This window comes from Pseudomonas sp. BCA17 (genome assembly GCF_004519405.1).
Lineage (GTDB): Bacteria > Pseudomonadota > Gammaproteobacteria > Pseudomonadales > Pseudomonadaceae > Aquipseudomonas.
Genome location: NZ_SGWI01000001.1, coordinates 1,603,832 through 1,659,616 on the forward strand (window position 1 = coordinate 1,603,832; position 55,785 = coordinate 1,659,616).

A 55,785-nucleotide genomic window follows, 5' to 3' on the forward strand; every position below is an offset into this window, starting at 1 on the left:
CAGACCTTGGCAGTCTCTTCGCCGGTCTTGGCTTCCTGCTTGAAGTCGTCGGAAGGTACGCCGATCACTTCCAGCCCTTGACCTTTGTAGCGTTGGTACAAGGCTTCGAGCCCTTTGAATTGCGGTGCGAACCCACAGAAGCTGGCGGTGTTGACGATCACCAGCGGTTTGCCGGCAAATCGCTGGCACAAGTCGATGGACTCCTTGGCCCGCAACTTGGGCAATTGCCCCTCAAGCAACGCAGGGCAATCGGCGGCCATGGCCACACTACCAACAGCCATCAGAACAGGTATAGCGAGCCAACGCGTCAACATGTAGAAGGTCCTTGAGTCAGTTCAGACACCGAACTTAACAGATCGCCATGCCCAACTGCATCAACGCCAAACCGCCGTTCTGCCAGCCCCACCAAGCTAACAGCAGCAGAAGCATGCCTGCCGCCACTGCGAAAAACCGCGCAGTTACACTCATGCTGCCTCCATTTGCGCCTCCAGCCGCGCCACCGGCCGCTCACGGACCGGCCAGTTCAGGGCTGCAGCGAGCAGGCTCAACAGGATAGCCACCTGCCAGATCAAATCGTAGTTACCGGTTCGATCATAGACCACACCGCCCAACCAGCCACCGAGGAACGAACCGAGCTGATGAAACAGGAACACAATTCCGCCGAGCATCGAGAGATTTCGCACACCAAATAGCGTCGCGACCGTGCCGTTGGTCAGCGGTACGGTCGACAACCACAGGAAGCCCATGGCCATGCCAAACAGGTATGCCGTGACCTGGGTAACCGGCGCCCACAGGAACAGCACGATAACCACCGCACGCAGCAAGTACAAAGCGGTGAGCAGGCGCGGCTTGGACATGCGCCCACCGAGCCAACCGGCAGTGTAGGTGCCAAACACGTTGAACAGGCCAATCAGCGCCAGCACCGTGGTGCCTACGGTCGCCGGCAAGTGCTGATCCACCAGATACGCCGGCAGGTGCACGCCGATAAACACCACCTGGAATCCACACACAAAGAAGCCGAAGGCCAGCAACCAGAACCCGGAGTGTGAGCAGGCTTCCCGCAATGCTTCACGCATCGTTTGCTGGCCGGCCATGGGCGGCAGCGGCTTGTCCTTGAGCATCGCGACCAGCGGCAGGATCAACGCCACCATCATGCCCAAGGCAAGCAACGCGGCCGACCAGCCCAGCCAGCCGATCAAGCCCAAGGTGCCCGGCACCATGGCGAATTGGCCAAAGGAACCTGCGGCGCTCGCAACCCCCATGGCCATGCTGCGTTTTTCCGGGGGCACGGCGCGCCCCACCACACCAAGAATCACCGAGAACGAGGTGCCCGACAGCCCGATACCAATCAGCAACCCCGCACTCAGGGACAAAGACCACGCCGAATCGGACATGCCCATCAATACCAGGCCGGCGGCGTATAATACCCCGCCGACAAATACGGCCTTCGTCGCACCAAAACGGTCGGCCAAGGCACCGGTAAACGGTTGCGCAATACCCCAGATCAGGTTTTGCAGGGCTATAGCGAAGGCAAACGTCTCACGCCCCCAGCCGAATTCGGCGCTCATCGGCGCCAGGAACAGGCCGAAGCCATGGCGTACGCCCAAGGACAACGCCAGGATCAGCGCACTCCCTAATAGAACCCAACCACTGGTGCGCCACATCGAGCTCATTTGTTATTCTCCGCTCGCGGGTATATACCCGCTTGTATTCGAACAAACCCGCCTTCAGGCGAGCTCATCCAGCAAGGCCAACAAGGTTTCGCGTTTTTCAGCACCCAGTCGATCAATCAGTTTCTGCTGCGCAGCCTCCCAGGCCGGTAACGCCGCGGCCAGTCGCTCTTCGCCCGCCGCAGTCAACATCACCAGGCGGTTGCGCAGGTCGTCGCCCTCGACCAACTGCACCAGGCCCTCGCCTTCCAGCACACGGAGATTGCGCCCCAAGGTGCTGCGATCCAGCCCCATCGCCTCGGCCAGGCTGGAAATGCTCGGTTGGTCGAGACGTTGCAGGTTACACAGCAAAGAATACTGGGCGACATTGATCCCGAAGCCGTCGAGAGCGCCGTCGTAATGCCTGCTGACGCCACGGGCGGCACGTCGCAGGTTGATGCATAAACACTGGGAGGTCAGCATAGAGCGTGTATATACCCGGGATTAACGAAATGCAAGAAAGTGTTACAGCGCCAGACCGATCAGAACGGCAACTTCCAGTAGCTCCAGCAATGCCCCGGCGGTGTCGCCAGTGGTGCCGCCCAGCCGATTGATCATCAGTTGGCGAACGCCGAAAAAGCACAGTGCCGCAATTAAAACCGCCACACCGCCGCTGAAGCCGCCAATCAGGATGCAGGCCAATCCGCTCAGGATCAGCACCTGCTGGCCGACGATTCGTGGTAAATGATCCGACAGCGCCTGCCCCAGCCCGCCTGCACGCACATAACGTGTGGTGAGGAACAGCGCCAGCATCGAAGCCCGCCCGATCAACGGCGCGAGGATCAGCGCCACACCGTTGCGCTGCTCAATCAAGGCCACCAACGCGGTGAACTTGAGCAGCAACACCAGGCCCAGGGTCACCACGGCAATCGGGCCGCTGCGCGGGTCCTTCATGATGGTCAGCGTGCGCTCGCGGTCGCCGAAGCCACCGAGCCAGGCATCCGCGCTGTCGGCCAGGCCGTCCAGGTGCAAACCGCCACTGAGCAGCACCCAGGCCGTCAGCAAAAGCGCCGCGTGCAATAACAGTGGCGCGCCCATCAGTGCGATATTCAGGCCCCATAACAGCAGACCGAAGAGCAAGCCCACCAACGGATAAAACAACAGCGAACGCCCCAGCTCCTGTGGCTGCGGCATGCCTGGCAAACGAATCGGCAGGCTGCTGAGAAATTGCAGGGCGATCCAGAACGGCAGCATCGTCAGCCCCCTTCCTTCAACAAGCCATCGGCCGTCACCTGCAGGTTGAATAACGCGCCGTGACCGACTTCGATATTCAGCAACTGCTCCCGAGGCAAACCGCGCGCCTGCGCCAACAACAGGCGCATCACGCCGCCGTGACTGATCAGCAATACGCGTTCACCGGCATACGCCTGATGCAGGCGTGAGACAGCATTGAGCACACGCTTGGAAAACTCGCTGACCGGCTCACCCTCAGGCGGTGTGAAGCCGTAGGGGTTGGCCCAGAACAGCCCCAGCCCTTCTGCATCGGTTTCCATCAACGCCGCCGCGCTCTGCCCTTCCCAGGCGCCAAAGTGCAGTTCCTGCAGATCCTTTTCCAGACTCACCGGCAGGTTCAGCCGTGCGCCCAACTCATTGGCGAACAATGCGCAGCGTTGCAGCGGCGAGCTGACTAACCGATCCCACGGGCCCCGCTCCACCACGGCGGCGCGCATCTGCGCCCAGCCCTTGGCGGTCAATGCATCATCCAGGCTACCGCGCAGGCCACCGCCCAATTCGGTTTCGCCGTGACGCAGCAGGTCCAGGTGCAAGGTCATGCGGGGCGGTCTGCCACGACGGCTTCGGCAAAGGTCGCCATCTGCCCATGCAGCGCGCAGGCCAGGCGCAACAACGGCACTGCCAGCGCTGCACCGCTGCCTTCGCCCAGGCGCAGACCAAGTGCCAGCAACGGCTGCGCATCCAGGCTTTGCAGCACATGCCGATGGCCCGGCTCCGCTCCCCCATGACCGAACACCAGCCACTCACGGCACGTCGGGTTCAGGCGGGTGGCGACCAACGCGGCCACCGTGCAGATAAAACCATCCACCAGCACCGCCACGCCCTCCTGGGCACAAGCCAGATAGGCGCCGACCAATGCCGCAACTTCAAAACCGCCGAGATTGAACAAGGTGTGCAACGCATCGTCGCGCTGATCGGCATGCAACAGGAGCGCACGCTCGATGACGGCGACCTTGTGGCTGACACCCTGGGCATTCAGGCCGGTGCCCGGGCCTGTCAGGTCACTCACCCGGCAATCTAGCAACGCGCACGCCAATGCGCTGGCGGCGGTGGTGTTGCCGATGCCCATCTCGCCACCGATAAACAGCTGTGCGCCGCTTTGCACGGCTCGGCGTGCGCTGTCGCGGCCTGCCTGCAGGGCCAGGCGCCCTTGCGCGTCGGTCATCGCCGGGCCGCTGACGAAATTGGCCGTGCCCGCACCAATATTCAGGTGGCGCACGCCCGGCAAGTTCAGCGATGGCGTCACGGTGCCGAGGTCAACCACTTCCAGTTGCGCATCCAATTGCCGCGCCAGCACGCTGATTGCCGCGCCGCCGGTGACGAAGTTGTGCAACATCTGCCCAGTCACTTCCTGGGGGAAGGCCGACACGCCTTCGGCGACCACCCCATGGTCACCGGCGAAGATGGTGATCCACACGTGATCCACCGAGGGTTTGAGCTGACCTTGCAGGCCGGCCAACTGCACCGCCACAGCCTCCAATTGACCGAGGGAACCGGCCGGCTTGGTCAGTTGCTGCTGGCGTGCCAGCGATTGTTCATGCGCAGAGGCGTCGACGGCCTTGCAGGGGTTGAGCCACCAGGTGTCAGTCATAACGCAGTACCTTTCAAAGTCAGGGGCAAGCCGGCGACCGTCAGGACAACACGCTGACACCGCTCGGCCAAGGCTTGATGCAGCCAACCGGCTTCATCCACATAGCGGCGAGTCAATTCGCCCAGCGGCACGACACCCAGACCGGTCTCGTTGCTGACAAAAATGATTTCCCCCGGCAGAGACGCCAGGGTTTGCAGCAGCTGTTCGCGTTCATGCACCAGGCGTTCGGCATCTTCGAGCATCAACAGGTTGGTGAGCCACAACGTCAGGCAATCCACCAACAGGCAACGCCCGGGCGCGGCGTTTTCGCGCAATACCCGCGCCAGCTCGACAGGCTCCTCGATCAAGCCCCAATGATCGGGCCGCCGCTGGCGATGCTGGGCGACGCGCTCACTCATTTCGCCGTCCAGCGGCTGGCTGGTGGCGATATAGATGACCGGCAGCAGGCTGTCGGTGGCAAGCTTTTCAGCAAGGCGGCTCTTGCCGGAGCGGGCACCGCCGATGATCAGTTGGTGCATGGCGCCACTCCACACAAAGTGCGCAATAAATCGCTATCCAGATGCTGCTCCACCAGGTCCGCCAGGCGCTCGATATCGCGCTCGCGCAGGGCGTGGTAATCCACCTCTTGCACATCGACCAGACCGGCCCAGCGCAGCAACGCACTGCACGCGGCCGGAGTCTCGAACAAGCCATGCAGATAAGTGCCGAGAATCTGCCCGTCCGCGCTTTGGGCGCCATCACGACGGCCATCGTCCAGCAGCACAGCCGCTTTCGACAGCGCATCGCCGGACGTCACCCCCGCATGAATTTCATAGCCACTGACCTCGGCATCCTCCAACGACAAGCGTCCACGTACGTTGCGCAGTTGCTTTTCTGCCTCCAGCGTCGTGCTGAACGCCAGCAACCCCAAACCCTCGCTGGACCCGGCCGGCCCTTCCAGACCGAGTGGGTCATGTACCTGCTCGCCGAGCATCTGCAGGCCGCCGCAAATACCCAGCACCTTGCCGCCGTAGCGCAAATGCCGGGCCACGGCAGTGTCCCAGCCATTGGCGCGTAGATACGCCAGGTCGCCGCGCACACTTTTGGACCCCGGCAGGATAATCAGGTCGGCAGCCGGGATTGGCTGGCCCGGGCCGACAAACTGCAAGTCCACCTGAGGATGCAGGCGCAGTGGGTCGAAATCCGTATGGTTGCTGATGCGCGGCAATACCGGCACCACCACCTTGAGCACCTGGGCCGCCTTGTCGATCTGGCGCGAGTCAATGCCATCCTCGGCTTCCAGGTGCAGGTCCATCACGTAGGGCAGCACGCCCACTACCGGCTTGCCGGTGCGTGCTTCCAGCCAATCCAGCCCTGGCTGCAACAATGCGATATCGCCGCGAAAACGGTTGATCACGAAACCCTTGACCCGTGCCTGCTCCGAGGGCGACAGCAGTTCCAGGGTGCCGACCAGATGAGCGAATACACCGCCACGGTTGATGTCGGCGATCAACAGCACCGGGCAATCCACCGCTTCGGCAAAGCCCATGTTGGCGATGTCATTCGCACGCAGGTTGATTTCCGCCGGGGAGCCGGCGCCTTCTACCATCACCACGGGGTAGGCGGCGGTCAACCGCGCATGAGAGGCCAGCACCGCTTGCATCGCGATGGCTTTGTAGTCGTGATAGGCCACTGCATTCATGCTGGTCACGGCGCGGCCATGGATGATCACCTGGGACCCGGTGTCGCTATTGGGTTTGAGCAGCACCGGGTTCATGTCCGTGTGCGGCGCCAGGCGGGCGGCCTGGGCCTGTACGGCCTGGGCGCGACCGATCTCGCCACCTTCGGCGGTGACCGCGCTGTTGAGCGCCATGTTCTGGGGCTTGAATGGCGCGACCGCCACACCCTGGCGTACCAGCCACCGGCACAGCGCAGTCACCAGGGTACTTTTACCGGCGTCGGAGGTGGTGCCTTGTACCATCAGCGTACTCATGAAGCTTCCTTGTAGGCCGCGAGAGCCTCATCAAGCCGCAGCCAGTCCGCTTGAGTGTCGGGCAAGCCGAAACGCAGGCTGCTGTCGTGGACAAACAGGCGCAGCAGGATGCCGCGTTGAGCCATGAACGCATGCATGCGTTCGGCGTGCGGCGTGATCAACCACTGGAACAGCGCGCAACCGCCGTGGGGTTGAAAACCATGACGGTCAAGCAGCTCATACAAACGTTGGCCGGCATCGAGGCAACGCTGGCGCTGGCGCGCGTGCCCGGCACTATCACGCAGGCACACTTGGCCCAGCACCCGTGTCGGCCCGCTGACCGTCCAGGGGCCGAGCTGTTCGGCCAACAACTTGAGCAACTTGCGCTCGGCCAGCACAAAGCCCAGGCGCACACCGGCCAGGCCAAAGAACTTGCCGAACGAGCGCAACACAATCAGGCCGATCTGATGGGACTGGCCCGCCAGGCTCAGGTGCGGAGTGACGTCCATGAAGGCTTCGTCCACCACCAGCCAACCGCCACGTTGAGCCAGGCGTGAGTGCCAATCCAGCAGGCGCTGCGCAGGCAGGCTCAAGCCGGTGGGATTGTTCGGATTGACCACCACCAGTACGTCGAGGCCATCCAGGAAAAAGTCGACTTCCTGCTCCTGCACTTCACGCACCACATAACCCGCGCGACGCCAGGCTTCGGCGTGTTCGGCGTAGCACGGCGACAGCACGCCGACCTTGCCCGTGCGACGCAGCCGCGGCAGCAATTGGATCGCCGCCTGGGAACCCGGCACCGGCAGTACATGAGGGGTGCCGTAGTACTCACTGGCCGCCGCTTCCAGGCCATCATCGGTTTCCGGCAAACGCGCCCAGGCGCGCATCGGGATATCCGGGATCGGCCATGGCCAGGGCGCCAGGCCACTGGACAGGTCGAGCCAATCGGCTTCGGCAATCCCGTACTGAATCACTGCCTTACGCAGCCGGCCACCGTGCTCAAGCATAGAATTGCGCCCCCGCGCAGAGAATCAGCAGCCACAACCATACGCCGCGCTGCACCAGTTGCCAGCCACGCTCGATGGAATCGGCGTCGGCCGCCGGGCCCTCACCCAATGGCGGACGCTGGTGCAGTTCACCGTGATAGATCGCTGCGCCGCCCAGCTTAACACCCAGTGCGCCCGCGCCGGCCGCCATCACGGGCCCTGCGTTGGGGCTGTCCCAGGTTGGGCCCTGGGTGCGCCAGCATTTGAGCGCCAGGCGGGTTTTGCCGAGCACGGCGTAAGTCAACGCTACCAGGCGTGCAGGAATATAGTTGAGTACATCGTCGATCTTGGCCGCCGCCCAGCCGAAGCGCTCGAAGCGTTCGTTGCGATAGCCCCACATGGCATCCAGGGTATTGCTCAAACGGTAGAGCACCACGCCCGGCACGCCGGCCACCACGAACCAGAACAGCGCGGCGAACACCGCATCGCTGCCGTTCTCCAGCACCGATTCAGTGGCGGCGCGGGCGACTTCGGTGTGGTCCAGTTCACTGGTCTGACGGCTCACCAGGTAACTCACACGTTGACGCGCGTGTTCCAGGTCATCACTGCGCAACGCCTGGGCTACCGGAATCACGTGCTCGCCAAGGCTGCGCATGCCGAGCGCGCAGTACAGCGCCAGAATTTCCAGGACCCAACCCACGTAAGGCGCCCAGGACAACGCTGTGGCCAACACGGTCAGCGGCACCACTGCGATACACCACGCAGTCACGCCATGGCTGCGCCAGCCGCGACCACCGGTATTGAAACGCTGCTCGATACGCCCGGCGAAATTGCCGAACGCCACCAGCGGATGCCAACGCCTGGGCTCACCCAGTAACGCATCCAGCGCCACTGCGGCGACACACAGCAAGGCCACACTCATTGACTCACTCCCCACACATTCTCATACAACATGTCACTCAGCGGCCGTGGTTCGGTCCAGCCTTCGAGCTGCAACATCGGCGCCGGATAGAACTCGGCCACCGGTCCCAGGCACAGCACCGCCAAGGGTTTCGCCCCGGACGGCAGACCCAGCAGGTCGGCGAGGGCCTGGGGCTCGAACAGCGAGACCCAGCCCATGCCCAGCCCTTCGGCGCGGGCTGCCAGCCACAGATTCTGGATCGCGCAGGACAACGACGCCATGTCCATTTCCGGCAAGGTGCGACGCCCAAAAATATGGCGCTCGCGGTCGTCCATCAACGCCGCCACCAAGACTTCGGCACAGTCGTGGATACCTTCGACCTTGAGCTTCATGAAGTCGTCGGAGCGCTCACCCAAGGCTTCGGCGGTGCGCACGCGCTCCTCCTCCACCAGCTGTTGAATCTGCCCACGCAGTGAGCGGTCGCTGATACGGATAAACCGCCAGGGTTGCATCAAGCCGACACTGGGCGCCTGGTGCGCGGCCTGGAGTAAACGGTGCAACAGCTCAGGGGCAACCGTGCCGCCGCTGAAGTGACGCATGTCGCGGCGCTCGGCGATAGCGCGGTACACCGCGTCACGATCGGCCTGGGGGAAAGCGTTGTCACTCATGGTGTTGTTGCGACCTCGACATCGGGCGCAAACAGCGCGGCAACGGCTTGGGGGTTGGACGGAAAGTAAAAGTGTACGTAGGAAGCGGTCATCCGCCCTTGCCGATAAACGGCTTCGGCACCGCGCCCGCCGTTGGGGCTCAAGCCGCGGGCGATCGGTTGCCACTCAGTGCTGGTCAGGGAATGGTGATAGGTGTGACCGCGCAATACCCCTTCCGGCAACTCGACACTTTGCAGGGCCAGAGCCGCCAGTTTCTTTTGCATCACCGCGTCCCCCTGCAGCAGGCCGACCAGCTCCGCCCGCGCACCCTCGACGTCAGTGAGCGAGTCAAGCAGGTAGAGCATGCCGCCGCATTCGGCGAGCAAGGGTTTGCCGGCGGCGTGATGGGCGCGGATGGCGTCGAGCATCGGTGTATTTTCCGACAGCGCCTGGTGGTGCAGTTCCGGATAACCGCCAGGCAGGTAGAGGCTGTCGGCCTCAGGCAATTGGCGATCGTGAATCGGCGAAAAGAAGCGTAGTTCGGCGCCCATCGCCCGCAACACGTCAAGGCTGGCACCGTAGGTGAAGGCGAACGCTTCGTCGCGGGCCACGGCAATACGCACGCCAGCAAGCAACGGCTCGGCCTTGACCACCTCAGGGGCGGCAAAGGTCACCGGCGGCGGCAAAGCCACCTCGCAACTGCTGCCCAGGGCTTGGGCGGCGGCATCCAGGCGTACGTCGAGGTCATTCAACTCACTGGCCTGAACCAGGCCCAAGTGACGGCTTGGCAGTTCGATCCCGGTTTCCCGGGACAGTGCGCCGTACCAGCGCAGGCCTTCAGTGAGGCTCCCTTCGAGCAGTTGCGCATGGCGCAGCGTGCCAACGCGGTTGGCCAGCACGCCGGCGAACGGCAAGTCCGGCTGATAGCGCGCCAGGCCCAGGGCCAGCGCGCCGAAGGTCTGGGCCATCGCGGTGCCGTCGATCACCCCAAGGACTGGCACGCCGAAGTGTCGGGCCAGGTCGGCGCTGGATGGGGTGCCGTCGAACAGGCCCATCACGCCTTCGATCAGGATCAGATCGGCCTCCCCCGCTGCTTCCCACAGCAAGCGACGGCTTTCCTGCTCGCCGACCATCCACATGTCCAATTGATACACCGGCGCACCGCTGGCACGCTCGTGGATCATCGGATCGAGAAAGTCCGGCCCGCATTTGAACACGCGCACCTTGCGCCCCAGGTTGCGGTGCAAACGGGCGAGCGCGGCGGTGACGGTGGTTTTGCCCTGGCCGGACGCCGGTGCAGCGATCAATACGGCCGGGCAATGACGGGGCTGATTCAAAGCTCGACGCCCTTCTGTGCCTTGATACCGGCCTGGAACGCGTGCTTGAGCATGCCCATTTCGGTCACGGTGTCACCCATTTCGATCAGTTCGGGCTTGGCGCCACGCCCCGTGACCACCACATGCTGCATCGGCGGGCGGGCTTGCAGGTCGCTCAATACCTGATCCAGGTCGAGGTAGCCGTGCTTGAGGGCGATGTTCAACTCATCCAGCACCACCAAGCCAATAGTCGGGTCTTGCAACAGTGCTCGGGAAACCGCCCAGGCAGCCTCGGCAGCGGCGATGTCGCGCTGACGGTCCTGGGTTTCCCAGGTAAAGCCTTCGCCCATCACATGGAAACGCACTTGCTCGGGGAAGCGGCGGAAGAACAATTCTTCGCCGGTGCTGTTACGCCCCTTAATGAACTGCACCACGCCGCATTGCATGCCATGGCCCATGGCGCGAGCGAGCATGCCGAACGCCGAACTGCTCTTGCCTTTGCCGTTGCCGGTCAGTACCAGCAGCAATCCGCATTCGTTGGGGGAATTGGCAATGCGCTCATCGATCACGGCTTTTTTGCGCAGCATGCGCGCCAGGTGGCGCTCGTCGCGATCAGGGGAATCAGTCATGGCAGCTCTCCGTTGGGGCTGAACAAAAACGGCGGGCAGAAAAGAAAAAAACAGACAGCCAAGCATCGCCCACCGTGATGCTGTTGGATGCTTCAGGCCGGTCTCCGGGCTCATGAGTGGCGCTCTACAAAAGAACAGGCCGACGTTGCGCCTTCCCATATCGCACGGCGATACAGTGGCAAAAGGCAGCGTCTTGACTCATTTACCGTTGCGGGGGCAGCGCCGGAATCGCGGCAGCACTGTGTACAAGTGCGCTCACTCACCGGCTTCCCTGTTTCACTCTGTCGACCCACGGGTCACAGAGCACCTGGAACAAGCCGCGAAGGTTAGTGGGTTGGGGGTGGAGCGTCAATTAAAGCTGGCCAGACAACCCAAAGCTGCAAGCGGGCATTGCACCCGCTTGTTGCAGCTTTGGGTTGTGTTTTATGGATTGCGAGCCAGGTTTGCTGGCAGCACGCGCTTGGCAGTCAAATAAGCATTTTGCCAATACGCCTTGGACAACGTATCCAGTTTTACCGTGCCGCCAGTCTGCGGTGCGTGCACAAAGCGGCCCTCACCTACGTAGATCCCAGCGTGGCTGACCTGCGAACCACCACCCGTGGCGAAAAACAGCAGGTCACCGGTTTGCAGGTTTTCCTCACTGACGTTCTGGGCCCGCATCACGATCAATTCACGGGTCGTGCGTGGCAACGAGATGCCCGCCGCATCACGGTAGACAAAACCGATCAGGCCACTGCAATCGAACCCGGAATCCGGCGTGTTGCCACCCCAACGATAAGGCGTGCCAACCAGGCCCAGCGCACGGAAGAGCACATCTTCGGCAGCAGGCGAGAAACTCTGCGTGGAGTAATTGAACACCGGCTTGGGCTTGACGGCCACTGGAGCGGGTGGTGGGCGGCTTGCGCAGGCACTGAGGAGCGCGGCACAAACAAGCAGAATGAGGCGGGCTGAGGTCGACATGGGCAGAACAATCCTGGTCTGGATGCGGCTTTTCGCTGCCGAACGCTGAAAACCAGAACGCGCAAGCAAAGCTTGCGCGAACGGATTCCAACAATATCCAGGGATTCTAGCGCTTACACGTCAAACTTCAAGTATCACTTTAACTTTACTTGCTAGCGGTAACCGTAGTCGGGGCCATGGCAAGGGCGCGCTTGGCTTCGATGAAGGTTTTGCTCCAGTAGCTATCACCCAGGCTGTCGACGCGGACACCGCCACTGCGGCGGCTGCTGGAGTGAATAAACTGGTTATCGCCCAAGTAGATACCGGCGTGACTGACACGACCACGACCCGCCGTACTGAAGAAAAGCAGATCACCCGGCTTGAGGTTGTTGCGTGCGACCAACGGTGCATTCACGTTGATCATTTCGCGCGTCGAGCGTGGCAGGTTCATGCCAGCCTCTTCACGAAACAGGTAGCCGATAAAGCCGCTGCAGTCGAAACCGGCTTCAGAGGTACCGCCGAAACGGTAACGGGTACCGATCAGGGACATGCCGCGTTCAAGAATGCTGTCGGCCAGAACTGGAAGCTGATAAGGCTTGTTGCCGTCGAAATTGGCCAGTTCTTTCTCGGTTGCCACTTCCTCTTCATAGACAGTTGAAGACTGGGAAGCGACGAATTTTGCCTGGGACTGCTGTTGGGTCTTGTGCTGCTCAGCCACTTGTTGAGGGTGGGAGGCGCAACCAAACAACAGGGTAACAAGTGCGAGAGGCACGAGGGGTGCGAAGCGATTTAGCATGGGCACGACCGTGGCTGATATGTAAAGAAGTCGAGACTATGCCTTCTATCACATCGATTTGCAAATTCAATCGCGATCTATGTGACTTATCGTTTTGACCCCGACATCTAAGCCCTTAACACCCTGTACCCGCCTTTTGCGTGGCAAAACCGGCCCAAACGCAGGTTTTCTGGCGCCTGAAATATGCCGAAAGCCCTGAAATGACTGGGCTGGCTACCAGCCGAGGGTTTCCTTGAGGAAGGGGATAGTCAGCTTGCGCTGGGCTTGCAAAGAGGCCTGATCGAGCTGTTCGAGCAAATCGAACAACGCGCTCATGCTGCGGGTGCCACGGGTGAGGATAAAGTGCCCGACTTCGTCGGTGAGGTGCAGGCCGCGACGGGATGCACGCAGTTGCAGGGCACGCAGCTTGTCCTCGTCGGACAACGGGCGCATCTGGAAGATCAGTGCCAGGGTCAGGCGTGATTTAAGGTCGGCCAGCTTCACCGGCAGTTCACGCGGCGACGTAGAGGCGGCAATCAACAAGCGCCGACCACTGTCGCGCAAGCGGTTGAACAGGTGAAACAGCGCTTCTTCCCACTCCGCCTTGCCGGCGATCGCTTGCAGATCATCCAGGCACACCAGTTCGTACTGCTCAAGATGGTCGAAGATCCCGATACCGCGGTCCATCAACTCAGCCAACGGCAGGTAAACCGCCGGCTCCCCCATCTGCTCGAAACGCAAACACGCGGCCTGCAACAGGTGAGTACGCCCCACGCCGTGCTTGCCCCACAGATAGATCAGGCTTTCCGTCCACCCGGCGTCGGCTTCGCAAAGCCGCTCGACATAGCCGAGTGCAGCGGCATTGGCGCCTGGGTAGTAGTTGATAAAGGTGGCGTCATCACGCAGACGCACACCTAGGGGCAGCTGAATCGGTTTCATGCTGACTGAACGGCTCCAAACGAACCGTTAGTGGCCTCTGTGTAAAGTTTGCAAAGTTTATACCCGTGACGCCACGCGCACAATGCAGCAGACCACAAGCAAAATCAAAGGTTTGCGTTAACCCAAGGCGATTTGCGCAAATTGTTTGACACACCGCCCCCAGAAAAAACAAACCCGGCTGAGGCCGGGTTTGTTTACGCAGAGGTTACAGATCAGGATCTTCAACCCCCGTGTACACATCGGAATCCTTGTACAGATCGTGCACATGGCGCACCAGCACCATGATCACCGCCGCCACCGGCAACGCCAGCAGGATACCGGTGAAGCCGAACAACTCACCGCCCGCCAGGATCGCAAAGATGACCGCCACCGGGTGCAGGCCAATCCGGTCGCCCACCAGCAACGGGGTCAACACCATGCCCTCCAGAGCCTGGCCTACCATGAACACGGCGACAATCCCCAGCATCGGGTACAGGTCGCCGCCAAACTGGAACAACCCCGCCACCAACGCCGCGCCGATACCGATCACAAAGCCCATGTACGGGACGATAGCTGCCAACCCGGCGATCAAGCCGATCAACAGGCCAAGCTCCAGACCAATCGCCATCAAACCGGCGGCATAGATGATCCCGAGCGCCAGCATCACCAACAACTGGCCTCGCACGAACGCACCGAGCACTTCATGGCACTCATGCGCCAGGGACACAATGCGCTCCTCACGGTCACGCGGCAGCAGGCTGCGGATCTTGGCCATCATGATGTCCCAGTCACGCAGCAAGTAAAACGCCACCACCGGGATCAGCACCAGGTTGGTCAGCCAACCGATCAGCGCCAGGCTGGAGGCTGTGGCCTGGCTGAGGACTGCACCGACGATATCGGTGGTCTGCCCCATGTGTTCACTGATTGCCGCCTTGACCTTGTCGAACTTCCAGAAGCCATCCGCCAGCCCCAGCTTGGCCTGGGCCCAAGGCATCGCCGTGTGCTGCAGCCAGTCGAGCATTTGGGGCGCCAGCTCATACAAGCGAAACAACTGCTTGGCCAGCATCGGCACCAGCACCAACACCAATGTGGTGATGATCAAGGTAAACAAGACAAACACCGTCACCACACCCCAAGTGCGTGACATGCCGACTTTCTCCAGGCGATCCACCACGGGATCGAACAGATAAGCGAGCAGCAACGCGACCAGGAACGGCGTCAGGATCGAATGCAGCAAGAATACAAAAACGCACAGCAGGACAATCCCGCCAAGCCACACCCAACGACGCGTATCCGCCATAAACCACTCCATCTGTTATTGGCTTCCTCCCTCTATATAGAAGAAGGAAGATCATTTACCAATGAAAACGTAACTGTGCCTGCGGCTCTGGGGCCACGGGCGCTTGTGCACCAGTTGCTACCGGCTGCTGGGCCGGCACTTCACCGGGCGGCGTTTCCTGCAACTTCGCCAGGGTCAACTGAGTACGCAACTGGTCGGCACTGCCATTGACCCGATACACAATACGACTGCCATCCACGAGCAACGGCTGGCCACCAAAGGGCTCCAGAAGATGGCCCAAGGCAGCGTAGCGCTGCAGGTTCATACCCTGCACTTCCAGCAACTGCTCGGTACTGACACCAGGCTTGACGGCAAAACGTGGCGCCAGCTTTTGACTGATGGCCAACATCACGGCATCGGCCACCGCGCCCGTATCAGAACCCTGGACGGTGCCCTGCTCACTGTTGTCGCCCAGCCACAGGCGCCATTTGGCCTGCCACTGATTACCCTCCTGCCGGGCGTGCACCGCCAGCAATGCGTCGGCGCCGTAACGTTCAGAGGCTGCGCGCAGCGGCGTGGCGTCCGCGCTTTCAAGATTAGGCGCCGTGGCGACCACCTGTTCATCCAGGTCGCCCAGCGGCAAGCGCAATGGCAAGCCACGGTGTTGCGCGGCCCGGCGCAAGGCCTGGGCAACGGCCTGGCCATCGCCGACCAGGCTGCTGCCGTCAGTGGAATCGTTGAGCCACCAGCCAAGAATCGACGGTCGGTTGCTACCCCAGATTGCCAGGCCCGCCTGACGCAACGCGCGATCGGTGCTCACCGGGTCGAAGTCCACCTGCAGGCTTTCCGGCGGGCCGGCGTCGTAGCCGTACTGGGTAATGATCTGCTGCGGGTCTTTGCGAATTGCCGACAGGCCCGGCCCATCGGCAGCCTTGGCATCACCGGTCAGGCGGATCACCAGGGTCTGCACGGCGCGCTGAGTCGCCTGATCGCGCTCTTGGGGCGACTGACTGCTGACGGGTTCAAGTACTTGATAGAGGCCATTGAGGGTTTCGGCATGACTCGCCAGGCTGACCAACGACAAACAACCTGCAAAAAAGAATTTACACAAACGCATGGAAGATTCCCGAACGACAAATTTAACGGGTAGAACAGGCCGCCTGAACTCGGCTTGGCAAGGCTGTGACCACACCGACCGACAAAACATTCACAGGAGCCCGGCAAGTTTTCGTACTGTCATAACGATAGCGGGTTAAAGGCTATACCTTAATACACGCCATGACAGAGGCAATCAGCAATTTTCAGCCGCGTTTTTTAACCTTTATGGCCCTGCCCGTCGGCCCGAGGATGGCCGCTGCCCTTCAAGCCTGATAAAATCGCGCGCCTTCGCAGACCGTCAATGGCTGGGCCTTTTACCAAAAGCCCCTGCCCGCTCGGTCGTTACCCCTGAATCCCCCCTAAAGGCCTGGATCATGAGCAAGCAACCCTCCCTGAGCTACAAGGACGCCGGTGTAGACATCGACGCCGGTGAAGCATTGGTCGAACGCATCAAGAGCGTCGCCAAGCGCACTGCGCGCCCTGAAGTCATGGGCGGCCTGGGCGGTTTTGGTGCCCTCTGCGAAATCCCGGCCGGCTACAAACAGCCTGTGCTGGTGTCCGGCACCGACGGCGTGGGCACCAAGCTGCGCCTGGCACTGAACCTGAACAAGCACGACAGCATCGGCATCGATCTGGTTGCCATGTGCGTCAACGACCTGGTGGTGTGTGGCGCAGAGCCGCTGTTCTTCCTGGACTACTACGCCACCGGCAAGCTGAACGTGGACACCGCCGCCCAAGTGGTCACCGGTATCGGTGCCGGCTGCGAACTGTCGGGTTGCTCCCTGGTCGGCGGCGAAACCGCTGAAATGCCAGGCATGTACGAAGGCGAAGACTACGACCTGGCCGGCTTCTGTGTTGGCGTCGTAGAGAAAGCCGACATCATCGACGGCTCCAAGGTTGCTGCAGGCGACGCGCTGCTCGCCCTGCCATCGTCCGGTCCGCACTCCAACGGCTACTCGCTGATCCGCAAGATCATCGAAGTGTCCGGCGCCGACATCGAAAACACCCAGCTCGACGGCAAGCCGCTGACCGATCTGCTGATGGCCCCGACCCGCATCTACGTCAAGCCACTGCTCAAACTGATCAAGGACACGGGCGCGGTCAAAGCCATGGCGCACATCACCGGCGGCGGCCTGCTGGACAACATCCCGCGCGTTCTGCCAAAAGGCGCCCAGGCAATCGTCGACGTGGCCAGCTGGCAGCGTCCTGCGGTATTCGACTGGTTGCAGGAGAAAGGCAACGTCGACGAAACCGAGATGCACCGCGTGCTCAACTGTGGCGTCGGCATGGTGATCTGCGTGGCTCAGGAACACGTTGAAACTGCGCTGAACGTACTGCGCGAAGCCGGCGAGCAGCCTTGGGTCATCGGCCAGATCGCAACTGCCCCGGAAGGTGCGGCTCAGGTTGAACTGAAGAACCTCAAGGCTCATTGATGTCTCAGACCTGTGATGTCGTGGTGCTGCTTTCCGGCACCGGCAGTAACTTGCAGGCTCTGATCGACAGCACGCGCACCGGCGACAGTCCGGTGCGCATCGCTGCGGTGATTTCCAACCGCAGCGACGCCTACGGCCTGCAACGCGCCAGGGACGCGGGCATCGAAACCCGTTCCCTGGATCACAAGGCTTTCGAAGGCCGCGAAGCCTTCGACAGCGCCTTGATCGAACTTATCGACGCCTTCAACCCCAAACTCGTGGTCCTGGCCGGCTTCATGCGCATTCTCAGCACTGGCTTCGTGCGCCACTATGAAGGACGCCTGCTCAATATCCACCCTTCCCTGCTGCCCAAGTACAAAGGCATGCACACCCATCAGCGCGCGCTCGATGCCGGTGACACCGAGCATGGCTGCAGCGTGCACTTCGTTACCGAGGAACTCGATGGCGGACCGCTGGTCGTACAGGCAGTGGTTCCGGTAGAGTCTGCTGACTCAGTGCAGACGCTTGCGCAACGGGTTCACACCCAGGAACACAGGATTTACCCGCTGGCAGTTCGCTGGTTTGCCGAGGGTCGGTTGATTCTTGGTGCGCAGGGTGCATTATTGGACGGCCAGTTACTCGCGGCCAGCGGCCACTTGATTCGAACCTAGGAGATTTTATGCGTCGCGCCTTGCTCTTCGCTTTTGCGCTGTTTGCCTTGCCAGCTGTGCAAGCAGCAGATTTACACCCTTTCTCCGCCAGCTACACCGCCGACTGGAAACAGTTGCCCATGAGTGGCTCGGCTGAACGCAGCCTGACCCACAACGGCGACGGCACCTGGACCTTGAACTTCAAGGCCTCCATGCTCATCGCCAGCCTCACCGAAACCAGCGTGATCAATTTTGACAAGGATGCTCTGCAACCCAAGAGCTACACGTTCGAACGCGGTGGCCTGGGCAAGGCGAAGAAGATCAACCTGGACTTCGACCACTCGACCAACAAGGTCACCGGCTTCGAAAACAAAGACCCGGTCAACGTCACCCTCGAAAGCGGCATGCTCGACAAGTCGACCTATCAGTTGGCCCTGCAGCGCGATGTGGCTGCCGGCAAAAAGAGCATGAGCTACCGAGTGGTTGAAGGTACCGACACCGACACCTACGACTTCCGCGTGATTGGCCCGGAAAAAGTCCAGACCAAGGCCGGCTCCATTGATGCGATCAAGGTCGAGCGTGTGCGCGATCCGTCGCAGACCAAACGTATCACCCAGATGTGGTTTGCCAAGGACTGGGGCGGCATCCTGGTTGCCCTGCGCCAGGTGGAAACCGACGGCAAGGAATACAACATCATGCTGTTGGACGGCACCGTTGACGGCAAGGCCGTCAAAGGCAGCTGACCGACCGATGAGTCGAAGAGCCTCGCGAAATGCGGGGCTTTTTTTCGCCTGTCGATCGGCAAATGGTCTGATGCAAACATGAAACTTCTGTCATAAAACTCCCGCACCGGCGGCGCGATGTCGCTATTTACGCGGGCTGCAGGATTGTTGCATTTCCTGCAATGAATTGTTGCTTGCAAAATCGGTTTACTTAGCAAGCTAACAAAACATATAAAAGAGGCCTGCGACGACTTGCCGCAGATCAACCAGATTGGAGCAAGCAGATGACTGTAAAAGTAACTGAACGCGACGACGAACATATGTCCCACGAAGCGGTAGCTCACGGGATTCACATCTGGGATGTACATCAGCAAGACATATTGGTCGGTATGTTTCACAACGAGAGCGACGCCAACAATTATAAAAACGAGCTCGAAACTCTCGAAATGAAACGCCAGGCACAAAGCTCCTGAAACACTGAAATTTCAGTAGGCCACAGCCCACGCAGCTGAGGTCCCTACAACCAAGAACCCCGCCATCGAGCGGGGTTTTTCGTTTTTGGTGATCGGCGCGGCGCGCATAAACGATTCAGTTGAAAGTATCAAAAAATAGACAACTGTTAATGATTCTCGATAATATTCGCGCACTTTCAGCCGCCTCATGACCAAAGGGAGTTCATCATGTCGAGTGAAAACAGCAGGAAACCGGAGCAATCATTGCTTAACCGCTGGGGGGAAGCACTGGCGGCTCCGCAATTTCTGGCTAACCGCATCACCCTCGATATGCTGATCAATACCCTGGCACCTGCCGCGGAGCGCAGCTTTCAACGCCTCATTCAAGCCCTGTTTCGTGAAGGACTGCTGGACTCCGGCGCGCTCACCTATGACGGGCACGGTCACTGCCGGTTGCCACTGTCCAATCACGCCCATCTGCAGTTTGAGTACCTGCGCCCCGGTCGCATGGCCAGTTGGGACCTGCGTGGCCACGTCAATCTTTGTCAGGCCAACCTGCCGGAACAGAAGATCCAATTCCCATCGCAGTTGCTGACGCTGCTCAACAACGCCCTCGAAACACCTGCCGACCCGCAGGTTCTGAGCCGCCTCAATACCGAGATCGACGACAGCTTCGTCAACGACACGCTATGCCTGGCTTTTCACGATCAATGGAGCCTCAGGCTGCACGCGTCCATGAGCCCGGCCCACCAGGACAACCTGCTGCGCTACCTCAAGGACGAGCCAAGCGTGACCAATCCGACCTCCGTGCTTGAACAGTGGGGCACGCTGGGCCACCCCTGGCACCCCAACTACAAAACCAAACTGGGTTTGAGCACCGATCAAGTCATTGATTTCTCACCCGAGTTCGAAGCGCGTTTTCCGGTCATCCTATGTGCATTGCACCGCCAGTACGCCCACGTCGAAGCGCTGGCCGGTACTGCGGATTACTGGCAGTGGTGGCAAACCCAGTTTCCGCACGCCGCACAGCAACTGATGGCGCAACTCACTGCCCAGGGCCTTGAAGCCCGCGACTATTTGCCGTTGCCCGCCCACCCTTGGCAAGCTCGCGAGGAGCTTCCACAGTTGTTCGCCAACGAAATCGGTGACCGGCTGCTGGTACTGACCGACATCGTCGCGTTCACCGCCCACCCCACCATGTCATTCAGGACCGTATTGCCTGACGGCCGGGGTGACGCTCCCATGGTCAAGCTCCCCGTTTCGCTGCGCCTGACCAGCGTACAGCGCACGGTGTCGCCGCGCTCGGCACGGATGGGCCCGCGAATCAGCCATCTGCTGCTGACGATCCTTGCGCGTGAGCCTGCAATTCAGAACATTCTGAGCATCGTTCCCGAGCGGATCGGCATGCATTTCAAACCTCAGCCCGTCAATGACGAACACTCTCGCCACCTGGCCGTGCTCTACCGCGACAACCCGCAAAGCCTGCTTCAACCGGGAGAACTGGCCATTCCGGTAGGCAGCCTGTTTGCCATCGACCAACACGGGCAGCCATTGTTGAGACAGTGGGTACGCCTGAGCAAAGGCCGGGACGACGCTGACGCCATGCTCGGGTTCTTTCGAGACTACGCCTCAATCACCGTGCCAGCACTGCTGGGCATGTACCTGCGTTATGGCGTCGCGTTTGAGGCCCATCAGCAAAACTCCTTCATGGTCATGGCCGCTGACGGGCAGTTGAGCCGCCTGTTATTACGTGATTTCGGCGATATCCGCATCGACCGCCAGACCTTGCACGCTCAAGGCCTGGACATCGAACTGCACGACCCCAAGATGACGCTGTATGACGATGCGGGATTTGTACGCGACAAACTGCTGCACACCGTATTCATGTGTCACCTGGGCGAGTTGGTGCTGCTCAGCGCACGTTATTTCGATATTCCCCAAGCACTGCTGTGGAACGAACTGTCGGCCCAGGTCAGCCAGTGCTTTGATCAATTGCGCGACGCCGTCGCCCCCCAACGCTGGGAAACCGAACGTGAAGCACTGCTGGAGCAGCCATGGCCGGCCAAGTCCTTCATGCGCATGCGCTTGCTGGAAAGCCATGCGGATATTGTCGGGCGACTGCCGAACCCGTTGAGCAGCGACGCGCATGCCAACTAACAGCACTGCGCTGCGGCTGCTGGTGGTGATCCAACTGGTGTCGATGGGGGCCATGGAAATGAGTGGCCCTTTCTGGCCCCTGCAGATCCAGAAGTTGCTCGGCGACGCCAATGCCCAATACACCGGGCTGCTTTCATCGCTGGTGTATGCCGGGCCGATGATGGCGGCGATGATCCTGACGCCCATGTGGGGGCGCCTGGGTGACCGTACCGGCCACAAGCCCATGATCATCCGGGCGCTGCTGGCACTGGCGGCCTGTCAGGCGCTGGCCGCCATCACCTTCGATCCCTGGTTGTTGGTGGCAATCCGAGTGGCGCAAGGTGCGCTGGCCGGCTTTATCGCGGCGGCTCAGGCCTATGCACTGGCCTGCTGCGGCGACAGTGGGCGCGGTCACATCATGGCGCGCCTGCAATCAGCGACCGCCGTGGGTTCACTGGCCGGCCCCGTATTGGGCGGCTGGCTGATGGATATCTCCGGATTCGCCCTGCTGTGTTACAGCGCTACGGCCGTCTGCCTGTCGTGCGCGGTGGTCAGCCTGTTCCTGCCCAGCGATACCCAGCGCGTGCGGTCGGCTCGAAAAACCACGCCCAGCGCCCTGCCCAAAGGCTGGCTCGGGGCGATGCTGGGCATCATCGTGCTGATCCAGGCCGCCAAGATGATGCCCCAACCGTTTTATGCCTTGTATGTCGCCGATGTATTACACGCCCCCGCCTGGCTGATTGGCGCCAGCTACGCCGCCAGCGCACTGACCCTGGCGCTGTCGGCGCCACTGTGGGGCCGCCTGTTTGACCGGCACCCACCGGCACATACGCTGCGCATCATCGAATGGGTCACATGGGCCTGCGCCTTGACGCTGGCGTGTACGGCCATTGCCAACGAATGGTTCGGCTTCCTCGCCAGCCGGTTGGTGTGGGGCATATGGCAAGGCGCCTTATTGCCGGTTGCCTACACCTTGATCGCCAACACCGTCGCGCCCGCTCAACAGGGTTTTGCCCTGGGCATGGGTAACAGCGCCGCCAAGGCGGGCGCCCTGTGCGGTGCCTTGCTGGGCGGTATCGGCATGGGGATGGTGGGCTTGGCAAACAGTTTCTGGCTGGTCGCGCTCACCTACGCCCTGGCCGCCCTGGGTATCCGCGCCATCCGTTCGTACACCCGGACACCCGCGTCATCCGTTTTTTCTGTCAATACTTCTAATAATTGAAAGGCATGGTAATGAAAAAATCGCAATGGGCAGCGCTGTTGCCTCTGATCGGATCAATGAGCACACCCGCTTGGGCCGAGCAATCGGAGGCAGCGCCCACCAGCCTGCAATTACAGGCCACGGTAGTCTCGGCCACGCGCAATGAAACCAGCATTGCCGCGATCCCCGGCTCCGTGCAGGTGATCGATGAAGCACAGATCCGCCAGCAAGCGGGCGCAGGGCGACGGGTAGCGGATATCCTCGGGCAACTGGTACCGGGCATTTCCCCGTCCAGCGGCGGCATGAGCAACTTCGGCCAGACCCTTCGCGGGCGCAATACGTTGATCCTGATCGATGGCGTGTCCCAGAACGCAACGCGCGATAACTTCCGTCAGCTCAACAGCGTGGCGCCTGAAAGTATCGAACGCATCGAAGTGATCTCCGGAGCGAGCAGCGTCTACGGGGCCGGGGCTTCAGGCGGCATCATCAACATCATCACCAAGCGCAACAAAGGTGAAGACCTCGCGTTCAGCAGCAAGATCGGCATGACGGCCGGCAACGATTTCAGCCACAAGGGCTTCGCCTACGAGGCGTTCCAAAGTGCCACTGGGCGCAAGGGCCCCGTGGACTGGTACGTATCGGCCAACGGCGTGCAACGCAACGACCAGTTCGATGGTAACGGCAAGCGCATTCCCCAGGACACGTCCCAGGGCAGCAACATGGACACCGACACCTACGACCTTCAAGGCCGCTTCGGCTACGAGCTGGATGACGACAAGAAGATCAGCCTGTCACTGCAAGACTATAAAGACGAACAGGACACCCGTTACACCAAGGACCCACGAAACACCAGCACCGCCGTCGCCGTAAAAGGCCTGGACCTGGGCGATCAACCTTTCACCCATAACCAGGCGGTCAACCTCAACTACAGCGACAAGGATTTCTACGGCCAGGGGCTGCAAGTCGAAAGTTACTGGCGCCGTGCCGACGCACTGTTCTTCCCCGACCTGTCCCGGGGACGCGCCGGTATTTCCGATAACAACAGCGTGCAGGACGTCTACGGCCTGCGTGCAGCCATCGATACGCAAATGCCCGACATCGGCCCGGCAACCGGTAACCTGATCTGGGGCGCTGACTATGACCACGAAACCTCACGTCAGCGTGGCGATCAATACCGGGTTAACGGCCTTACCTACACCAAGACAGGCACCACTTTCGAAATGGGGCCGGACATCGCGACCACCACCAAGGCGATCTTTGGTCAGCTGTCCTACGATATCGATGACTGGACCCTACGTGGCGGCGTCCGGCGCGAATGGATCCAAAGCGAGGTCTCCGACAGCATCGCGTATGGAGAAATCGTTCAGACCGGCAATCGCGCAATCCTGCCGGGCGGCACCCTTAAGTACGACGACACCCTCTACAACCTCGGTGCGGTGTACCACCTGAGCGAAAACCAGGATGTGTTCGTCAACTTCAGCCAGGGCTTTTCCCTGCCGGATATCCAACGTTTCCTGCGGGACGTCAACAGCAAGTACGACATCCAGAAGCTCAATGCCCAAGCCCTCAAGGTCGACAGCTATGAACTGGGCTGGCGTGGCAATTGGGACAAGTGGCTGGCCAACGTTACAGCGTATGAAAACACCTCGGACGTCACTCAGTTCTATGATGCCAATGATCGCGTATTGCGCCTGATCAACCAGAAAGAACGGGTGCGCGGCATCGAAACCAGCCTGACCTACAACGTCACTGATCAGTGGTCGGTAGGTGGTACGTACGCCTACGCAAAAGGTGAGACCCAGCAAAACGGCAAATGGATCGACTTGCCTGCCACGCGTATCTCCCCCGCCAAGACCACCGCGTTTGTCGGCTACAACCACGACGATTACAGCTTGCGCCTCCAAGCTATGCGCCTGAACGACTACGACGCAGCGTTCAAAGACAACAACGGTCGCGATATCCAGGGCTACACACTGGTCGACCTGCTGGGTTCGGTCAGGCTGCCGGTGGGTCGCCTGGAAGGCGCCATCTACAACCTCAGCAACCGCAATTACCAGAACATGTTTGCCCAGGCCAACGCTCGTGCGCCGTACCCGAATGCCGAGGGTCGTACGTTCAGCGTGAGTTACGCCGTGGACTGGTAACACGACTCGCTGAAAGCACAAACCCCGCCTTTTGAGCGGGGTTTGTTGTTTCTACAGCCTTACCACATCAGGTCATCCGGAATCTGGTACGCGGCGTACGGATCATCCTCATCCGGCACCTGGCTTTCAGTCAGGACGTTGAGCTGCACGATACGCTCCGGTGCACGTTCCTGGATCTTCAGCGCCGCTTCGCGCGGAATGACTTCATAACCACCGCCGTGGTGGACGATCGCCAGGGAGCCGTTGCTCAGCTTATTGCGCATCAACGTGTTGACCGACAGGCGCTTGACCTTCTTGTCATCCACGAAGTTGTAGTAATCCTCAGTCGTCAGCTTCGGCAGGCGCGAGGTCTCGATCAACTGCTTGACCTGTGCCGTACGCGCCTTGGCCTCGGCCTTTTCCTGCTGCTGGCGGTTCAACTCCTGGTCGCGCTTGATCTTTTCGGCTTTCGCCTCGGCAGCCAGGCGGGCCTGGGTATCATCGGCCTCGGCCTGGCCTTTGTGGACCAGGCGCTGCTGCTTCTGTTTCTCTTTGCCGACCTGCTTGGCCTGCTTTTGGTTGACCAGACCTGCTTTAAGCAACTGGTCACGAAGGGAAAGGCTCATGGTGCTTACTCACTTAGGCAACTGCTCAACCGCAGTTGGACACGTTCTTTTCCTGGCGTTTGGCTTCGCCCCACAGGGCGTCCAACTCTTCGAGGGTGCAATCTTCTATGGGACGCTGGGTGTCGCGCAATGCCTGTTCGATAAATCGGAAACGTCGTTCAAACTTGGCATTGGCACCACGCAGCGCGGTTTCCGGGTCAACCTTGAGGTGACGGGCCAGGTTGACCGCCGCAAACAGCAGGTCGCCGACTTCTTCAGCGATGGCGGCCGGGTCGTTATCGGCCATGGCCTCAAGCACTTCATCCAGTTCTTCGCGCACGTTATCCACCACCGGCAAGGCGGCGGGCCAGTCGAAGCCGACCTGGCTGGCGCGCTTTTGCAATTTGGCGGCACGGGACAACGACGGGAGAGCAATGGGCACATCATCCAGCAGGGAAAGTTGCTCCGGTGCGTCGGATTTCTCCGCGCGCTCTTCTGCCTTGATCTCTTCCCAACGCTCCTTGACCTGCTCTTCGTTCAGCCGAGGAATATCCAGCGGCGCGTAAAGATCCCCTGTCGGAAACACATGGGGGTGACGCCGGATCAACTTGCGCGTGATGCTGTCGATCACCCCGGCAAATTCGAAACGCCCCTCCTCCCGTGCCAACTGGCTGTAATACACCACTTGGAACAACAGGTCGCCCAGTTCACCTTGCAGGTGATCGAAGTCGCCGCGCTCGATGGCATCGGCGACTTCATAAGCCTCTTCCAGGGTGTGCGGGACAATGGTCGCGTAGGTTTGCCTGATGTCCCACGGGCACCCGTATTGCGGGTCCCGCAGGCGGTTCATCAGGTGCAGCAGGTCTTCGAGTGAATACATCATGGTGTGCGGTTGCGCCGGGTCTCGATGATGTTCGGCAACTGGGAAATACGCCCCAACAACCGCCCCAGTGCATCCAGGCCCGGGATCTCGATGGTCAGGGACATCAACGCGGTGTTGTCCTCTTTATTCGAACGGGTGTTGACCGCCAACACGTTGATCCGCTCGTTGAGCAGCACCTGAGACACGTCACGCAGCAGGCCGGAACGGTCGTACGCGCGAATCACGATGTCCACCGGATAGGTGAGCACCGGCACCGGGCCCCAACTCACCTGGATGATCCGCTCCGGCTCGCGACCGCCCAACTGCAGCACCGAGGCACAGTCCTGGCGGTGAATGCTGACGCCACGGCCCTGGGTGATGTAGCCGACGATGGCGTCCCCCGGCAATGGCTGGCAGCAGCCGGCCATTTGCGTCATCAGGTTGCCCACGCCCTGGATCTGAATGTCGCCACGCTTGCCGGGCTTGTAGCCGGCCGCTTTGCGTGGAATGAGTTCCAGCTGTTCGCTGCCGCGCTCCGGCTCGACCAGTTGCTGGGCCAGGTTGACCAGTTGCGCCAGGCGCAAGTCGCCAGCCCCCAGGGCGGCGAACATGTCCTCGGAAATCTTCATGTTGGCCTTTTCGGCCAGCTTGTCGAAGTCCACCTGCGGCAAGCCCAGGCGTGCCAGTTCACGTTCGAGCAAGGTTTTACCGGCCGCGACGTTCTGGTCGCGCGCCTGCAGTTTGAACCAGTGCACGATCTTCGCCCGCGCCCGCGACGTGGTGATGTAGCCCAGGTTCGGGTTCAGCCAGTCGCGGCTCGGCGTGCCGTGCTTGCTGGTGATGATCTCGACCTGCTCACCGGTCTGCAGGGTGTAGTTGAGCGGCACGATGCGCCCATTGATCTTGGCGCCCCGGCAGTTATGACCGATTTCGGTATGTACGCGGTAGGCGAAGTCCAGCGGCGTGGCGCCCTTGGGCAAGTCGATGGCATGGCCATCGGGCGTGAAGATGTACACCCGGTCGGGTTCGATATCCACGCGCAGCTGCTCGGCCAGGCCGCCGATATCGCCCAATTCTTCGTGCCACTCCAGCACTTGGCGCAGCCAGGAAATTTTCTCTTCGTACTGATTGGACCCGGCCTTGACGTCGGTGCCCTTGTAGCGCCAGTGCGCGCACACGCCCAGCTCCGCCTCTTCGTGCATGGCGTGGGTGCGGATCTGCACTTCCAGCACCTTACCCTCGGGGCCGATCACCGCGGTGTGCAGCGAGCGGTAGCCGTTTTCCTTGGGGTTGGCGATGTAGTCGTCGAACTCCTTGGGGATGTGCCGCCACAAGGTATGGACAATGCCCAACGCGGTGTAGCAGTCGCGCATTTCCGGCACCAGCACGCGCACGGCACGCACGTCGTAGATCTGGCTGAAAGCCAGGCCCTTGCGCTGCATTTTGCGCCAGATGGAATAGATGTGCTTGGCACGGCCGCTGATATCGGCTTCGACGCCGGTGGCCTGCAACTCCGAACGCAGCTGGTTCATCACGTCAGCGATAAAGCGCTCACGGTCGAGCCGCCGCTCATGCAGCAGCGTGGCGATCTGTTTGTATTGATCGGGCTCGAGGTAGCGGAAGGACAAGTCTTCCAGCTCCCACTTGATATGGCCGATACCCAGGCGGTGCGCCAGCGGCGCATAGATATCGAAGACTTCGCGGGCAACGCGGTTGCGCTTTTCATCGTCGGCCGTCTTCACGGCACGGATCGCACAGGTGCGTTCGGCCAGCTTGATCAGGGCGACACGCACGTCGTCGACCATCGCCACCAGCATCTTGCGCAGGTTTTCCACCTGGCCCTGGGTGCCCATCACCATCGATTGGCGCGGGCTGAGGCTGGCGCTGATGGCAGCCATGCGTGCCACGCCATCGATAAGCTTGGCGACCAAGGCACCAAAGCGCTGGCTGACGGTGGCCAGTTCGATATGCCCTTCACGCACGCCACGGTAGAGCACGGCGGCGATCAGCGAATCCTGGTCCAGCTTGAGATCGGCAAGGATCTCAGCGATCTCCAACCCGGTACGAAAGCTCGAAGTGCCCTCGGCCCACAGGTTCTTGGCCGCATTGTTTTGCTGCTCAGACTCACGAGCGAACTCGCAAGCTGCCTTCAAGGCTTCACGGTCCAGTGCCGGATCGACACTGACGGCATGATCCAGCCATGCCTCGAGATTGATACTGCCGTCGGTGTTGATCGGCTGGTGTGCTCTCACCTGTACCATCTTGCTTACCTTCCCTACGACGCACCTTCGATGCGTCAAAAATCATCGCCGACCTTCTACTGCACTCTCCCGAGCAAGTCACAGGCCCTGGAGACTACAAGGCCGGTCGGATTAAACGGGCATCCTAGCCCGCTTCAAATAACGCCATGGCCTCGACATGCGCGGTTTGCGGAAACATGTCGAGGATCCCGGCACGCTTTAGCCGGTAGCCTTGCTTGACCAACTCAACCGTGTCCCGCGCCAGCGTGGCCGGGTTGCAGGACACATACACCAGGCGCTTGGCCTTGAAGGTCGCGAGCTTGCGCACAACTTCCAGGGCACCGTCACGGGGTGGGTCCAAGAGTACCGCAGAAAAGCCCTGTTTGGCCCACTCCGCGTCAGTCAAAGGCTGGGACAAATCGGCCTGAAAAAACTGCGCATTATGCAAATTATTGCTGACGGCATTCTCGGCCGCCCGGTCCACCATGGTCTGCACACCTTCCACCGCCACCACTTCACGCACTTGGCGCGCCAGTGGCAGGGCAAAGTTGCCCAGGCCGCAAAACAGGTCCAGCACCCGCTCGTCAGGTTGTGGCGCCAGCCATTCCAGGGCTTGGGCGACCATCGCCTCGTTGACCCCGGCGTTAACCTGCACGAAGTCGCCAGGCCGGTAGGCCAACTCCAGGTTCCACTGCTCCAATCGAAACCCCAGAACGGAATCGGCTTCGACCGGCTCCGGCCGACCCTCGCCATGCAGCCACAATTGGGCTTCATGGAAGGCGCAAAACTCTTTCAATACTTGCAGGTCCGCTTCCGACAACGGCGCCATATGCCGCAGCAATACCGCGATGGACGTGCCACTGAACAACTCGACATGCCCCAGGGCTTGCGGTTTGCTCAGTCGGCGCAACAGGTTCGGCAAGCGCTGCATAATCGGTTGCAAGGCCTGTACCAGCACCGGGCAATCATCGATGGCGACGATGTCCTGGCTGGCGACCGCGCGAAAACCCACCTCGAGTCTTTTCGCCTTGGCATCCCAGCGTACGGCTATGCGGGCACGTCGGCGGTAGCCAAACTCCGGGCCACTCAAAGGCGCCGCCCATTGTTGCGGTTCGACACCGGCCACACGAGACAATTGCTCGGCAAGCATGCGCTGTTTCAGGGCAAGTTGTTCGGCGTGGGCCAAGTGCTGCACGCTGCAGCCACCGCAACGCCCAAAGTGGGCGCAGGGCGCCGGACGGCGCAGTTCGCTGGCGGTGAATACCCGCTCGGTGCGCGCCTCGACGACCTTGCCGTGGGCACCCAGCACCCGCGCTTCCACCTCTTCGCCGGCGAGCGCGCCATTGACGAACCAGGTACGGCCTTCAAAGTACACAATGCCCCGGCCGTCGTTGGCCAGGCGCTCAATGATCAGGCGTTGTTTCTTGCCTACCGGAATCTGCGGGGCGCGGCTGCCACCCGTCGGTTGGAAGCGCAGGCCTCTCTCGTGCTTGGCCATCAGTTGGGTTCGTCGAAAATGCCGGTCGACAGGTAACGGTCGCCTCGGTCACAGATGATCGCGACGATCACCGCGTTTTCCACTTCCCTGGACAGGCGCAGCATGCCCGCCACAGCGCCACCGGAGGACACGCCGCAGAAGATACCTTCTTCACGGGCCAGGCGACGGGTAGTGTCTTCGGCTTCACGCTGGGCCATGTCGATGATGCGGTCCACACGTGCCGCATTATAGATCTTCGGCAAGTACTCTTCGGGCCAACGGCGAATGCCCGGGATCGCGGCGCCTTCCATCGGTTGCAGGCCGACAATCTGGATCGCCGGATTCTGCTCCTTGAGGTAACGCGAATTGCCCATGATGGTGCCGGTGGTACCCATGGAACTGACGAAATGAGTGATGGTGCCCTGGGTCTGGCGCCAGATTTCCGGACCGGTGCTGGTGTAATGCGCCTCAGGGTTATCGCCATTGGCGAACTGGTCCAGCACCAGGCCACGGCCTTCGGCGGCCATGCGCTCGGCGAGGTCGCGGGCGCCTTCCATGCCTTCTTCCTGGGTGACCAGGATCAACTGGGCGCCATAGGCGGTCATCGCCGCCTTGCGTTCGGCGCTGCCGTTGTCGGGCATGATCAGGATCATCTTGTAGCCCTTGATCGCGGCGGCCATGGCCAGGGCGATCCCGGTGTTGCCGGAGGTGGCCTCGATCAGCGTGTCACCGGGCTTGATCTGCCCACGCAACTCGGCGCGGGTGATCATCGACAGCGCCGGACGGTCTTTGACCGAGCCGGCCGGGTTGTTCCCTTCGAGCTTGAGCAACAGGGTATTGCTGGTTTCACCCGCCATGCGTTGCAAGCGGACCAGGGGCGTGTTGCCGACGCAATCGGCGATTGTTGGGTACTGCAAGGTCATGGCGTATTCGCAATCCAGACTGCGGGGGCGAACATCATACCGGGAAAGGCCGGCGGGCCATATCACGCAAAGTGTGGTGCTTATGGCTTATAGGAATAAGCAAGGAATGGGGCTGTACGGACGCCATCGAGGCAGGCCCTCTCACGGTTCCTGAAAATGCGGCCTCCGATGGGCACGCCTCGATTCCCCGCCTAGCCGACATCCCCGCGGCCATGGTTTTTCTTGAAGACCTCCTCGCCCATCGCCGCGATCTGCCCGTCGATCAACGCCTCAAAGGGTTTGAGCAACGCTTCGAACGCTACCGGCGCCTCCAGCACCTGCAGCGCCTGCACAATCGCCTCCACCGTCGACAACGCCCCTGGCCCAGGCGCCTTGCGCAGCCGGTAACGCGAGACACCGCCCTCGGCCAATGTCACCCTCGGCAACGCCGCCAGCAACGGGTTGAGGTGCAGCATCTTGCGCGCCTTGCGCCACGTGCCGTCAGGGACCACCAGCAACAACGGCTGCTCCCCTGGCGCGTAGGTGTGCAGTGGCTCGGCGGTGTCCGCCGGAAACAACAAGCGCGCCTGGTAACCGGGCGGGTTCAGTAAGGTCGGCAGATCCTCAAACACCTCCCCCACCACCAACTGCGCGTTGTTCAACCCCAGCGCCGCCAACCGTGCGGTATTCAGTGCATGGTTGACCTCACTCGGGTGCTGCAGCAGCAACACGCGAGTACGACTGTCGAGGCTGGGGATCAACGGGCACAGGCAATGGGTGACAGGCCTGAGGCAACGGGGGCATTGGGGTCTGGGCATGGTTTTTTTCAGGCCTGGTTGAGCTGGGCTTTGAGCAAGTCGCGGAAAGTCTGGATCAAAGGCTCGCGGCTGCGGCCACGGCGCATGATCATGGAGAACGGTGCCTGATAGCCGAAGGTCGCCGGCAGCAACACGCGCAAGTCACCCTTGTCGGCCCACGCCTGGGCATAGTGCTCGGGCAGGTAGCCGATATAGGCGCCGGACAGCACCAGAATCAGTTGCGCCTCCATACTTTCCACCGTCGCAGCGCTGTGCTTGAAGCCGTGGCGCGCCAGTTCCGCCTGGCTCCAATAGCCGCGGCCAACCATGCGTTGCTGCGTGATCACCTGCTCGGGGATGCGCCGCTCGTTGAACAGCGGGTGCCGGGTGCTGCAGTACAACCAGTGCTGCTCGCGGTACAGCGGCATGTAGATCAACCCGCTCATGCGGTTGGAGAAGGCACCGATGGCCAGGTCCAGGCGATTGTCCTGCACCCCCAACTGCAATTCGTAAGGGCTCATCACCGAAAGATGCAAATGCACCGCCGGGTGTTCCAGGCTGTAGGCGCCGATCACTTCGGCAAACGGTAACGCCTTGTCGCTGACGGTCGAGTCCAGCACGCCCAGCTTGAGGGTGCCGCGCAACTCGCCTTTCAACGCGGCGGCGTATTGCTCGAAGCCTTCGAGTTCACCGAGCAGGCGCAGGGTTTCCTGGTGGAACAACTCACCCTTGCTGGTCAGGCTGAACCCGCCCCGCCCACGGTGACACAGCACCAGGCCCAACACCGATTCCAGTTGGCTCATGTAGGTGCTGATGGCCGACGTCGACAGGTTGAGTTCGTGCTGCGCATTGGCGAACCCCTGATGGCGCACCACGCTGACAAAGATGCGCAGGAGTTTCAAGTCGGGCAAGGCGTTGGCCATGGTCGGCTCCGCGTGTGGATGGGCGCAGTCTACCTGCCTGCATTAGTTTAGAAAAACCTGAACTAAGTATTTGCCCCTGCCGATTCTTCCTGCCCCGGGCTTTTCGCAGAATCGGCCTCTAATAAACAAAACAACGATGAGGCATTCCCGTGGACAAGATTTACCACCAACCACTGGGCGGCAACGAAATGCCGCGCTTCGCCGGCATCGCCACCATGATGCGCCTGCCCCACCTGCAAACGGCCAAGGGCCTGGACGCCGCCTTTATCGGCGTGCCCCTGGATATCGGCACTTCGCTGCGCGCCGGCACTCGCTTCGGGCCGCGTGAAATCCGCGCCGAATCCGTGATGATCCGCCCCTACAACATGGCCACCGGTGCCGCGCCGTTCGACTCGCTGTCGGTGGCCGATATCGGCGACGTGGCGATCAACACCTTCAACCTGCTCGACGCCGTGCGCATCATCGAGGAAGCCTACGACGAGATCCTTGAACACGACGTGATCCCACTGACCCTGGGCGGTGACCACACCATCACCCTGCCGATCCTGCGCGCGATCCATAAAAAGCACAGCAAGGTCGGCCTGGTGCACATCGATGCCCATGCTGACGTCAACGACCATATGTTCGGCGAAAAAATCGCCCACGGCACGACGTTCCGCCGCGCCGTGGAAGAAGGCCTGCTCGATTGCGACCGCGTGGTGCAGATCGGCCTGCGCGCCCAGGGATACACCGCCGAAGACTTTAACTGGAGCCGCAAACAGGGCTTTCGCGTAGTCCAGGCCGAAGAATGCTGGCACCACTCCCTTGCGCCATTGATGGCCGAAGTGCGTGAAAAAGTCGGCGGCGGCCCGGTGTACCTGAGCTTTGATATCGACGGCATCGACCCAGCCTGGGCACCCGGTACCGGCACCCCGGAAATCGGCGGGCTGACCACCATCCAGGCAATCGAGATCATCCGCGGCTGCCAAGGCCTCGATCTAATCGGTTGCGACCTGGTGGAAGTTTCGCCGCCATACGACACCACCGGCAACACCTCGCTGCTGGGCGCCAACCTGCTGTACGAAATGCTCTGCGTACTGCCTGGCGTGGCGCATCGCTGATGAGCACACAAGACGTGCTGAAAGCCGCCGCCGACCTGGTGTCGGCGTTTGCCCGCAATGACCGCGCCGCCTATTTCGACGCGTTCACGGCCGATGCCACCTTTGTGTTCTACACCCTCCCCGAGCCGCTGCTCAGCCGCGACGCGTACCAGGCGTTGTGGGACAGCTGGCGCCGGGAGGCGGGATTTGAGGTGCTGTCCTGCACCTCAAGCAACGTCAGTGTCAGCCTGCAAGGTGACGTGGCGATCTTTATTCATGACGTGGCCACTGAGCTGCGCATGAACGGGAAGCAATTCAATAGCCAGGAACGCGAAACCATTGTCTTCAAACGGCAAGGGCTGCGCGCAGAACAAAAAGAAGGCCTGTGGCTGGCCTGTCACGAACATTTATCCGCTATGCCGGAAGGGCTGCCGCCCCATTAGCCAATGTGATCGGAGCTGATCATGAATAATAAAAACAACGATAAAAGTATTCGAAAAATAGAAACCAACGGGGTCGAACAGATCCCGGACCACGAACGCACCGCCAGCCCCAAGGATCTGTTCCGCCTGATCTTCGGCGGTGCCAATACCTTTGCCACCGCCGTGCTGGGCTCATTTCCCGTGCTGTTCGGCCTGTCGTTCCAGGCCGGCGTCTGGGCGATTGTGCTGGGCGTGCTGGTCGGTGCGCTGATCCTGGCACCCATGGGCCTGTTCGGGCCGATCAATGGCACCAACAACGCCGTATCGTCCGGCGCGCACTTCGGCGTACACGGGCGGATAGTCGGCTCGTTTCTGTCGTTGCTGACGGCAATTGCTTTCTTCTCACTGTCGGTGTGGAGTTCAGGTGATGCGCTGGTGGGTGGTGCGAAGCGTCTGATTGGCTTGCCAGAAACAGACCTGTCCCTGGGCCTGGCCTATGGTCTGTTTGCCCTGCTCGTGTTAACGGTGTGCATCTACGGCTTTCGCTTCATGCTGTGGGTCAACCGCATTGCGGTATGGGCAGCGAGCCTGTTGTTCCTGCTGGGGATCTTCGCCTTTGCGCCGGCCTTCGACAGCCAATTTGCCGGCACCGTAGCGTTGGGTCAGCCCGCCTTCTGGGCCGCATTTATCGGCGCCGCGCTGGTGGCCATGAGCAATCCGATTTCTTTCGGGGCGTTCCTGGGCGACTGGTCGCGCTATATCCCGCGTGAAACACCGAAAGGTCGAATCATGCTGGCGGTGATCCTGGCGCAAATCGCTACCTTGATCCCATTCCTGTTCGGCCTGGCCACCGCGACCATCGTGGCGATCAAGGCACCGGACTACATCGCGACCAACAACTATGTCGGCGGCCTGCTGGCGGTGGCACCCAACTGGTTCTTCCTGCCCGTGTGCCTGATCGCGGTGATCGGCGGCATGTCCACAGGCACCACCTCGCTGTATGGCACCGGGCTGGACATGTCCAGCGTGTTCCCACGCCTGCTGTCACGGGTCAAGGCCACGTTACTGATAGGGGTGTTGTCGATTGCCTTCATCTTTATCGGACGTTTCGCCGCCAACCTGGTGCAAAGCGTATCGACCTTCGCCGTGCTGATCATCACCTGCACCACGCCGTGGATGGTGATGATGATTATCGGCCTGATCGTGCGGCGGGGCTTTTACTGCCCGGACGATCTGCAGGTGTTCACCCGCGGTGAGACCGGCGGCCGCTACTGGTTCAACCATGGCTGGAACTGGCGCGGGCTTGGGGCCTGGATACCGAGTGCGCTGGTCGGCCTGTGCTTCGTCAACCTGCCGGGGCAGTTTGTCGGGCCGCTGGGCAACCTGGCCGATGGCATCGATATCAGCCTGCCGGTGACGTTGGGGCTGGCGTCGGTGGTGTACCTGAGCTTGCTGCGACTGTTTCCTGAACCGGCCTCTGTTTATGGGCCGGCCGTTACGGCAGAGGGGCTTGCTCCCGCCGGGTCGCGAAACGGCCCCCAAAAAGCCGGCTCCAGCTTCGCCGTCGAACGGGAGCAAGCGCCCTCGCCACAACAAGCGCCCTCAGCACAATAAAAAATAATCGGAGAACCGCCGTCATGGCTTTGGATTTATTCGTCGTACTCATCTACGCCGCCGGGATGCTCGTGCTCGGCTATTACGGCATGCGCCGCGCCAAGACCCATGAAGACTACTTGGTGGCGGGGCGTAACCTTGGGCCGTCGCTTTACATGGGCACCATGGCTGCCACGGTACTGGGAGGTGCATCCACCGTCGGCACCGTGCGCCTGGGTTATGTACACGGCATTTCCGGCTTCTGGCTGTGCGCTGCATTGGGTGCCGGGATCATCGCGCTGAACCTGTTCCTGGCCAAGCCGCTGCTGAAGCTGAAGATCTTCACCGTCACCCAGGTGCTGGAAAAACGCTACAACCCTATGGCCCGCCAAGCGAGCGCGGTGATCATGCTGGCCTACGCACTGATGATCGGCGTGACCTCGATCCTGGCGATTGGCACCGTTCTGCAAGTGCTGTTCGGCCTGCCCTTCTGGGTCTCGGTGCTACTGGGCGGTGGCGTGGTGGTGGTGTACTCGACCATCGGCGGCATGTGGTCGCTGACCCTCACCGATATCGTGCAGTTCGTGATCAAGACCGTCGGCCTGATGTTTATCCTGTTGCCAATCTGCCTGTACCGCGTCGGCGGTTGGGACGAGTTGGTAGCGAAGCTGCCGGCATCGAATTTCAGCTTCACCGAAATCGGCTGGGACACGATCATCACCTACTTCATGATCTACTTTTTCGGCATCCTGATTGGCCAGGACATCTGGCAGCGGGTGTTCACCGCCCGTGATGAAAAGGTCGCCAAGTACGCAGGCACTTTCGCCGGTTTCTACTGCATCCTGTACGGCCTGGCCTGTGCCTTGATCGGTATGGCGGCCCATGTGCTGATCCCGAACCTGGATAACGTCAACAATGCCTTCGCCGCGATCGTAAAAGCCTCGCTGCCGGACGGCATTCGCGGCCTGGTGATTGCTGCCGCCCTTGCCGCGATGATGTCCACCGCCAGCGCCGGTTTGCTTGCAGCCTCCACCGTATTGACCGAAGACCTGCTCCCACGCCTGCGGGGCGGCAAAACATCGAGCCTGGCAATCAATCGCCTGTTCACAATGCTGACCGGCATCGCCGTACTGGGGATCGCGCTGGTGGTAAACGACGTGATCAGCGCGTTGACCCTGGCCTACAACCTGTTGGTGGGTGGGATGCTGATCCCGCTGATCGGCGCGATCTTCTGGAAGCGGGCAACCACCTCTGGCGCGATCACCTCCATGACCCTGGGTTTTGTGACAGCGCTGGTATTCATGATCAAGGATGGTTTGGATGCAAATACGCCGATCTACTACAGCCTGGCGGTTGGGCTGGTGAGTTTTGTGCTGGTGAGTGTGTTGTCGCGCCGACCAGCGGGAGTGGCGGCCAGCGCGGTTTGAGGCACGAAGGGTTTTAGAGCGGTTTCTTCAGCGGGCGCGACGTCGGATGTCGGGCCCGTTTTTTATCCAACCGCCAAGGTTTGGTTTGCTTGGATGATTTCCTGGACCAGAGAGGCCCATAACAATCCTTGTGTTGTCCCTCCGGCATAGGTTCCCCCAGCCGCAACTCGATGATAGGCAGACCAATAGACTATCGAGAGCCCATCTGAGGTACCGGGCCGGGCACATTCGATAACTTGCAAGTCACCACTTTCGATTGCTTGGCGGTAGGACCGTGGAAAGTGCCGAGAGACAGCAGCCAGGCACGCCGCCAATATCTGCTCCTTATATTGCGGCGTCGAACCGGGCGGAACCTGGCCGCCGGAAATAAGAATGCAATCACCGTCCAAGCGGCAATTCATGACCCCGATAGGCAAATCGTACTGCAACTTGAGCCCGCGCATGCCTGCACCTTCAGGACCAACAGCACGCAACTTGAAAAACCAGCCAATGATCGAAATTATGCCTGGCTCTTCTACCCCCATGGCAGTGACAACGAAGTGTTCTCTGCTTAACTCAGCAACTTGAGCGGCATCCAAGTGCTGGGGCAGGAATTTAACCCCGGATTTCAGCAAAAGCGCCTCTATCTCATCCTTTAAATGGATAAACTCCAGATCGTAGCCCGCTACCTCAATAGCCCGGCCAATCCCAGGAACGCCATACCATTCCAGAAACTGCCGCTGACTGATCTCTAATAGCTCAGATCCCGGCTTGCCGCTCGGCCATGGTCGCTTTTCCACATCGCATTGCTCGCGGATAGAGGCCTCTACGGCACCGCTATCGTGCATGCCGCCATCGTCCATATAGGCGCGCACGATCCGCGGCTGAGCGAATTGAGCCAGCGTCGGATTGTCAGCCAGGAGCTTTTCAAACAGCTCGATACCGGCACGATTGCACTCAACGGCCAAATACTGATTGGCGGGAAGTAGATAGGTATTATGCAGCGGCTTTGCAGCCGTCTCAGTTGCCGACATGTGGCGCATGTTGACAGGCTTATGACTGGCGCCATCGCTCTTCTGATTTCCTCCATATACCGTGACCTGAAAATTCGCCAGGCGAAGCATCACGGCTTGGAGCAGCCCATTGATACCTCTGCCTATGATCGACGCGCGAGGCGCGCCCGCATCCGTGTACTGAGAAGGGATCATCAATGATTGTGCAAGTTTGCGCCTGACAAGGCCGTGCAAGGCAATCAAGCTCATCTGAACTGAAACGGCATAGTCAAGGTCGCACTGGCAGGCTTCGGCAGTTGCCGCCTGAGTCGTCAGCATCGCAGGTCGACACCACGTGGAGACGCTACAGCCGAGCGTTTGTGTCCGTAGCCGAAACGCGTCCAACGTTGCAGGCCCATAGTCCAATATAAGCTGGATTTCTTCCGCCGCTGACAAGGAGAGTAAAGCGTCATCGCTAAAAACATCCGGCTTGGCGACACAGACCAAGCGAGCTTGCCTGTGCATGGCCTGAACAAGGGTCTGATCAATGCGATGACGGGATTCGACGTTCAGGGATAAGCATATGGCGACGGCAGATGCTCCTTCCAACGCCTCGAACCAGTTCACGACAAATGACACTCGACTATCGGGAAAAACCTTCCCCACGTCGTGCGGTGCTCGACCGGGTTGGACTAACACCGTGATCCGAACATCGGGATGGCGTTCAAGCAGCATATTGACAAGTTCTTTCCCAACATTGCCGTACCCCAGCACACGGATATCGTGAGGTATAGAGCCATCGGCGAGTGTCAACCAACGAGCGATATACGAGGCTACGTGCGGCGCGTTCACGCCAGGCGTATTGATCACTCTAATACCGTTGGACTCACACAGGTCCAGCCGAATCTTATCCAGACTCGTGCCTCTGCGAATTAGATGGAGGTCGCCAAATGGGTGCGATGCACGCCATTGGTAAATGACCTCTGCATCAATGATTTGGTCCGCCACAATGATAGTTGATGGCCGCAAGAGCCCGATCTGCAGGAGAAGGGCTTGCTTGGTTAGTGTTGGGGGAAGAAACACCAGGTTGCTGGGGGCGTCTGCCTTCCAGCCTCTCGACACAGGTGCAATATGCAAAACGTCAGCGGTTGTGGCGATGAGCGACGCGACGACGGGCGGAACTGAAGTGAGCAACATAGCTTTGCCTCCAACAACTCAGAATTACCGAGACCTCACGCAGAGGAACTCAATAAAGTTGTGGCGCTACGAAGATGCGCTTGAGTTTCAAGCTATGTGCATTACTGGATTTAGATAAGCCAGCCGATTCCGACTGATAGGTAGTCTAATTCTGACAATTGAGCGCCAAAGCCTGACTGACAGACCCGCAGCGCTGATTCACTCCTCGCTCCTGCTTGCTGGCGGAGGAAAGGGTATGGAAAACGGATAAGCAGAAGGGTCCGACATTGAGGCGTGCCTCATCAGACAATCAAGCGCTGCGCATAGAACGAAACAAATAGCGGCGGCACTCGGATTACAGGGAACCCGTGACGCCCTGAAGAACGACCTACTGCGAGCGCTCGCGCGACTGGATCGCGTGAGCGCCTCAGGACTTACCTGCGACGTGGACGACGTTGCTCATCATCCGTACGAATAGGCACCGGTTGCAGCGGAGGCTCGATCAAGCCCAGTGCAACGCCGAGGTCATGGAGCCAGTTTTGAATTTTCTCTTTCATGGTGGTGCCCCCTTTGAGGGTAATGCAGGTCGACGGTAATTCTGTCGCCGCTTCCTACAGATAGTAGCCTTAAGTCTTACGCATTGCTTGTACGAAAACACAACGAACTATTACTGAATTCATCTAAATCCTGACGGATCACTCAAGCAATTGCGCGCGTGTCGTGCAAGACCTCGGCTTTGCCTGCCTGCTGCAAGTCAATCCATGCGTTGAGGTTAGCGCCGAGCATACCCTTTCGCCACATGAGCCAGGTGGTCGCAGTGGCAAAAGGCCCGGTCAGGGGATGAACGGACACGCTGTCCTTGCCCGGCAGGCTGTCGAGCATGGATTCAGACATCAACGCCACGCCGGAACCGGCAATCACGCAGGCGAGCATGCCTTGGTAGGACTCAATCTCGATTGCCCGTCCCATGGCCACGCGGTCGTGGGAAAACCAGGTTTCAAGGCGCGCACGGTAAGCGCAGCTGCGGCGGAACGTGAACACCGACCGGCCCGCCACATCCTGGGGGCCGCGCACGGGTGGATGATCGGCTTCGCAAATCAACACCAGCCGCTCTTCGCACAAGGGCACACCGTCCAGGGTGGCGATGGTAATCGGGCCGTCCACCAGCGCTGCGTCCAGGCGACCGGTGATCAGGCCTTCCAGTAGCTCGCCGCTGGGCGCCGATTGCACCTGCAGGTTCACCATCGGGTAAGCCTTGTGATAGCGCGCCAACAACTTCGGCAAATGAATCGCCGCTGTGCTGTACATACTGCCGAGTACAAAATCGCCGGCCGGTTGCCCACCTTGCACAGCACCGTGGGCTTCATCGTGCAGCGCCAGCAGACGGGTGCTGTAGTCCAACAACACTTTGCCAGCAGGAGAAAGCTGCAGACGCTGGCGTTCGCGCACAAACAACTCAACCCCGAGCTGTTCTTCCATCTGCTTGAGCCGTGTCGACAGGTTCGACGGCACACGGTGCAAGCGCTCGGCCGCACGGGTGATGGAGCCCTCCTCCGCCACAGCCTGGAAGATGCGCAATTGACTGAACTCCATACCTTTCTCCAAACTGAACAAGTTGCTCAGTATTATTCATTTTTAATGAAAATAAACTCGCTTTAGCCTGAAGGTCAACCACTGCCTTGCAGGAAACCTGAACATGTCCCCCCTGATCCGCTTACTTGCCAGCTTTATCGCGTTGATGATGGCCATGGGCATTGGCCGCTTCGCCCTTACCCCGCAGATGCCCCACCTGCTCAGTGAAGGGCAGATCGACCTGACCGGCGCGGGCCTGATCGCGGCGGCCAATTACCTGGGGTACTTCGTCGGTGCAGTGGATTCGATCTTCGCCCGTAGTCACCACCATGTGCGGGGGCGAATGTACGGCGGGCTGTGGCTTTGCGTACTGCTGACGCTGGGATCGTATTGGGCCCAGGGTTTCTGGCCACATCTTCTGCTGCGCTTTGGCACCGGCGTTGCCAGCGCCTGGGCGCTGGTGATGATCACCAGCTTGAGCCAGCCACTGGCGATTGCCGCCGGGCGGGCACGCCTGGGTGCCTTGGTATTTGCCGGGCCGGGGCTGGGCATTCTGCTGACCGGGCTACTGGCCCTGGGCTCGAACTGGCTGGGACAAAGCTCCGCAACGCTGTGGCTGGTGTACGGCGTGGTGGCGCTGGTGATGCTGCTGGCGATCCTGCCGTTCCTGCCACAACCGACCGCTCCGGTTGCCCATGTCCATCACGCGGGCAGCAACGGCAGCATCGCGCATCTGTGCTGGATTTATTTCCTGTATGGCCTGGGCTACATCATCCCGGCGACCTTTCTGTCGCAAATGGCCAGTGCGCAATTCAAGGGTGCCTGGCAAGCCGATCTGTTCTGGCCATGCTTCGGCCTGGCCGCCGCGATGGGCGTGGTGATGGCAAGCCTGCGCCGCAAAGACCCGCACACTACCCGCCGCTGGCTGATGACCACTTTATGGCTACAAGCGGCCGGGGTGTTCTCTTGCCTGTTGGGCAATAGCTGGGGCCTGGCCCTCGGCGTGCTGTTGTGTGGCGCACCGTTCCTGGCCTGCATGCAGTTGGTGATGGCACGCCTGCGGGAAGTCGCCCCCCACGGCTACCAGCGCAGCACCGGGCTGTTGACCGCCAGCTTCGCCGTCGGGCAATTGAGCGGGCCACTGCTGGCGTCAGTGAGCAGCCACCTGAGCGGCGGCCTGCAACCGGCCTTGGTGATTGCCGGCGGCGGCTTGGTGTTGGCGGGCGCAATAATATTGGTCAACCGACAGTCAGCGGTGTCGGCGAGCGAACCTGCTCGCGGCGAGCCAGCACCAGGAAAAACAGCCCTCCCAGGAAACAGCCGGTAAACCAGGCAAAGTTGGCCATGCCCTGCAGCGCTGGCGTGAAGGTGATCGCGACACCCACCAGCGTCGCGGGCACCAGGGCCTTGACCGCCGTCCAATTCACGCCACCGTCGAAATAGTAGCGCCCGCTCGGGCTGTCATCGAACAGTGCATCCACATCGATCCGCTGCTTTTTGACCAGGTAGAAGTCCACGAGCAGAATCCCGAACAACGGGCCAATGAACGCGGCAAGGATGTCCAGGGTGTAGTGGATCATCAGCGGGTTATTGAACAGGTTCCATGGAGTGATAAAGATCGAAGCCACGGCAGCGATCATCCCACCGGCCCGCCAGCTGATTTTGCTTGGCGCGACATTGGCGAAATCAAACGCAGGCGACACGAAGTTGGCCACGATATTGATGCCGATGGTCGCGGTGACGAAAGCAAAGGCCCCCAGCAACACAGCCATGCTGTTGTCGATGCGCGAGACGGTGGCGATCGGGTCGTGAAGCATCTCGCCAAATACCGGCAAAGTGCCCGAAACAATCACCACGGTGACCAGAGAAAATGCCAGGAAATTCACCGGCAACCCCCAGAAATTACCGCGGCGTACGTCGTGCATGCTGCGGCAATAGCGGCTGAAATCACCAAAATTCAGCGTAGGGCCGGAAAAGTACGACACCACCAGTGCCGTCGCCACGATCACCTGACCGAAGGCCTGCCAACCCGACAGGGATTTTTCTGCCAGGGTGAAACTGATATTCGCCCAGCCGGCTTTCCATACGATCCAACCGGCAAGCGCAAACATCACCGCATACACCACCGGCCCCGCCCAATCGATGAAACGGCGAATGGATTCCATGCCGGCCCAGAACACCGCCGCTTGCAACACCCACAAACTCAGGAAGCCCAACCACCCCAGGTAAGACAAACCGGCGAAATGCGGCTCGGCATAGACTGCCATCTGCGGGAAGAAACGCAGTACCACGATAATCAGCGCGCTGGATGCCAGATACGTCTGAATCCCGTACCACGCCACGGCAATCAACCCACGAATCACCGCCGGAATATTCGCACCGAATACGCCAAACGCCAGCCGGCAGATCACTGGGTACGGCACGGCGGCTTGCTGGCTCGGCTTGGCGACCAGATTGGCGATCAACTGCACAATGCAGATACCGGCAAGCAGGGCGATCAACACCTGCCAACTCGCCAGGCCGAGGGCGAACAGGCTGGCGGCGAATACATAACCACCGACGCTGTGCACGTCGCTCATCCAAAAGGCGAAGATGTTGTACCAGGTCCACTTTTGCGGCAGTGGGCCCAGGTCCTGGTTGTACAGGCGCGGGCTGTAGCCTTTGGGTAATTGCTCGGTCATCGCTGGGCTCCTCGAGATACCGGCCTGCGCGGTCGTCGCAGTGTGCATACGGCAATCGGCACGGTTTGTATACGAGGCATTCAGCAGAATGCATGCCAATGGCACACAATCCCTCCGAACCGGCATTCCAAATGGTCTACGGAGGCTTTACAAACAGGGAGAACGCTCAGCAACGGTGCATACCAATCCTGTACACAATCAACGTTGCACCCGATGTGCACACAGATAGCCGGCGATGCAACAGACAGCCGTGAGAAACGCGCCCCACGCCATATCCATCACCGCCAAGCCGGCAGACCAGCCCTGCAGCGTGGCCCAATTGCTCAAGTCATACGTCCCGTAAGCCACCAGACCGAGCAACGCCCCCAGGCGTGCCGCGCGTTGCCAGTTGTCACTTGGCATAACCACGAACACCACGCAACCAACGGCATACAGCAGATAGAACAACGCGGCCGGCAACACGCGAGGTTGATCGAGCATCAACGAGCCAAGAAGGGATTTGTAGGTCGGGCCCATGAGGACCCCGAGCCAGAGCCCGTCAAGCACCAAAAAGGCGAGCAAGGTGCCGAGGTAAGCGAAGAGTATTTTGCGGGTCATTTATGCAACCTCTGTGGGCGCCGGCAGGCGCCTACAGAAGAGCAGGCCGGGCTTAGCTTAGTTCAATGCGATCCGCATGAATCACAATCTGCCCCTGTTTGTAGAGCGCACCGATAGCCTTCTTGAAGTTGCCTTTGCTGACGCCGAACAAGTTGCTGATCACCGCCGGGTCGCTTTTGTCGCTGACCGGCAAGGTGCCGTTGTTTTCGCGCAACTTGGCAAGGATCTTCGAGTTGAGGCTGGAGGCCGCTTCCTGGCCGACCGGCTGCAAGCTCAGGCTGATGTTGCCATCGGCACGGATCTCTTTGATAAAGCCTTTTTCCTGCTTGCCCGGGCGCAGAAACTTGAACACTTCGTTCTTATGGATCAGGCCCCAGTGCTTGTTGTTGATGATTGCCTTGAAGCCCATGTCGGTGGCTTCGGCCACCAGCAGATCGACTTCCTGGCCTACCTGGTAATTGACCGGGGTTTTGTCCAGGTAACGGTCCAGACGCGCGGTGGCGGTGATGCGCTTGGTATGTTTGTCGAGGTAGACATGCACCACGCAGTAATCACCGGCGCTCAACTGGCGCTTTTCTTCCGAATACGGCAGTAACAGATCCTTGGGTAAACCCCAGTCGAGGAATACACCAATGCTGTTGACTTCCACCACTTTCAAACTGGCAAATTCGCCCACTTGAACTTTCGGCTTTTCAGTGGTGGCGATAAGTTTGTCATCACTGTCCAGATAAATAAAAACGTTAAGCCAGTCTTCATCTTCGCTGGGAATATCTTTAGGGATATACCGATTGGGCAAGAGGATTTCACCGTCCTGCGCACCATCCAGGTACAAACCGAAGTTAGTATGTTTAACCACTTGCAAACTGTTGTAGCGCCCGACTAAAGCCATGTCCAATACCCTCGTTACGTGGGCGGCATTCTACCCGAGTTGCGCTCACCACGCGCGTGCGCCTGAAAAATCCAGGGCTGGCGAGGGTTTGCGTCGGCAGCGCCCCGCTCGTCTGATCAATCGTGTGAAATTTTCCTGGGCATGAACCGCCGCATGCGCCGTGGTTGCGAGTTAAAACAGTAAGTTAGGGGATTATTTCAAAGATAGACTTCGATTATTTACGGCGGCCTCAACTATTCTTTGGGAATATTTGCCAAGCAATTGTCAAGTATTTCCTGTATGATACCTGGCCATTTGATTTTCCAAAGGTTAGTGGCCGCCATGCGTGTAAAAGCATCCAACAGCAAAGCAAAGCCAGCTCCCGCCGTTGAAACCAGCGAATCTATCAACAGCCAGATTGCTGCGTTCCTCAAGTCCGGTGGCGAAATTCAGCAAATTGCCAAGGGCGTAAGCGGCCAGACTTTTGGCCCGTCCAAGCAAATCAGCCTGGGCAAAAAATAACACCCGCGTAACGCACCTGGTTCCTGAGCGTCTTGCCTTCAAGGCGCTAGGACTAGAGCCCGAAACACCCTCTCTTAATTCGTACCAATCGACGAACGGGGCTCACCGCCAGGCATTCGTCGGTATGCTTGCACACGTCTAGCGCGGGCATCTGCCCGACTTCCCCGTTACTGCTCCTCGCTTTTTATGGAGTGAAGCATGCTCAAACCCTGCATGTTACTGATCAGCGCCTTGGTCGCAAGCCCGCTGGCCGAAGCGCAGGTTTTCCAGCGCGAACTGGGCGACTTCGATCTGAAATTAGGCACCACACCCAGCCGCAGCATGGCTCAAGGGCTGGTAAAACCCACCTCGCCGGGCAGCGGCTCGTTCCACGGCGGCCTGGACCTGAGCCATGACAGCGGCCTGTATTTCGGCCAGTTCTCTCCCAATATGGGCTTGTCTTCGGCCAATAATCTCGAAATCGATTCCTACATGGGCTTCAAACGCCCCTTCGACCAGACCCTGGGCTACGAAGTCGGATTGATCCACTACAGCTACCCCAAACTCAGCCCACTTGATAGCCAGGAGTTCTACGGTGGCCTCAACCTGCTGGGCAACCGCTTCGGCGTCTCCTTCAGCAACGATCCGGATCGCCAGGACAGCACCTTGTTCGCTGACCTGGGTGGCACACAACCTTTTGGCGTCGGTGTGAGCATGAAGTACACCACGCACCAGCTTGGCAGCCCGGCCTCGGTGGACGGCGGCTCCATCAGCAGTTTCAGCGATTGGTCGGTGCAATTCTCGCGCGAATGGAAAGGCATCGATCTGGACCTGATCTACAGCAACTCCAGCCTCAGCGGCACCGACTGCTCGGCCTACTCAGGGCACAATTCGCAATGCGACGGCCTGTTGACCTTGAAGGCGGCGCGGTCGTTTTATTGATGGGCTGAACTGTCGCACCCGGCATGGGTTCACATGCATGAACCCCTCTGCGCAAGGATCTGCCCATGCTGCATCGGCTCAAACTTCTGGTGATAATGCTGAGCCTGAGCCTGATACTGGCCGGCTGCAATCGCGTGGGCCTGGCCTACCGTAATCTCGACGTGATCATCCCGTGGACCCTCAGCGACTACCTGGATATGAATGCCGGGCAGAAGAGCTGGTTCAACGACACACTCAAGCAGCACCTGGCCTGGCACTGCACCACGCAATTGCCCGGTTACCTGGATTGGCTGGACCGCCTGCAACAGATGGTCGACGACAACCAGGTCAACGATGCCGCCTTGCAGACGCGCACGGCCGAAGCCAAGCAAGCCATTGCACAAATCGCCCGCGAAATAACCCCGTCGGCCATTGAATTGCTGCAAGGGTTGGACGACCAACAGGTCAAGGAAATGAACGATGCGCTGGGCAAGGACCTGCGCAAGCGCCAGGAGGAATACCTCAAGCCATCGCTGGCCAAGCAGATTCAGGAACGCGCCGAGCGCATGAATAAACGCCTGGATGCATGGATGGGACCGTTGAGCGACAGCCAGAAAAACCGGGTCACGGCCTGGTCGATCAGCCTGGGTGAGCAAAACCAGGCATGGATAGGCAACCGTGCCCGTTGGCAGGCGCAATTTATCGACGCCGTGAAGCAGCGCCACAGCGCCGATTTCCCGCAGAAAATTCAGCAATTGCTGGTGGATCGAGAGAGCCTGTGGACGCCGGAGTACCGCGCTGCCTACGCCCAGACGGAAGCCGAGGCGCGCAGCCTGATCATCGATCTGATGGCGCAAAGCACGGTGCAACAGCGCCTGAAACTGACGCAGAAAATCGACGGTGTACGCAGCGACTTCAAGGCACTCAAGTGCCTCAAGGCCACTGCGAACTAGGGATGGAAGAGCCTTTCCCTATATTGCGCCACCGGCAATCGCGGCTTCGGCAGCCACGCGATCAAAGGTCGCCTCATCCAGCGCATCTTCCTGCTGGTCCATGACGTGACGCGGATGGTCATTGCCCGGAATGGAGCTGTCGATCAGCGAAAGCAAGCTCGCACCTCGTGGGGTCAAAATGAAATTCTCGCCATTTCCACCCTCTTCCTCGGGGCGCGACTCAATAAAGCCACGCTTGAACAGCAGCGCTTCATAATCTGCCGCAGTCTTTTTCAACGCATCCAGATTGCCGGTTGGCTCACCCGCCGTGGCCTTCTCGGCCGCTTCTTGTTCAGCGTATTTGCGCGGGGCAAAGCTGCCTTCGCCGTTCTGCACTTCATGCAGCAGACGTTCGATCAGATCCCAATTGTAAGTCGTCATCCTGATTCCTCCTGCAGGCTGGTGGAAAGTAGCCCGTCAAGGTTGGGACAGGCTGCGTCACTGGCCGTTCAGCCGGATAGACAGACGTCATTTCTCTGAACTTTCCAGACGTTCGCCGCCTCAACAGCACATACCCGCCAAGGAGGTCCGCCCATGAAAACCCTGATGAACCTGGCCATTACGGCAACGTTGTTGAGCGCCCTGCCCGCCTGGGCCTGCACGCCCGACGAAGCCACGGCCAAGCGCGAGCAACTGGCCCAGGAAGTGACCAAACTGACTGAACAGAACCCGACCAAGGCCAAGAAAATGAACGAAGAACTGCAGAAGATGGACTTGGACACCGAAAGCGCTGAGTTCCCCGACAAATGCCAGCTGATCGACGCGCGCCTCAAGGAACTCAAGGAAGCAGCGGCCAAAACCAAAAACTGATGGCGTAAAAAAACCGGACAATCGTCCGGTTTTTTCATACCGCTCAAGCCTTATTCGGCAGCCGGGGCTTCCGGCTTACGACGCTTGAGCGGCGCCATGCCGTCCTTGCTGACGAGCGATGGGGTGTCGGTCTTCGGTCGGTTGGTGATCCTGCGCTTGGTCGGCGACTTGGCGCCGGTTTTCTTCTTGTCGCCCTTGGCATCGGTTTTTTTCTTCTTCACGCCAACAGCCTTGCCCGACGCCTTGACCTTCTTCGGACCGGTGTAGGTGCCTTTGACTTCCTTGATGGTGCGGCGCTCGAACGACTGCTTCAAGTAGCGTTCAATGCTCGACATCAGGTTCCAGTCGCCATGGCAGATCAGCGAGATCGCCAGGCCATCGTTACCGGCACGTCCGGTGCGGCCGATACGGTGCACGTATTCGTCACCGCTGCGGGGCATGTCGAAGTTGATCACCAGGTCCAGGCCGTCCACGTCCAGGCCGCGGGCGGCAACGTCGGTGGCTACCAGGATCTTCACGCCGCCGGCCTTGAGGCGGTCGATGGCCAGCTTGCGGTCCTTCTGGTCTTTCTCGCCGTGCAGCACGAACGCCTTGTATTCCTGGGCCACCAGGCGGCCATAGATACGGTCGGCAGCAGCACGGGTGTTGGTGAACACGATGGCCTTCTGATAGGTCTCGTTGGCCAACAGCCAGTTGAGGATCTGTTCCTTGTGCACATTGTGGTCGGCGGTGACGATCTGCTGACGCGTGGTCGCGTTCAGGTCGCTGACGTTGTTGACCTGCAGGTGCTCAGGGTTGTTCAGCACCTTGGCGACCATGTCGCGCAGGGTCGAGCCACCGGTGGTGGCGGAGAACAGCATGGTCTGCTGGCGATTGACGCATTCGCCCACCAGGCGCTGTACGTCATCGGAAAAGCCCATGTCGAGCATACGGTCGGCTTCGTCGAGCACCAGAACTTCGACTTCCTTGAGATCGAGGTTGCCGGCGTTGAGTTGCTCGATCATGCGGCCTGGAGTGCCTATCAGAATGTCCGGCACCTTGCGCAACATGGCGGCCTGGACCTTGAAATCTTCGCCGCCGGTAATAATGCCGGCCTTGATGAAAGTGAATTGCGAGAAGCGCTCCACTTCTTTCAAGGTCTGCTGGGCCAACTCACGCGTCGGCAGCAGGATCAGGGTCTTGATACTGACACGAACTTTGGCCGGGCCGATCAGGCGATTCAGAACCGGCAGGACGAAAGCGGCGGTCTTGCCACTACCGGTTTGAGCTGTCACCCGCAGGTCACGCCCTTCGAGCGCGAGCGGGATGGCCGCTGCTTGCACAGGCGTAGGCTCGACAAATTTAAGCTCGGCCACGGCTTTGAGCAGGCGTTCGTGCAGGGCGAATTGGGAAAACACGGGTGCTACCTCGAAGAAATACAAAATATCAGCTGCATAGGGTAACGGTTTCGGGCGTCCAAACCGAGTGTCTTTACGCGAATGGGGCTAATCAGCGGCTTTTTTGTTAGAGCTTTTGTCCGTAAAGCCAACTTTGTCGTACTTAAATGCTCTAATCGGCCCCGTCTTGCATATAGAGGAATCGGTTTCACCCATGGATATCAAACAGCTCTGGCTCAACGTCCAAGACCTCTGGGGCACCCTCGACGAACATCCGATGCTGCATGCCGGCCTCGGCCTGCTGGTGCTGCTGGTGGCGGCCTTGCTGGTCGGGCGGGTGGCGCGCTATCTCATCCTGCATGCGGTCAAACTGCTCGGCCGACAGCCGGCGCTGCATTGGCTCAACGACTTTCGCCATAACAAAGTCTTCCACCGCCTGGCACAAATGACGCCGTCACTGGTGGTCCAGTTCGGCCTGTACCTGGTGCCGGACCTGAGCAAGACCGCCACCCTGTTTATCGGCAACGTGGCGCTGGCGTTCACCATCCTGTTCATGACGCTGGCCGTGAGCGCCCTGCTCAACGCCCTGCTGGACATCTACGCCCGCACCGAACATGCGCGCACCCGCTCGATCAAGGGTTATGTGCAACTGGCGAAGATGGTGCTGTTCGTGTTTTCCGCGATCATCATCGTCGCCACGCTGATCGACCGTTCGCCGCTGTTGCTGCTGTCGGGCCTTGGCGCCATGTCGGCGGTGATTCTGTTGGTGTACAAGGACACCCTGCTGTCGTTCGTCGCCAGCGTACAGCTCACCAGCAACGACATGCTGCGGGTCGGCGACTGGATCGAAATGCCTCAGGTGGGCGCTGACGGTGATGTGGTGGATATCACCCTGCACACGGTCAAGGTACAGAACTTCGACAAGACCATCGTCTCCATCCCCACCTGGCGCTTGATGTCCGAGTCGTTCAAGAACTGGCGCGGCATGCAGGCCTCCGGTGGGCGTCGCATCAAGCGCAGCCTGTACATCGACGCCAGCGGCGTGCGCTTCCTGCGTGACGATGAAGAAGTACGCATGACCCAAGTGCATCTGCTCACCGACTACATCAGCCGCAAGCAGGCCGAACTCAAAGCCTGGAACGAAGCCCAGGGGCATAGCGCTCAGCTGTCGGCCAACCGCCGCCGCATGACCAACCTCGGCACCTTCCGCGCCTACGCCCTGGCGTATCTGAAAAGCCACCCGGACATCCAGCCGAACATGACCTGCATGGTGCGCCAGATGCAAACCACCGCCCAGGGCGTGCCGCTGGAGATCTATTGCTTCACCCGCACCACGGCGTGGGCGGATTACGAGCGCATTCAGGGCGATATCTTCGATTACTTGCTGGCGGTATTGCCGGAGTTCGGCCTGAGCCTGTATCAGCAGCCAAGCGGCAACGACCTGCGCGCCGGGGTTTTACCTGCCGTGCTCGGCGCCAGCCATCTGCCGGCCGCGGAAAAAGCCGCGGTCTAGAGCGATTGAGCACACCCATCCAATCGTTGTGCTGAAGATTTCGCGACGCTGTGCCTCATTGAAAATCCTTTGAGGCAACGCCGATGCGCGCTCCAACCCTGCTCTCGCTTTGGCTGGTCAGCACCTGTAATAGCGTGCTGGCGGCCGGTTTTCTCGACGACTCAAGCCTCGATGTGCTTAGCCGTAACTTCTACCTCGACAACAGACAACGCACCGCTGCAAGCAAGCCGCACAAGGAGGAATGGGCGCAAGGCTTTATCGCCAACTTCGCCTCGGGTTTTACCCCAGGCACGATCGGCCTTGGTGTTGATGCCCATGCCTTTGTCGGTTTGAAACTCGACGGTGGCAAAGGTCATTCCGGCACCGGCCTGCTGCCGGTGGACAGCAACGGCCGCAGTGAACGAAACGACTCAAGCGCTGGCGGTGCCCTCAAGCTGCGCACCTCGAAAACGACCCTGTCGGTGGGTGAGATGACCGTCGAGACCCCGGTATTCGACACCTCCGACAAACGCCTGCAACCCGAATACGCCACCGGACTGTTGCTGGACAGCCACGAAATCGACGACCTGCACTGGCAGGCGGGCCACTTCACTGCGTTCAAGAATCAGGATGCGTCGACCAGCCGCGGTGATTTCAATGGCTACGGCGCCAGCACCCGCAGCGGCGCCATCGACTTTCTCGGCGGGCAGTTCTTCGAAGGCAAGCCGCTGGGTGGCGCGCTGTACGCGTCGCAACTGAGCGACACGTGGCGCCAGTACTACGCCAACCTGCATGGGGCACCCGCTGGCTGGTTGCTTGACGGCAATATCTACCGCACCGAGGACCAGGGCCGCGCCGTCGCGGGCGCCATCGCCAACACCGCCTACAGCCTCGCCGGCAAATACAGCTTTGCTGCGCAATCGGTGACCCTGGCGTATCAGAAGATCAACGGCAACACCCCCTTCGACTTTGTCGGCGGTGACTCCATCTACCTGGCCAACTCCATCAAATACGCCGACTTCAACGGCCCCGGCGAAAGGTCCTGGCAAGTGCGCTATGACCTGAATCTCGCCACCTTCGGCGTCCCCGGCTTGAAGTTCATGACCCGCTACGTCACCGGTCGAGGTATAGACGGCACCCATGCGCCCCAAGGCGGCGCCTACAACCCATTCGACGCCGGCAGCGGTGAATACCAACCCCAGCAAGGGCGTGGCGGCAAACACTGGGAGCGCGATATCGACCTGCATTACGTGGTGCAATCCGGCCCGGCCAAAGACTTGTCGGTGCAGCTGTCCCATGTCAGCCATCGCGCCAACGCCGCCCAGGCGGGGGATGATATCGACCGGGTATACGTCGTGATCGAATACCCGTTGAAACTGCGCTAACCCTGGAGGAAATGACGAATACCAATCGCCACACCCGCGGTCTGATAACGCCGCGCCGTCGCTTCGATCTTCAACTCGGCGCGTGTCACGCGCTGGTGATGGCGCAAGTGGCCGACCCAGGATTCGTCGTAGAACACCTCACACCAGCGGCGCGGGTTTTCAGTGTCTTGCACCAGCCCCCAGGAAAACGAGCCATTGCGCTGGCGCATGCGGCGAACGGCACGCATGGCCTGGGTAAAGCCCTGGGAGTACTGCGGGTCGATGTCGTACTCCAGCATGACCATCACCGGGCCGCGGTCAACGTCCTGCCCTTGTGCCAGCAACGGCTGCGGCCAATGCAAGGACGGTGCGAGGTCTTCGGCCTTGCGTTGCGGCAAGGCCACACGCCAGGTCAGCCATACACCCATTACCAGCATCGAACCGGCAACGCTCAAGGCCAGGCTCATGGAGCTGTGGCTGGCCACCCACCCCCAAAGCAAGCCGCCAACGGCCATGGAACCGAAGAACATCAAGATATACACCGCCAGCGCACGGGCCCGCACCCAGGCCGGTACCGAGGTCTGCGCCGCCACCTGGAAGCTGGACAGTACCGCGATCCACGCCGCGCCACTGATCAGCATCACCGGGATCAACACATAGAACTCGCGCACCCAGGCCAGGGCAAACAGCACCAGCGCATAGACCACACTGGCAATCGCCACCAACTTGTCCACCGCCAGCATCTGGCGCAACCGTGGCAGCCCCATTGCCCCCAGCACCGCGCCCACGCCGACACTGCCCAACAACACCCCAAACTGCGCCGCACTGCCGTGCAGTTCTGCACGCACAATCAATGGCAGCAGCGACATCCCGGCACTGGCACCAAAAAAGAACGCCAGCGTACGCGTCAATACCCGTTGTAGCGGGCGCGAGCTACGTGCATAGCGCCAGCCCACCCGTATCGCACCGAACATCCGCTCCGCCGGCAGCACGGCTACCTGCACGTCACGCCGCCACATCAGCAATGCCGAAATCACCGCCAGAAAAGACAACGCATTCACGGCAAACGTAGCCCACGGCCCCACCAGGCTCACCAGCACCCCGGCAATCGCCGGGCCCACCGCACGGGCGAGGTTGGTGCCGACGCTGCTCAGGGCGATGGCCGACGGCACCTCGTCAGCCGGCACCAGTTCAGGCGTCAGCGCCGACCACGCGGGCATCATCAACGCCGTGCCGACGCCCATGCCCAGGGTCAACAGCAATAACAGCGGCACAGTCATCAAGCCGACCAGGGTCAGCACCGCCAGTAGCAACGCCACCGCGGCCATCCAGGCTTGCACCATCAACAGGTATCGACGTCTGTCGACGATATCCGCCAGGGCACCGGCAGGCAGCGCCAACAGGAACATCGGCGCGGCGCTGGCCACTTGCACCAGGGCAACGGTCATCGGATTGGCCGACAACGAGGTCATCAACCAACCGGCGCCGACCTCGTGCATCCAGGTGCCGATGTTCGAAGCGATGCTGGCGAGCCATAGCCCGCGGAAGATCGAGTATTTCAACGGGCTCCACGGAGAGAGGACAGTGGCGGTTGTCATGGTGTTGGCCTGTTCGAAAAAAATGGCAAAAAAAGCCACAGCCCAAGGGCTGTGGCCTCCAACAGGTTTACTTGACCTGACGCTGTGGTGCGCCATGCACCATGGTGTAGGCGTAATCCACGCCCATGCCGTAGGCGCCGCTGTGGTCGCGAACCAGGTCCATCACTGCGTCGTAGGTTTCTTTGTGAGCCCAGTCACGCTGGTACTCAAGCAGCACTTGTTGCCAGGTCACCGGCACCGCACCGGCCTGGATCATGCGTTGGATCGACATGTCGTGGGCTTCCTTGGTGGTACCACCCGAAGCATCCGTGACGATGTACACCTCGTAGCCTTCGGCCAGCGCTTCCAAGGCCGGGAAGTTCAGGCAGACCTCGGTCCACAGCGCGGCCATGATCAGTTTCTTGCGGCCGGTGGCTTTGACCGCGGCGACCAGCGCCTTGTCCTCCCAAGAGTTCATCGAAGTGCGCTCGATCGGCTGCTGGTCGGGGAACACGCTGAGCAGTTCCGGCCAGATGTAGCCGCTGAAGCTTTTGGTTTCCACGGAGGTAAAGATGGTCGGCACGTTGAAAATCTTGGCTGCCTTGGCCAGCGCAACGGTGTTGTTCTTCAGGGTCTGACGGTCGATGGACTGCACGCCGAAGGACATTTGTGGCTGATGGTCGATCAGGATCAGGGTGGAGTTGCTTGGGTTGAGCAGTTCGCGAATAGACATGGTGTTTTCCCTTTAGTGGCTTGACGTTGGTTTTCTGGTGCTTCCAGCGTTGCTGGCGGCTTGGAAGTAACTTTACGGGCTAGCCAATATCGGAACAATTACCTAAAATACGGATTCATTGATTCTAAAAAAGGGACAATCATGGATCGTATCGAATGCATGCGTGCGTTCGTCGTCACCGTCGGCGAAAACGGCTTCGCCGCGGCTGCCCGCGCCATGGACGTGCCCCGTTCAAAAGTGAGTAAACAGATCCAGGCGCTGGAAGACGCCATCGGCGTGCAGTTGCTGCAACGCACCACCCGTAGCCTGCATTTGACCGAAGCCGGCGCCGAGTACTTTGAGGCGGCTCGGGAAGTGATAGCTGCGCTGGACGAAGCCGAGCAGCGCGCCCGCGACGGGATTGGGGAGTTGCGCGGCGTATTGCGGGTGAATGCGCCGATGTCGTTCGGCCTGCATCGGCTGGGGCGGCTGATTCCGCTGTTCCATGAACAGCATCCGCACATCGAGCTGCAACTGGTGCTCAGCGACCAACAGGTGGACCCGGTGCGCGGAGGCTTCGACGTGACCATCCGCATTGCCAGCCTGCCGGACTCCACCATGATCGCCCGCCAGTTGGCGCCCGCGCCACGCATCATGGTGGCTTCGCCGGCTTATCTCGAGCGTGCGGGCATCCCACAGGTCCCCCACGACCTGCGTCAGCATCAATGCCTGAACTATGGCTACCTGCAAAGCGGCGTGAGCCTGCAAATGAGCAACGGCAAGGACACCCAGCGCGTCAACGTCACCGGGCCGCTGCACGCCAACAACGGTGACCTGCTGGCCCAGGCGGCCGAAGCCGGAATGGGCATCGCGCTGCTGCCGGACTTCATCGTCGAAGACGCCCTGGCAAGCGGACGCCTGGTGCCGGTGCTCTGCGAATGGCACGCACCGGCGATCAGCGTGAATGCGGTTTACTCCTCGGCGCGCCGGGTGCCGCAGAAGACGCGGGCCTTCATTGAGTTTTTGGTGAAGCAACTGGCGCAGCCGATCGCGCGCCCAGGCGACTGATCCACACCGCCCCCAGAATCACCAGGCCGCCCAGGGCCAAACGGCCCAGCGGTTCGTGCTGGTTCCAGATAAGCAGGTTCAGCAGCAGGCCCACCGGCACATGCAGGTTATT

Annotated in this window: 55 protein-coding genes and 1 riboswitch (2 of these 56 only partly in view); of the genes, 19 read left to right on the forward strand and 36 right to left on the reverse strand. The window is 60.4% G+C overall.

What is annotated here, in order from left to right; genetic code table 11:
• From EXW71_RS07415 to EXW71_RS07500, 18 genes are all read right to left on the reverse strand, one after another.
• Window positions 1-314 carry the 5' portion of a glutathione peroxidase gene (locus EXW71_RS07415; protein ID WP_123715550.1) on the reverse strand. The gene continues 235 nt to the left of window position 1, outside the view, so the window shows 314 of its 549 coding nt (coding positions 1-314); its start codon is at window positions 312-314; the stop codon falls past the left edge of the window.
• A gap of 150 nt (window positions 315-464) precedes the next feature.
• Window positions 465-1,673, reverse strand: coding sequence for an MFS transporter (locus EXW71_RS07420; RefSeq protein WP_134656913.1), 1,209 nt, complete (start codon window positions 1,671-1,673; stop codon window positions 465-467).
• A gap of 54 nt (window positions 1,674-1,727) precedes the next feature.
• Window positions 1,728-2,132 (reverse strand): MarR family winged helix-turn-helix transcriptional regulator, encoded by a 405-nt coding sequence (locus tag EXW71_RS07425; RefSeq protein WP_134656914.1) that lies wholly within the window; start codon window positions 2,130-2,132, stop codon window positions 1,728-1,730.
• Window positions 2,133-2,174: 42 nt separating this feature from the next.
• Window positions 2,175-2,903, reverse strand: coding sequence for an adenosylcobinamide-GDP ribazoletransferase (locus EXW71_RS07430; protein WP_134656915.1), 729 nt, complete (start codon window positions 2,901-2,903; stop codon window positions 2,175-2,177).
• Window positions 2,904-2,905: 2 nt separating this feature from the next.
• Window positions 2,906-3,481, reverse strand: a complete 576-nt coding sequence (gene cobC / locus EXW71_RS07435) for an alpha-ribazole phosphatase family protein (RefSeq protein ID WP_134656916.1) — start codon at window positions 3,479-3,481, stop codon at window positions 2,906-2,908.
• Window positions 3,478-4,533 (reverse strand): nicotinate-nucleotide--dimethylbenzimidazole phosphoribosyltransferase, encoded by a 1,056-nt coding sequence (cobT, locus tag EXW71_RS07440; protein WP_134656917.1) that lies wholly within the window; start codon window positions 4,531-4,533, stop codon window positions 3,478-3,480. The genes cobC and cobT overlap by 4 nt, the downstream gene beginning before the upstream one ends.
• A complete protein-coding gene (gene cobU, locus EXW71_RS07445; protein WP_134656918.1) occupies window positions 4,530-5,051 on the reverse strand; it encodes a bifunctional adenosylcobinamide kinase/adenosylcobinamide-phosphate guanylyltransferase in 522 nt (173 codons plus the stop codon). The genes cobT and cobU overlap by 4 nt, the downstream gene beginning before the upstream one ends.
• Window positions 5,039-6,505: a cobyric acid synthase gene (locus tag EXW71_RS07450; RefSeq protein ID WP_134656919.1), complete on the reverse strand. Its 1,467-nt coding sequence runs from the start codon at window positions 6,503-6,505 to the stop codon at window positions 5,039-5,041. Before EXW71_RS07450 ends, cobU begins: the two co-directional genes overlap by 13 nt.
• Window positions 6,502-7,491, reverse strand: coding sequence for a threonine-phosphate decarboxylase CobD (cobD, locus tag EXW71_RS07455; RefSeq protein WP_134656920.1), 990 nt, complete (start codon window positions 7,489-7,491; stop codon window positions 6,502-6,504). The genes EXW71_RS07450 and cobD overlap by 4 nt, the downstream gene beginning before the upstream one ends.
• On the reverse strand, window positions 7,484-8,392 hold the full coding sequence (gene cbiB / locus EXW71_RS07460; RefSeq protein ID WP_134656921.1) for an adenosylcobinamide-phosphate synthase CbiB: 909 nt from the start codon (window positions 8,390-8,392) through the stop codon (window positions 7,484-7,486). The genes cobD and cbiB overlap by 8 nt, the downstream gene beginning before the upstream one ends.
• The gene (gene bluB / locus EXW71_RS07465; protein WP_123715540.1) at window positions 8,389-9,039 is read right to left on the reverse strand and encodes a 5,6-dimethylbenzimidazole synthase; all 651 of its coding nucleotides are present in this window, start codon (window positions 9,037-9,039) and stop codon (window positions 8,389-8,391) included. The genes cbiB and bluB overlap by 4 nt, the downstream gene beginning before the upstream one ends.
• On the reverse strand, window positions 9,036-10,355 hold the full coding sequence (locus EXW71_RS07470) for a cobyrinate a,c-diamide synthase (protein ID WP_123715539.1): 1,320 nt from the start codon (window positions 10,353-10,355) through the stop codon (window positions 9,036-9,038). The genes bluB and EXW71_RS07470 overlap by 4 nt, the downstream gene beginning before the upstream one ends.
• On the reverse strand, window positions 10,352-10,963 hold the full coding sequence (gene cobO, locus EXW71_RS07475; RefSeq protein WP_123715538.1) for a cob(I)yrinic acid a,c-diamide adenosyltransferase: 612 nt from the start codon (window positions 10,961-10,963) through the stop codon (window positions 10,352-10,354). The genes EXW71_RS07470 and cobO overlap by 4 nt, the downstream gene beginning before the upstream one ends.
• Before the next feature lie 77 nt (window positions 10,964-11,040).
• Window positions 11,041-11,289: riboswitch (cobalamin riboswitch) on the reverse strand.
• A 97-nt stretch (window positions 11,290-11,386) separates the two neighbouring features.
• On the reverse strand, window positions 11,387-11,923 hold the full coding sequence (locus tag EXW71_RS07480; protein WP_134656922.1) for a C40 family peptidase: 537 nt from the start codon (window positions 11,921-11,923) through the stop codon (window positions 11,387-11,389).
• Window positions 11,924-12,068: 145 nt separating this feature from the next.
• Window positions 12,069-12,698: a C40 family peptidase gene (locus EXW71_RS07485; protein ID WP_123715537.1), complete on the reverse strand. Its 630-nt coding sequence runs from the start codon at window positions 12,696-12,698 to the stop codon at window positions 12,069-12,071.
• Between the two features lie 213 nt (window positions 12,699-12,911).
• Window positions 12,912-13,616, reverse strand: a complete 705-nt coding sequence (gene hda, locus EXW71_RS07490; RefSeq protein WP_058422138.1) for a DnaA regulatory inactivator Hda — start codon at window positions 13,614-13,616, stop codon at window positions 12,912-12,914.
• Between the two features lie 205 nt (window positions 13,617-13,821).
• Window positions 13,822-14,895 (reverse strand): AI-2E family transporter, encoded by a 1,074-nt coding sequence (locus EXW71_RS07495; RefSeq protein WP_123715602.1) that lies wholly within the window; start codon window positions 14,893-14,895, stop codon window positions 13,822-13,824.
• A 55-nt stretch (window positions 14,896-14,950) separates the two neighbouring features.
• Entirely contained in the window at window positions 14,951-15,991 is a 1,041-nt protein-coding gene (locus tag EXW71_RS07500; protein WP_134656923.1) for a DUF2066 domain-containing protein, read from the reverse strand.
• A 355-nt stretch (window positions 15,992-16,346) separates the two neighbouring features.
• On the opposite strand from EXW71_RS07500, the gene purM reads away from it, so the two are divergent.
• The 7 genes from purM (at window position 16,347) to EXW71_RS07535 (ending at window position 24,689) form a co-directional block, all read left to right on the forward strand.
• Window positions 16,347-17,405 (forward strand): phosphoribosylformylglycinamidine cyclo-ligase, encoded by a 1,059-nt coding sequence (gene purM, locus EXW71_RS07505; protein ID WP_123715535.1) that lies wholly within the window; start codon window positions 16,347-16,349, stop codon window positions 17,403-17,405.
• Window positions 17,405-18,055: a phosphoribosylglycinamide formyltransferase gene (purN, locus tag EXW71_RS07510; RefSeq protein WP_134656924.1), complete on the forward strand. Its 651-nt coding sequence runs from the start codon at window positions 17,405-17,407 to the stop codon at window positions 18,053-18,055. Before purM ends, purN begins: the two co-directional genes overlap by 1 nt.
• A gap of 8 nt (window positions 18,056-18,063) precedes the next feature.
• Window positions 18,064-18,777 (forward strand): DUF3108 domain-containing protein, encoded by a 714-nt coding sequence (locus EXW71_RS07515; protein ID WP_123715533.1) that lies wholly within the window; start codon window positions 18,064-18,066, stop codon window positions 18,775-18,777.
• A 263-nt stretch (window positions 18,778-19,040) separates the two neighbouring features.
• Complete coding sequence (locus tag EXW71_RS07520) at window positions 19,041-19,229, forward strand: hypothetical protein (RefSeq protein ID WP_134656925.1); 189 nt, start codon at window positions 19,041-19,043, stop codon at window positions 19,227-19,229.
• A gap of 207 nt (window positions 19,230-19,436) precedes the next feature.
• Window positions 19,437-21,365, forward strand: coding sequence for an IucA/IucC family siderophore biosynthesis protein (locus EXW71_RS07525; RefSeq protein ID WP_134656926.1), 1,929 nt, complete (start codon window positions 19,437-19,439; stop codon window positions 21,363-21,365).
• Window positions 21,355-22,566 (forward strand): MFS transporter, encoded by a 1,212-nt coding sequence (locus tag EXW71_RS07530; protein WP_134656927.1) that lies wholly within the window; start codon window positions 21,355-21,357, stop codon window positions 22,564-22,566. The genes EXW71_RS07525 and EXW71_RS07530 overlap by 11 nt, the downstream gene beginning before the upstream one ends.
• Before the next feature lie 11 nt (window positions 22,567-22,577).
• Window positions 22,578-24,689, forward strand: a complete 2,112-nt coding sequence (locus tag EXW71_RS07535) for a TonB-dependent receptor (protein WP_134656928.1) — start codon at window positions 22,578-22,580, stop codon at window positions 24,687-24,689.
• A 59-nt stretch (window positions 24,690-24,748) separates the two neighbouring features.
• Here the strand turns inward: EXW71_RS07535 and EXW71_RS07540 are convergent, their stop codons facing one another.
• The 7 genes from EXW71_RS07540 to EXW71_RS07570 form a co-directional block, all read right to left on the reverse strand.
• A complete protein-coding gene (locus EXW71_RS07540; RefSeq protein ID WP_123715528.1) occupies window positions 24,749-25,294 on the reverse strand; it encodes a DUF2058 domain-containing protein in 546 nt (181 codons plus the stop codon).
• A 25-nt stretch (window positions 25,295-25,319) separates the two neighbouring features.
• The gene (gene mazG, locus EXW71_RS07545; RefSeq protein WP_123715527.1) at window positions 25,320-26,153 is read right to left on the reverse strand and encodes a nucleoside triphosphate pyrophosphohydrolase; all 834 of its coding nucleotides are present in this window, start codon (window positions 26,151-26,153) and stop codon (window positions 25,320-25,322) included.
• On the reverse strand, window positions 26,153-28,396 hold the full coding sequence (gene relA, locus EXW71_RS07550) for a GTP diphosphokinase (protein WP_123715526.1): 2,244 nt from the start codon (window positions 28,394-28,396) through the stop codon (window positions 26,153-26,155). The genes mazG and relA overlap by 1 nt, the downstream gene beginning before the upstream one ends.
• A gap of 124 nt (window positions 28,397-28,520) precedes the next feature.
• Window positions 28,521-29,873 carry a 23S rRNA (uracil(1939)-C(5))-methyltransferase RlmD gene (gene rlmD / locus EXW71_RS07555; protein WP_123715525.1) on the reverse strand — a complete coding sequence of 451 codons (1,353 nt, stop codon included), beginning with the start codon at window positions 29,871-29,873 and terminating at the stop codon, window positions 28,521-28,523.
• Window positions 29,873-30,775 (reverse strand): cysteine synthase CysM, encoded by a 903-nt coding sequence (gene cysM, locus EXW71_RS07560; protein ID WP_123715524.1) that lies wholly within the window; start codon window positions 30,773-30,775, stop codon window positions 29,873-29,875. Before cysM ends, rlmD begins: the two co-directional genes overlap by 1 nt.
• Before the next feature lie 191 nt (window positions 30,776-30,966).
• Window positions 30,967-31,572: a tRNA-uridine aminocarboxypropyltransferase gene (locus EXW71_RS07565; RefSeq protein WP_134656929.1), complete on the reverse strand. Its 606-nt coding sequence runs from the start codon at window positions 31,570-31,572 to the stop codon at window positions 30,967-30,969.
• Between the two features lie 8 nt (window positions 31,573-31,580).
• Window positions 31,581-32,474 carry a LysR family transcriptional regulator gene (locus EXW71_RS07570; protein WP_123715522.1) on the reverse strand — a complete coding sequence of 298 codons (894 nt, stop codon included), beginning with the start codon at window positions 32,472-32,474 and terminating at the stop codon, window positions 31,581-31,583.
• Window positions 32,475-32,623: 149 nt separating this feature from the next.
• Between EXW71_RS07570 and speB the strand changes: the two genes are divergently transcribed.
• From speB to EXW71_RS07590, 4 genes are read left to right on the forward strand one after another with little or no spacing between them, the layout of a single operon-like run.
• Window positions 32,624-33,574, forward strand: a complete 951-nt coding sequence (speB, locus tag EXW71_RS07575; protein WP_134656930.1) for an agmatinase — start codon at window positions 32,624-32,626, stop codon at window positions 33,572-33,574.
• Window positions 33,574-33,996: a nuclear transport factor 2 family protein gene (locus EXW71_RS07580; protein ID WP_134656931.1), complete on the forward strand. Its 423-nt coding sequence runs from the start codon at window positions 33,574-33,576 to the stop codon at window positions 33,994-33,996. Before speB ends, EXW71_RS07580 begins: the two co-directional genes overlap by 1 nt.
• A 21-nt stretch (window positions 33,997-34,017) precedes the next feature.
• Window positions 34,018-35,589 carry a cytosine permease gene (locus tag EXW71_RS07585; RefSeq protein ID WP_134656932.1) on the forward strand — a complete coding sequence of 524 codons (1,572 nt, stop codon included), beginning with the start codon at window positions 34,018-34,020 and terminating at the stop codon, window positions 35,587-35,589.
• Window positions 35,590-35,612: 23 nt separating this feature from the next.
• Complete coding sequence (locus EXW71_RS07590) at window positions 35,613-36,995, forward strand: sodium:solute symporter (RefSeq protein ID WP_123715518.1); 1,383 nt, start codon at window positions 35,613-35,615, stop codon at window positions 36,993-36,995.
• Window positions 36,996-37,057: 62 nt separating this feature from the next.
• Here the strand turns inward: EXW71_RS07590 and EXW71_RS07595 are convergent, their stop codons facing one another.
• The 3 genes from EXW71_RS07595 to EXW71_RS07600 all read right to left on the reverse strand — a co-directional run bounded on the left by EXW71_RS07595 (window position 37,058) and on the right by EXW71_RS07600 (window position 40,735).
• Window positions 37,058-39,163, reverse strand: a complete 2,106-nt coding sequence (locus EXW71_RS07595; RefSeq protein WP_134656933.1) for an NAD(P)-dependent oxidoreductase — start codon at window positions 39,161-39,163, stop codon at window positions 37,058-37,060.
• A gap of 413 nt (window positions 39,164-39,576) precedes the next feature.
• Window positions 39,577-39,699, reverse strand: coding sequence for a PA1414 family protein (locus EXW71_RS29020; RefSeq protein WP_003193089.1), 123 nt, complete (start codon window positions 39,697-39,699; stop codon window positions 39,577-39,579).
• A 142-nt stretch (window positions 39,700-39,841) separates the two neighbouring features.
• Window positions 39,842-40,735, reverse strand: coding sequence for a LysR family transcriptional regulator (locus EXW71_RS07600; protein ID WP_134656934.1), 894 nt, complete (start codon window positions 40,733-40,735; stop codon window positions 39,842-39,844).
• 103 nt (window positions 40,736-40,838) lie between these two features.
• On the opposite strand from EXW71_RS07600, the gene EXW71_RS07605 reads away from it, so the two are divergent.
• Window positions 40,839-42,041: an MFS transporter gene (locus tag EXW71_RS07605; RefSeq protein WP_134656935.1), complete on the forward strand. Its 1,203-nt coding sequence runs from the start codon at window positions 40,839-40,841 to the stop codon at window positions 42,039-42,041.
• Here the strand turns inward: EXW71_RS07605 and EXW71_RS07610 are convergent.
• The 3 genes from EXW71_RS07610 to EXW71_RS07620 all read right to left on the reverse strand — a co-directional run bounded on the left by EXW71_RS07610 (window position 41,953) and on the right by EXW71_RS07620 (window position 44,881).
• Window positions 41,953-43,395, reverse strand: a complete 1,443-nt coding sequence (locus tag EXW71_RS07610; protein WP_134656936.1) for an NCS1 family nucleobase:cation symporter-1 — start codon at window positions 43,393-43,395, stop codon at window positions 41,953-41,955. The genes EXW71_RS07605 and EXW71_RS07610 overlap by 89 nt on opposite strands.
• A 198-nt stretch (window positions 43,396-43,593) precedes the next feature.
• Window positions 43,594-43,992, reverse strand: coding sequence for a DUF2177 family protein (locus EXW71_RS07615; protein ID WP_134656937.1), 399 nt, complete (start codon window positions 43,990-43,992; stop codon window positions 43,594-43,596).
• Window positions 43,993-44,044: 52 nt separating this feature from the next.
• Entirely contained in the window at window positions 44,045-44,881 is an 837-nt protein-coding gene (locus EXW71_RS07620; RefSeq protein ID WP_123715513.1) for a S1 RNA-binding domain-containing protein, read from the reverse strand.
• Between the two features lie 321 nt (window positions 44,882-45,202).
• On the opposite strand from EXW71_RS07620, the gene EXW71_RS07625 reads away from it, so the two are divergent.
• From EXW71_RS07625 to EXW71_RS07635, 3 genes are all read left to right on the forward strand, one after another.
• A complete protein-coding gene (locus EXW71_RS07625; protein WP_003193095.1) occupies window positions 45,203-45,382 on the forward strand; it encodes a hypothetical protein in 180 nt (59 codons plus the stop codon).
• A 198-nt stretch (window positions 45,383-45,580) separates the two neighbouring features.
• Complete coding sequence (locus EXW71_RS07630) at window positions 45,581-46,303, forward strand: TorF family putative porin (RefSeq protein WP_123715512.1); 723 nt, start codon at window positions 45,581-45,583, stop codon at window positions 46,301-46,303.
• A 65-nt stretch (window positions 46,304-46,368) separates the two neighbouring features.
• Window positions 46,369-47,235 (forward strand): DUF6279 family lipoprotein, encoded by an 867-nt coding sequence (locus tag EXW71_RS07635; RefSeq protein ID WP_134656938.1) that lies wholly within the window; start codon window positions 46,369-46,371, stop codon window positions 47,233-47,235.
• An 18-nt stretch (window positions 47,236-47,253) separates the two neighbouring features.
• Here EXW71_RS07635 and EXW71_RS07640 read toward each other — a convergent pair whose 3' ends face one another.
• Window positions 47,254-47,655 carry a transcriptional regulator gene (locus EXW71_RS07640; protein ID WP_134656939.1) on the reverse strand — a complete coding sequence of 134 codons (402 nt, stop codon included), beginning with the start codon at window positions 47,653-47,655 and terminating at the stop codon, window positions 47,254-47,256.
• 153 nt (window positions 47,656-47,808) lie between these two features.
• On the opposite strand from EXW71_RS07640, the gene EXW71_RS07645 reads away from it, so the two are divergent.
• Window positions 47,809-48,084, forward strand: a complete 276-nt coding sequence (locus EXW71_RS07645; RefSeq protein WP_134656940.1) for a hypothetical protein — start codon at window positions 47,809-47,811, stop codon at window positions 48,082-48,084.
• A 50-nt stretch (window positions 48,085-48,134) separates the two neighbouring features.
• On the opposite strand, the gene EXW71_RS07650 is transcribed toward EXW71_RS07645, so the two are convergent.
• On the reverse strand, window positions 48,135-49,481 hold the full coding sequence (locus EXW71_RS07650; RefSeq protein WP_123715509.1) for a DEAD/DEAH box helicase: 1,347 nt from the start codon (window positions 49,479-49,481) through the stop codon (window positions 48,135-48,137).
• Between the two features lie 193 nt (window positions 49,482-49,674).
• Between EXW71_RS07650 and EXW71_RS07655 the strand changes: the two genes are divergently transcribed.
• Both EXW71_RS07655 and EXW71_RS07660 read left to right on the forward strand, forming a co-directional pair.
• Window positions 49,675-50,973: a mechanosensitive ion channel family protein gene (locus EXW71_RS07655; RefSeq protein ID WP_134656941.1), complete on the forward strand. Its 1,299-nt coding sequence runs from the start codon at window positions 49,675-49,677 to the stop codon at window positions 50,971-50,973.
• Window positions 50,974-51,056: 83 nt separating this feature from the next.
• Window positions 51,057-52,337, forward strand: a complete 1,281-nt coding sequence (locus EXW71_RS07660) for an OprD family porin (protein ID WP_134656942.1) — start codon at window positions 51,057-51,059, stop codon at window positions 52,335-52,337.
• Here EXW71_RS07660 and EXW71_RS07665 read toward each other — a convergent pair.
• Together EXW71_RS07665 and EXW71_RS07670 are read right to left on the reverse strand one after the other, a co-directional pair.
• A complete protein-coding gene (locus EXW71_RS07665; protein WP_134656943.1) occupies window positions 52,334-53,914 on the reverse strand; it encodes an MFS transporter in 1,581 nt (526 codons plus the stop codon). The two genes, EXW71_RS07660 and EXW71_RS07665, sit on opposite strands and share 4 nt — an antisense overlap.
• 67 nt (window positions 53,915-53,981) lie before the next feature.
• Window positions 53,982-54,626 (reverse strand): hydrolase, encoded by a 645-nt coding sequence (locus EXW71_RS07670; RefSeq protein ID WP_123715488.1) that lies wholly within the window; start codon window positions 54,624-54,626, stop codon window positions 53,982-53,984.
• 141 nt (window positions 54,627-54,767) lie between these two features.
• Here EXW71_RS07670 and EXW71_RS07675 point away from each other — a divergent pair, with 141 nt between their 5' ends.
• Entirely contained in the window at window positions 54,768-55,673 is a 906-nt protein-coding gene (locus EXW71_RS07675; RefSeq protein WP_134656944.1) for a LysR family transcriptional regulator, read from the forward strand.
• On the opposite strand, the gene EXW71_RS07680 is transcribed toward EXW71_RS07675, so the two are convergent.
• Window positions 55,618-55,785 carry the 3' end of a carboxylate/amino acid/amine transporter gene (locus tag EXW71_RS07680; protein ID WP_134656945.1) on the reverse strand. Its footprint extends 714 nt past the window's final position, so the window shows 168 of its 882 coding nt (coding positions 715-882); its start codon lies beyond the right edge, outside the window; its stop codon occupies window positions 55,618-55,620. The two genes, EXW71_RS07675 and EXW71_RS07680, sit on opposite strands and share 56 nt — an antisense overlap.

What these genes read in the sequence shown, in the direction of transcription:
- EXW71_RS07480 (WP_134656922.1), bottom strand. Translation starts at nt 11,923, where the DNA reads ATGTCGACCTCAGCCCGCCTCATTCTGCTTGTTTGTGCCGCGCTCCTC.
- EXW71_RS29020 (WP_003193089.1), bottom strand. Translation starts at nt 39,699, where the DNA reads ATGAAAGAGAAAATTCAAAACTGGCTCCATGACCTCGGCGTTGCACTG.
- cobO (WP_123715538.1), bottom strand. Translation starts at nt 10,963, where the DNA reads ATGACTGATTCCCCTGATCGCGACGAGCGCCACCTGGCGCGCATGCTG.
- EXW71_RS07570 (WP_123715522.1), bottom strand. Translation starts at nt 32,474, where the DNA reads ATGGCCAACGCCTTGCCCGACTTGAAACTCCTGCGCATCTTTGTCAGC.
- cobC (WP_134656916.1), bottom strand. Translation starts at nt 3,481, where the DNA reads ATGACCTTGCACCTGGACCTGCTGCGTCACGGCGAAACCGAATTGGGC.
- EXW71_RS07675 (WP_134656944.1), top strand. Translation starts at nt 54,768, where the DNA reads ATGGATCGTATCGAATGCATGCGTGCGTTCGTCGTCACCGTCGGCGAA.
- EXW71_RS07515 (WP_123715533.1), top strand. Translation starts at nt 18,064, where the DNA reads ATGCGTCGCGCCTTGCTCTTCGCTTTTGCGCTGTTTGCCTTGCCAGCT.
- bluB (WP_123715540.1), bottom strand. Translation starts at nt 9,039, where the DNA reads ATGAGTGACAACGCTTTCCCCCAGGCCGATCGTGACGCGGTGTACCGC.
- EXW71_RS07430 (WP_134656915.1), bottom strand. Translation starts at nt 2,903, where the DNA reads ATGCTGCCGTTCTGGATCGCCCTGCAATTTCTCAGCAGCCTGCCGATT.
- EXW71_RS07640 (WP_134656939.1), bottom strand. Translation starts at nt 47,655, where the DNA reads ATGACGACTTACAATTGGGATCTGATCGAACGTCTGCTGCATGAAGTG.
- EXW71_RS07580 (WP_134656931.1), top strand. Translation starts at nt 33,574, where the DNA reads ATGAGCACACAAGACGTGCTGAAAGCCGCCGCCGACCTGGTGTCGGCG.
- EXW71_RS07645 (WP_134656940.1), top strand. Translation starts at nt 47,809, where the DNA reads ATGAAAACCCTGATGAACCTGGCCATTACGGCAACGTTGTTGAGCGCC.
- cobT (WP_134656917.1), bottom strand. Translation starts at nt 4,533, where the DNA reads ATGACTGACACCTGGTGGCTCAACCCCTGCAAGGCCGTCGACGCCTCT.
- EXW71_RS07565 (WP_134656929.1), bottom strand. Translation starts at nt 31,572, where the DNA reads ATGCCCAGACCCCAATGCCCCCGTTGCCTCAGGCCTGTCACCCATTGC.
- EXW71_RS07500 (WP_134656923.1), bottom strand. Translation starts at nt 15,991, where the DNA reads ATGCGTTTGTGTAAATTCTTTTTTGCAGGTTGTTTGTCGTTGGTCAGC.
- EXW71_RS07540 (WP_123715528.1), bottom strand. Translation starts at nt 25,294, where the DNA reads ATGAGCCTTTCCCTTCGTGACCAGTTGCTTAAAGCAGGTCTGGTCAAC.
- EXW71_RS07590 (WP_123715518.1), top strand. Translation starts at nt 35,613, where the DNA reads ATGGCTTTGGATTTATTCGTCGTACTCATCTACGCCGCCGGGATGCTC.
- purM (WP_123715535.1), top strand. Translation starts at nt 16,347, where the DNA reads ATGAGCAAGCAACCCTCCCTGAGCTACAAGGACGCCGGTGTAGACATC.
- EXW71_RS07420 (WP_134656913.1), bottom strand. Translation starts at nt 1,673, where the DNA reads ATGAGCTCGATGTGGCGCACCAGTGGTTGGGTTCTATTAGGGAGTGCG.
- EXW71_RS07665 (WP_134656943.1), bottom strand. Translation starts at nt 53,914, where the DNA reads ATGACAACCGCCACTGTCCTCTCTCCGTGGAGCCCGTTGAAATACTCG.
- EXW71_RS07620 (WP_123715513.1), bottom strand. Translation starts at nt 44,881, where the DNA reads ATGGCTTTAGTCGGGCGCTACAACAGTTTGCAAGTGGTTAAACATACT.
- relA (WP_123715526.1), bottom strand. Translation starts at nt 28,396, where the DNA reads ATGGTACAGGTGAGAGCACACCAGCCGATCAACACCGACGGCAGTATC.
- EXW71_RS07425 (WP_134656914.1), bottom strand. Translation starts at nt 2,132, where the DNA reads ATGCTGACCTCCCAGTGTTTATGCATCAACCTGCGACGTGCCGCCCGT.
- EXW71_RS07655 (WP_134656941.1), top strand. Translation starts at nt 49,675, where the DNA reads ATGGATATCAAACAGCTCTGGCTCAACGTCCAAGACCTCTGGGGCACC.
- EXW71_RS07525 (WP_134656926.1), top strand. Translation starts at nt 19,437, where the DNA reads ATGTCGAGTGAAAACAGCAGGAAACCGGAGCAATCATTGCTTAACCGC.
- mazG (WP_123715527.1), bottom strand. Translation starts at nt 26,153, where the DNA reads ATGTATTCACTCGAAGACCTGCTGCACCTGATGAACCGCCTGCGGGAC.
- EXW71_RS07485 (WP_123715537.1), bottom strand. Translation starts at nt 12,698, where the DNA reads ATGCTAAATCGCTTCGCACCCCTCGTGCCTCTCGCACTTGTTACCCTG.
- EXW71_RS07530 (WP_134656927.1), top strand. Translation starts at nt 21,355, where the DNA reads ATGCCAACTAACAGCACTGCGCTGCGGCTGCTGGTGGTGATCCAACTG.
- hda (WP_058422138.1), bottom strand. Translation starts at nt 13,616, where the DNA reads ATGAAACCGATTCAGCTGCCCCTAGGTGTGCGTCTGCGTGATGACGCC.
- EXW71_RS07605 (WP_134656935.1), top strand. Translation starts at nt 40,839, where the DNA reads ATGTCCCCCCTGATCCGCTTACTTGCCAGCTTTATCGCGTTGATGATG.
- EXW71_RS07600 (WP_134656934.1), bottom strand. Translation starts at nt 40,735, where the DNA reads ATGGAGTTCAGTCAATTGCGCATCTTCCAGGCTGTGGCGGAGGAGGGC.
- cbiB (WP_134656921.1), bottom strand. Translation starts at nt 8,392, where the DNA reads ATGAGTGTGGCCTTGCTGTGTGTCGCCGCAGTGGCGCTGGATGCGTTA.
- cobD (WP_134656920.1), bottom strand. Translation starts at nt 7,491, where the DNA reads ATGCTTGAGCACGGTGGCCGGCTGCGTAAGGCAGTGATTCAGTACGGG.
- EXW71_RS07630 (WP_123715512.1), top strand. Translation starts at nt 45,581, where the DNA reads ATGCTCAAACCCTGCATGTTACTGATCAGCGCCTTGGTCGCAAGCCCG.
- EXW71_RS07670 (WP_123715488.1), bottom strand. Translation starts at nt 54,626, where the DNA reads ATGTCTATTCGCGAACTGCTCAACCCAAGCAACTCCACCCTGATCCTG.
- EXW71_RS07625 (WP_003193095.1), top strand. Translation starts at nt 45,203, where the DNA reads ATGCGTGTAAAAGCATCCAACAGCAAAGCAAAGCCAGCTCCCGCCGTT.
- EXW71_RS07595 (WP_134656933.1), bottom strand. Translation starts at nt 39,163, where the DNA reads ATGTTGCTCACTTCAGTTCCGCCCGTCGTCGCGTCGCTCATCGCCACA.
- EXW71_RS07585 (WP_134656932.1), top strand. Translation starts at nt 34,018, where the DNA reads ATGAATAATAAAAACAACGATAAAAGTATTCGAAAAATAGAAACCAAC.
- EXW71_RS07520 (WP_134656925.1), top strand. Translation starts at nt 19,041, where the DNA reads ATGACTGTAAAAGTAACTGAACGCGACGACGAACATATGTCCCACGAA.
- EXW71_RS07635 (WP_134656938.1), top strand. Translation starts at nt 46,369, where the DNA reads ATGCTGCATCGGCTCAAACTTCTGGTGATAATGCTGAGCCTGAGCCTG.
- cysM (WP_123715524.1), bottom strand. Translation starts at nt 30,775, where the DNA reads ATGACCTTGCAGTACCCAACAATCGCCGATTGCGTCGGCAACACGCCC.
- purN (WP_134656924.1), top strand. Translation starts at nt 17,405, where the DNA reads ATGTCTCAGACCTGTGATGTCGTGGTGCTGCTTTCCGGCACCGGCAGT.
- cobU (WP_134656918.1), bottom strand. Translation starts at nt 5,051, where the DNA reads ATGCACCAACTGATCATCGGCGGTGCCCGCTCCGGCAAGAGCCGCCTT.
- EXW71_RS07615 (WP_134656937.1), bottom strand. Translation starts at nt 43,992, where the DNA reads ATGACCCGCAAAATACTCTTCGCTTACCTCGGCACCTTGCTCGCCTTT.
- EXW71_RS07495 (WP_123715602.1), bottom strand. Translation starts at nt 14,895, where the DNA reads ATGGCGGATACGCGTCGTTGGGTGTGGCTTGGCGGGATTGTCCTGCTG.
- EXW71_RS07450 (WP_134656919.1), bottom strand. Translation starts at nt 6,505, where the DNA reads ATGAGTACGCTGATGGTACAAGGCACCACCTCCGACGCCGGTAAAAGT.
- EXW71_RS07610 (WP_134656936.1), bottom strand. Translation starts at nt 43,395, where the DNA reads ATGACCGAGCAATTACCCAAAGGCTACAGCCCGCGCCTGTACAACCAG.
- rlmD (WP_123715525.1), bottom strand. Translation starts at nt 29,873, where the DNA reads ATGGCCAAGCACGAGAGAGGCCTGCGCTTCCAACCGACGGGTGGCAGC.
- EXW71_RS07535 (WP_134656928.1), top strand. Translation starts at nt 22,578, where the DNA reads ATGAAAAAATCGCAATGGGCAGCGCTGTTGCCTCTGATCGGATCAATG.
- EXW71_RS07660 (WP_134656942.1), top strand. Translation starts at nt 51,057, where the DNA reads ATGCGCGCTCCAACCCTGCTCTCGCTTTGGCTGGTCAGCACCTGTAAT.